The 56,423-nt window shown below is 72.2% G+C and carries 52 protein-coding genes, 1 other RNA gene and 2 pseudogenes (1 of these 55 running past the window's edge); 39 read left to right on the top strand and 16 right to left on the bottom strand.

What is annotated here, in order from left to right; translation table 11 throughout:
* The 3 genes in view from AB0J06_RS19710 to AB0J06_RS19700 are tightly spaced (at most 34 nt apart) and all read left to right on the top strand, a layout consistent with a single transcriptional unit that may run on beyond the window.
* Positions 1-1,155 carry the 3' portion of a ferredoxin reductase family protein gene (locus AB0J06_RS19710; protein WP_357430377.1) on the top strand. The gene continues 174 nt to the left of window position 1, outside the view, so 1,155 of the gene's 1,329 nt are visible here — the last part of the coding sequence; its start codon lies off the left edge, out of view; it ends in the stop codon at positions 1,153-1,155.
* 18 nt (positions 1,156-1,173) lie between these two features.
* Complete coding sequence (locus tag AB0J06_RS19705; protein ID WP_357430376.1) at positions 1,174-1,758, top strand: FMN-binding protein; 585 nt, start codon at positions 1,174-1,176, stop codon at positions 1,756-1,758.
* Between the two features lie 34 nt (positions 1,759-1,792).
* Entirely contained in the window at positions 1,793-2,515 is a 723-nt protein-coding gene (locus AB0J06_RS19700; protein WP_357430388.1) for an FAD:protein FMN transferase, read from the top strand.
* Between the two features lie 328 nt (positions 2,516-2,843).
* Here the strand turns inward: AB0J06_RS19700 and AB0J06_RS19695 are convergent, their stop codons facing one another.
* Positions 2,844-3,512 carry a bifunctional DNA primase/polymerase gene (locus tag AB0J06_RS19695; protein WP_357430375.1) on the bottom strand — a complete coding sequence of 223 codons (669 nt, stop codon included), beginning with the start codon at positions 3,510-3,512 and terminating at the stop codon, positions 2,844-2,846.
* Between the two features lie 251 nt (positions 3,513-3,763).
* Here AB0J06_RS19695 and AB0J06_RS19690 point away from each other — a divergent pair, with 251 nt between their 5' ends.
* The 7 genes from AB0J06_RS19690 to mctP all read left to right on the top strand — a co-directional run bounded on the left by AB0J06_RS19690 (position 3,764) and on the right by mctP (position 10,606).
* Entirely contained in the window at positions 3,764-4,993 is a 1,230-nt protein-coding gene (locus AB0J06_RS19690) for a helix-turn-helix domain-containing protein (RefSeq protein WP_357430387.1), read from the top strand.
* 16 nt (positions 4,994-5,009) lie between these two features.
* On the top strand, positions 5,010-5,582 hold the full coding sequence (locus AB0J06_RS19685) for a flavoprotein (protein WP_357430374.1): 573 nt from the start codon (positions 5,010-5,012) through the stop codon (positions 5,580-5,582).
* Between the two features lie 148 nt (positions 5,583-5,730).
* The gene (locus AB0J06_RS19680; protein ID WP_357430373.1) at positions 5,731-6,600 is read left to right on the top strand and encodes a Nif3-like dinuclear metal center hexameric protein; all 870 of its coding nucleotides are present in this window, start codon (positions 5,731-5,733) and stop codon (positions 6,598-6,600) included.
* On the top strand, positions 6,597-7,337 hold the full coding sequence (locus AB0J06_RS19675) for a C4-type zinc ribbon domain-containing protein (RefSeq protein WP_357430372.1): 741 nt from the start codon (positions 6,597-6,599) through the stop codon (positions 7,335-7,337). The genes AB0J06_RS19680 and AB0J06_RS19675 overlap by 4 nt, the downstream gene beginning before the upstream one ends.
* Positions 7,334-8,542, top strand: a complete 1,209-nt coding sequence (locus AB0J06_RS19670; RefSeq protein ID WP_357430371.1) for a bifunctional RNase H/acid phosphatase — start codon at positions 7,334-7,336, stop codon at positions 8,540-8,542. The genes AB0J06_RS19675 and AB0J06_RS19670 overlap by 4 nt, the downstream gene beginning before the upstream one ends.
* 155 nt (positions 8,543-8,697) lie before the next feature.
* Positions 8,698-8,937 (top strand): DUF3311 domain-containing protein, encoded by a 240-nt coding sequence (locus tag AB0J06_RS19665; protein WP_357430370.1) that lies wholly within the window; start codon positions 8,698-8,700, stop codon positions 8,935-8,937.
* A gap of 7 nt (positions 8,938-8,944) precedes the next feature.
* A complete protein-coding gene (gene mctP / locus AB0J06_RS19660; protein WP_357430369.1) occupies positions 8,945-10,606 on the top strand; it encodes a monocarboxylate uptake permease MctP in 1,662 nt (553 codons plus the stop codon).
* A gap of 38 nt (positions 10,607-10,644) precedes the next feature.
* Here mctP and AB0J06_RS19655 read toward each other — a convergent pair whose 3' ends face one another.
* The gene (locus AB0J06_RS19655) at positions 10,645-11,103 is read right to left on the bottom strand and encodes a MarR family transcriptional regulator (protein WP_357430386.1); all 459 of its coding nucleotides are present in this window, start codon (positions 11,101-11,103) and stop codon (positions 10,645-10,647) included.
* A 58-nt stretch (positions 11,104-11,161) separates the two neighbouring features.
* On the opposite strand from AB0J06_RS19655, the gene AB0J06_RS19650 reads away from it, so the two are divergent.
* A complete protein-coding gene (locus tag AB0J06_RS19650; protein WP_357430368.1) occupies positions 11,162-12,394 on the top strand; it encodes an MFS transporter in 1,233 nt (410 codons plus the stop codon).
* Between the two features lie 101 nt (positions 12,395-12,495).
* Here the strand turns inward: AB0J06_RS19650 and AB0J06_RS19645 are convergent, their stop codons facing one another.
* Positions 12,496-13,254 (bottom strand): sulfite exporter TauE/SafE family protein, encoded by a 759-nt coding sequence (locus AB0J06_RS19645; protein ID WP_357430367.1) that lies wholly within the window; start codon positions 13,252-13,254, stop codon positions 12,496-12,498.
* A 113-nt stretch (positions 13,255-13,367) separates the two neighbouring features.
* Between AB0J06_RS19645 and rnpB the strand changes: the two genes are divergently transcribed.
* The 10 genes from rnpB to AB0J06_RS19595 all read left to right on the top strand — a co-directional run bounded on the left by rnpB (position 13,368) and on the right by AB0J06_RS19595 (position 22,959).
* An RNA gene (rnpB, locus tag AB0J06_RS19640) (RNase P RNA component class A) lies at positions 13,368-13,776 on the top strand.
* Between the two features lie 239 nt (positions 13,777-14,015).
* On the top strand, positions 14,016-15,332 hold the full coding sequence (locus AB0J06_RS19635) for a ferredoxin reductase family protein (protein ID WP_357430366.1): 1,317 nt from the start codon (positions 14,016-14,018) through the stop codon (positions 15,330-15,332).
* Positions 15,333-15,381: 49 nt separating this feature from the next.
* Complete coding sequence (locus tag AB0J06_RS19630) at positions 15,382-15,834, top strand: FMN-binding protein (RefSeq protein ID WP_357430365.1); 453 nt, start codon at positions 15,382-15,384, stop codon at positions 15,832-15,834.
* Positions 15,831-16,565: an FAD:protein FMN transferase gene (locus AB0J06_RS19625; RefSeq protein ID WP_357430364.1), complete on the top strand. Its 735-nt coding sequence runs from the start codon at positions 15,831-15,833 to the stop codon at positions 16,563-16,565. Before AB0J06_RS19630 ends, AB0J06_RS19625 begins: the two co-directional genes overlap by 4 nt.
* Before the next feature lie 174 nt (positions 16,566-16,739).
* The gene (locus tag AB0J06_RS19620) at positions 16,740-17,819 is read left to right on the top strand and encodes a CapA family protein (RefSeq protein ID WP_357430363.1); all 1,080 of its coding nucleotides are present in this window, start codon (positions 16,740-16,742) and stop codon (positions 17,817-17,819) included.
* An 841-nt stretch (positions 17,820-18,660) separates the two neighbouring features.
* Positions 18,661-18,864, top strand: a complete 204-nt coding sequence (locus tag AB0J06_RS19615) for a hypothetical protein (protein ID WP_357430362.1) — start codon at positions 18,661-18,663, stop codon at positions 18,862-18,864.
* An 88-nt stretch (positions 18,865-18,952) separates the two neighbouring features.
* Positions 18,953-19,975 carry a histone gene (locus AB0J06_RS19610; RefSeq protein ID WP_357430361.1) on the top strand — a complete coding sequence of 341 codons (1,023 nt, stop codon included), beginning with the start codon at positions 18,953-18,955 and terminating at the stop codon, positions 19,973-19,975.
* A 49-nt stretch (positions 19,976-20,024) separates the two neighbouring features.
* Positions 20,025-21,455: an RNB domain-containing ribonuclease gene (locus AB0J06_RS19605; RefSeq protein WP_357430360.1), complete on the top strand. Its 1,431-nt coding sequence runs from the start codon at positions 20,025-20,027 to the stop codon at positions 21,453-21,455.
* Between the two features lie 56 nt (positions 21,456-21,511).
* The gene (gene npdG / locus AB0J06_RS19600; RefSeq protein WP_357430359.1) at positions 21,512-22,210 is read left to right on the top strand and encodes an NADPH-dependent F420 reductase; all 699 of its coding nucleotides are present in this window, start codon (positions 21,512-21,514) and stop codon (positions 22,208-22,210) included.
* Between the two features lie 2 nt (positions 22,211-22,212).
* On the top strand, positions 22,213-22,959 hold the full coding sequence (locus tag AB0J06_RS19595; RefSeq protein WP_357430358.1) for a helical backbone metal receptor: 747 nt from the start codon (positions 22,213-22,215) through the stop codon (positions 22,957-22,959).
* Between the two features lie 51 nt (positions 22,960-23,010).
* Here the strand turns inward: AB0J06_RS19595 and panB are convergent, their stop codons facing one another.
* From panB to AB0J06_RS19580, 3 genes are all read right to left on the bottom strand, one after another.
* Positions 23,011-23,853, bottom strand: coding sequence for a 3-methyl-2-oxobutanoate hydroxymethyltransferase (gene panB / locus AB0J06_RS19590; RefSeq protein WP_357430357.1), 843 nt, complete (start codon positions 23,851-23,853; stop codon positions 23,011-23,013).
* 101 nt (positions 23,854-23,954) lie between these two features.
* Positions 23,955-25,829, bottom strand: a complete 1,875-nt coding sequence (locus AB0J06_RS19585; protein ID WP_357430356.1) for an NAD+ synthase — start codon at positions 25,827-25,829, stop codon at positions 23,955-23,957.
* A gap of 58 nt (positions 25,830-25,887) precedes the next feature.
* Positions 25,888-26,739 carry a hypothetical protein gene (locus AB0J06_RS19580; RefSeq protein ID WP_357430355.1) on the bottom strand — a complete coding sequence of 284 codons (852 nt, stop codon included), beginning with the start codon at positions 26,737-26,739 and terminating at the stop codon, positions 25,888-25,890.
* A 214-nt stretch (positions 26,740-26,953) separates the two neighbouring features.
* Here AB0J06_RS19580 and AB0J06_RS19575 point away from each other — a divergent pair, with 214 nt between their 5' ends.
* Positions 26,954-28,306, top strand: a complete 1,353-nt coding sequence (locus tag AB0J06_RS19575) for a glutamine synthetase family protein (RefSeq protein ID WP_357430354.1) — start codon at positions 26,954-26,956, stop codon at positions 28,304-28,306.
* An 81-nt stretch (positions 28,307-28,387) separates the two neighbouring features.
* Positions 28,388-28,599 (top strand): annotated as a pseudogene (locus AB0J06_RS19570) (DUF350 domain-containing protein); the annotation flags it as partial.
* Between the two features lie 58 nt (positions 28,600-28,657).
* On the opposite strand, the gene AB0J06_RS19565 reads toward AB0J06_RS19570, so the two are convergent.
* Complete coding sequence (locus AB0J06_RS19565; protein ID WP_357430353.1) at positions 28,658-29,134, bottom strand: hypothetical protein; 477 nt, start codon at positions 29,132-29,134, stop codon at positions 28,658-28,660.
* Between the two features lie 285 nt (positions 29,135-29,419).
* Positions 29,420-30,349, bottom strand: a complete 930-nt coding sequence (locus tag AB0J06_RS19560; RefSeq protein WP_357430352.1) for an LD-carboxypeptidase — start codon at positions 30,347-30,349, stop codon at positions 29,420-29,422.
* Positions 30,350-30,442: 93 nt separating this feature from the next.
* Here AB0J06_RS19560 and AB0J06_RS19555 point away from each other — a divergent pair, with 93 nt between their 5' ends.
* The 5 genes from AB0J06_RS19555 (at position 30,443) to AB0J06_RS19535 (ending at position 38,775) form a co-directional block, all read left to right on the top strand.
* A complete protein-coding gene (locus AB0J06_RS19555; protein ID WP_357430351.1) occupies positions 30,443-31,207 on the top strand; it encodes a type 1 glutamine amidotransferase in 765 nt (254 codons plus the stop codon).
* Positions 31,208-31,214: 7 nt separating this feature from the next.
* A complete protein-coding gene (locus tag AB0J06_RS19550; protein WP_357430350.1) occupies positions 31,215-34,220 on the top strand; it encodes a bifunctional [glutamine synthetase] adenylyltransferase/[glutamine synthetase]-adenylyl-L-tyrosine phosphorylase in 3,006 nt (1,001 codons plus the stop codon).
* The gene (locus tag AB0J06_RS19545; RefSeq protein ID WP_357430349.1) at positions 34,213-35,790 is read left to right on the top strand and encodes a hypothetical protein; all 1,578 of its coding nucleotides are present in this window, start codon (positions 34,213-34,215) and stop codon (positions 35,788-35,790) included. The genes AB0J06_RS19550 and AB0J06_RS19545 overlap by 8 nt, the downstream gene beginning before the upstream one ends.
* A gap of 5 nt (positions 35,791-35,795) precedes the next feature.
* Positions 35,796-37,229, top strand: coding sequence for a polyprenol phosphomannose-dependent alpha 1,6 mannosyltransferase MptB (mptB, locus tag AB0J06_RS19540; RefSeq protein WP_357430348.1), 1,434 nt, complete (start codon positions 35,796-35,798; stop codon positions 37,227-37,229).
* 112 nt (positions 37,230-37,341) lie between these two features.
* A complete protein-coding gene (locus AB0J06_RS19535; protein WP_357430347.1) occupies positions 37,342-38,775 on the top strand; it encodes a pyridoxal-dependent decarboxylase in 1,434 nt (477 codons plus the stop codon).
* Between the two features lie 577 nt (positions 38,776-39,352).
* Here AB0J06_RS19535 and AB0J06_RS19530 read toward each other — a convergent pair.
* Positions 39,353-39,688 carry a hypothetical protein gene (locus AB0J06_RS19530; protein ID WP_357430346.1) on the bottom strand — a complete coding sequence of 112 codons (336 nt, stop codon included), beginning with the start codon at positions 39,686-39,688 and terminating at the stop codon, positions 39,353-39,355.
* A 406-nt stretch (positions 39,689-40,094) separates the two neighbouring features.
* On the opposite strand from AB0J06_RS19530, the gene AB0J06_RS19525 reads away from it, so the two are divergent.
* Together AB0J06_RS19525 and AB0J06_RS19520 are read left to right on the top strand one after the other, a co-directional pair.
* A complete protein-coding gene (locus AB0J06_RS19525) occupies positions 40,095-41,063 on the top strand; it encodes a hypothetical protein (RefSeq protein WP_357430345.1) in 969 nt (322 codons plus the stop codon).
* A 124-nt stretch (positions 41,064-41,187) separates the two neighbouring features.
* A pseudogene (locus tag AB0J06_RS19520) lies at positions 41,188-41,427 on the top strand (tyrosine-type recombinase/integrase); the annotation flags it as partial.
* A gap of 81 nt (positions 41,428-41,508) precedes the next feature.
* On the opposite strand, the gene glnA reads toward AB0J06_RS19520, so the two are convergent.
* Entirely contained in the window at positions 41,509-42,933 is a 1,425-nt protein-coding gene (gene glnA, locus AB0J06_RS19515) for a type I glutamate--ammonia ligase (protein ID WP_357430344.1), read from the bottom strand.
* 200 nt (positions 42,934-43,133) lie between these two features.
* Here glnA and AB0J06_RS19510 point away from each other — a divergent pair, with 200 nt between their 5' ends.
* Positions 43,134-43,538: an RDD family protein gene (locus tag AB0J06_RS19510; protein ID WP_357430385.1), complete on the top strand. Its 405-nt coding sequence runs from the start codon at positions 43,134-43,136 to the stop codon at positions 43,536-43,538.
* Positions 43,539-43,600: 62 nt separating this feature from the next.
* Here the strand turns inward: AB0J06_RS19510 and AB0J06_RS19505 are convergent, their stop codons facing one another.
* Both AB0J06_RS19505 and lipA read right to left on the bottom strand, forming a co-directional pair.
* Complete coding sequence (locus tag AB0J06_RS19505; RefSeq protein WP_357430343.1) at positions 43,601-44,290, bottom strand: DUF4191 domain-containing protein; 690 nt, start codon at positions 44,288-44,290, stop codon at positions 43,601-43,603.
* A gap of 363 nt (positions 44,291-44,653) precedes the next feature.
* The gene (gene lipA, locus AB0J06_RS19500) at positions 44,654-45,568 is read right to left on the bottom strand and encodes a lipoyl synthase (RefSeq protein WP_357430384.1); all 915 of its coding nucleotides are present in this window, start codon (positions 45,566-45,568) and stop codon (positions 44,654-44,656) included.
* A gap of 468 nt (positions 45,569-46,036) precedes the next feature.
* Here lipA and aspS point away from each other — a divergent pair, with 468 nt between their 5' ends.
* Complete coding sequence (aspS, locus tag AB0J06_RS19495) at positions 46,037-47,323, top strand: aspartate--tRNA(Asn) ligase (protein WP_357430342.1); 1,287 nt, start codon at positions 46,037-46,039, stop codon at positions 47,321-47,323.
* Positions 47,324-47,351: 28 nt separating this feature from the next.
* On the opposite strand, the gene lipB is transcribed toward aspS, so the two are convergent.
* Together lipB and AB0J06_RS19485 are read right to left on the bottom strand one after the other, a co-directional pair.
* Positions 47,352-47,984, bottom strand: a complete 633-nt coding sequence (lipB, locus tag AB0J06_RS19490; RefSeq protein ID WP_357430383.1) for a lipoyl(octanoyl) transferase LipB — start codon at positions 47,982-47,984, stop codon at positions 47,352-47,354.
* A 153-nt stretch (positions 47,985-48,137) separates the two neighbouring features.
* Positions 48,138-49,976 carry a DUF2079 domain-containing protein gene (locus AB0J06_RS19485; protein ID WP_357430382.1) on the bottom strand — a complete coding sequence of 613 codons (1,839 nt, stop codon included), beginning with the start codon at positions 49,974-49,976 and terminating at the stop codon, positions 48,138-48,140.
* A 152-nt stretch (positions 49,977-50,128) separates the two neighbouring features.
* Between AB0J06_RS19485 and AB0J06_RS19480 the strand changes: the two genes are divergently transcribed.
* From AB0J06_RS19480 to AB0J06_RS19455, 6 genes are all read left to right on the top strand, one after another.
* Positions 50,129-50,386 carry a hypothetical protein gene (locus AB0J06_RS19480; RefSeq protein ID WP_357430341.1) on the top strand — a complete coding sequence of 86 codons (258 nt, stop codon included), beginning with the start codon at positions 50,129-50,131 and terminating at the stop codon, positions 50,384-50,386.
* A 16-nt stretch (positions 50,387-50,402) separates the two neighbouring features.
* Positions 50,403-50,795 carry an SCO5389 family protein gene (locus AB0J06_RS19475; protein ID WP_357430340.1) on the top strand — a complete coding sequence of 131 codons (393 nt, stop codon included), beginning with the start codon at positions 50,403-50,405 and terminating at the stop codon, positions 50,793-50,795.
* A gap of 199 nt (positions 50,796-50,994) precedes the next feature.
* The gene (locus AB0J06_RS19470; RefSeq protein ID WP_357430339.1) at positions 50,995-51,405 is read left to right on the top strand and encodes a hypothetical protein; all 411 of its coding nucleotides are present in this window, start codon (positions 50,995-50,997) and stop codon (positions 51,403-51,405) included.
* A 72-nt stretch (positions 51,406-51,477) separates the two neighbouring features.
* The gene (locus AB0J06_RS19465) at positions 51,478-52,596 is read left to right on the top strand and encodes an ADAM 12 protein (RefSeq protein WP_357430338.1); all 1,119 of its coding nucleotides are present in this window, start codon (positions 51,478-51,480) and stop codon (positions 52,594-52,596) included.
* Between the two features lie 100 nt (positions 52,597-52,696).
* Positions 52,697-53,212 carry a roadblock/LC7 domain-containing protein gene (locus tag AB0J06_RS19460; protein ID WP_357430337.1) on the top strand — a complete coding sequence of 172 codons (516 nt, stop codon included), beginning with the start codon at positions 52,697-52,699 and terminating at the stop codon, positions 53,210-53,212.
* A gap of 156 nt (positions 53,213-53,368) precedes the next feature.
* Complete coding sequence (locus AB0J06_RS19455; protein WP_357430336.1) at positions 53,369-53,740, top strand: hypothetical protein; 372 nt, start codon at positions 53,369-53,371, stop codon at positions 53,738-53,740.
* Positions 53,741-53,797: 57 nt separating this feature from the next.
* On the opposite strand, the gene AB0J06_RS19450 is transcribed toward AB0J06_RS19455, so the two are convergent.
* Complete coding sequence (locus tag AB0J06_RS19450; protein WP_357430381.1) at positions 53,798-53,872, bottom strand: hypothetical protein; 75 nt, start codon at positions 53,870-53,872, stop codon at positions 53,798-53,800.
* A 281-nt stretch (positions 53,873-54,153) separates the two neighbouring features.
* Between AB0J06_RS19450 and AB0J06_RS19445 the strand changes: the two genes are divergently transcribed.
* Positions 54,154-55,335: a PHB depolymerase family esterase gene (locus AB0J06_RS19445; RefSeq protein ID WP_357430335.1), complete on the top strand. Its 1,182-nt coding sequence runs from the start codon at positions 54,154-54,156 to the stop codon at positions 55,333-55,335.
* Between the two features lie 74 nt (positions 55,336-55,409).
* Here the strand turns inward: AB0J06_RS19445 and AB0J06_RS19440 are convergent, their stop codons facing one another.
* Entirely contained in the window at positions 55,410-56,318 is a 909-nt protein-coding gene (locus tag AB0J06_RS19440; protein WP_357430334.1) for a TIGR01777 family oxidoreductase, read from the bottom strand.
* Between the last annotated feature and the right edge of the window lie 105 nt (positions 56,319-56,423).

Here is a 56,423-nt window from a genome sequence, read left to right as displayed (position 1 = left end):
CTGTTGCTGCAGGTGCTGCTGATGAGCCGGCTGCCGCTGCTCGAACGGTCGATCGGCACCGAGCGGCTCGCCCGCTGGCACCGCGACCTCGGGGCCACCGTCGTCGTCGCGGTGCTCGCGCACACCGCGCTGATTCTGGTCGGCTACGCCGCTCTTGAGCGGCGTTCGCTGATCGACGAGGCCGGTCTGCTGCTCACCGAGTACGAGGACATGGCCGGCGCGTTCGCGGCTGCCGGCATCATGGTCGCGCTCGGGCTGCTCGGCATCCGGGCCGTGCGCGCGGCGCTGCCCTACGAGCTCTGGTACTACCTGCACCTGTCGAGCTACGCCGTGCTGCTGCTCGGCTTCGGGCACCAGTTCACGCACGGGCAGCAGCTCTTCCGTCCCGGCCCGGTCCGAGCCGGGTGGCTCGCGTTCTACGTCGTCGTGCTGGCCTGCCTGGTCTGGGGGCGGGTCGTCGCGCCGCTCCGGTTCAACCTGCGGCACCGGCTCCGCGTCGCCGATGTCGTCGCGGAGAGCCCCGACGTCATCTCGATCTACCTGACGGGACGGCGACTGGACCGCCTCGACGCCCGTGGCGGCCAGTTCTTCCGCTGGCGCTTCCTCACCACCGGCTGCTGGTGGCAGTCCCACCCGTTCTCGCTCTCCGCCGCGCGGAACGGGCGCTGGCTGCGGCTCACCGTCAAGGTGGTCGGCGCGCACACCGCGGACCTGCGCGATCTCGATCCGGGGACCCGGGTCTGGGCGGCCGGACCGGCCGGCACCTTCACCGCCGCGCACCGCACCCGGCAGCGGGCGCTGCTCATCGCCGGTGGCAGCGGGATCGCCCCGATCCGCGCCCTGCTGGAGGAGCTGCCGCCGGGCGCCGCGCTCATCTACCGCGCCCGCACCCCGGCCGACGTGCTGCTGCACCGCGAGCTCGACTGGCTGGCCGAGGCCCGCGGCACCGACATCTGGTACGTGATCGGCGGCCGCGACGATCCGGGCCCGCGGCAGGTCATGAGCGGCAGGGGGCTGACCCAGCTCGTTCCCGACGTCGCCCGCCGCGACGTCTACCTGTGCGGGCCGCCCGGACTGATCGAGGCGTCCACGTCCGCGCTGCGCGGGGCGGGCGTGCCGCGGCGGCAGATCCATCTGGCCACGTTCGAGCTGTAGCGGAGGAGGTTCCCTCAGATGCGTCGCGCCGTCTTCGCCATCACCGCTCTCGCCGCCAGCACGACCCTGCTGGTGGTGTTCAAGGGTGGGCCCGCGGCCACCGAGGTCGCGCAGAACCGGCCGGCCGGCAGGACCGGCGGATCGGGCACGCCGGCGATCGCCGGCGCCCCACCCACCGGTCCGCGGTCCGGCGTCGTTCCGACCGCCGGGACCGGGGCGAGCCGACCGGCCGCGCCCCGGCAGACCGGCAAGGCGCCCGCCGCGCCGCCTCCGGCGCGGAAGGCGCCCGCGCCGCCAGCGAACACCCCCTTCACGGTGACCGGTCCGATCGTCACCAACAATTTCGGCCAGATCCGGGTGCGGGTCACGATGACGGGGAGCCGGATCACCAACGTGACCGCCGTGGCGCTGCCGCGGGGGACCGCGGAGTCCAGCCGGCGCAGCGACAGCGTCGACGACCGGTACAGCGGGAACGCCGGGCAGGCCGTGAGCCGGCAGGGCGCCAACCTCGACACGGTCTCCGGGGCGACCGCCACCAGCGACAGCTACCGCAGCTCCCTGGCGGCGGCGATCGACGCCGCCGCCGCGGGTCGGCGTGGCTGAGCAGCGGCCCGGGTTGCGCCGGGTCGAGCAGCTCATGGGGACGACGATCAGTCTCGACCTCGCCGACGACCTGCCGCCGTCGAGGCTCGCCGAGCTCGCGGACGAGGTCTTCACCTGGCTGCGCGAGGTCGACCGGCGGTTCAGCACGTACCGACCGGAGAGTGAGGTCTGCCGGCTCGACCGGCGCGAACTGCTGCACCGCGAGCTCTCCGCCGATCTGCGTACGGTGCTGACCCGCTGCGCCGACCTGTGGCGCGAGACCGACGGCTACTTCGACAGCTACGCCACCGGCCGGCTCGACCCGTCCGGCTACGTCAAGGGCTGGGCGGCGCAGGTCGCCTCCGACCGGCTGCTCGCCGCCGGCGCGCTCAACCACTGCGTCAATGCCGGCGGCGACGTGCGGGTACGGGGCCGCAACGCCGACGGCGGGCCGTGGCGGATCGGCATCCGGCATCCGTGGGACCCGGAGCGGACCGCGTGGGTGCTGACCGGCACCGATCTCGCCGTGGCGACGTCAGGGGTGTACGAGCGCGGTCCGCACGTGTTCGACCCCCGCCGCGGCGTGCCGGCCTGGGGGCTGCGCTCGGTGACGGTGGTCGGACCGGATCTCGGCACCGCGGACGCGTACGCGACGGCGGCGGTCGCGATGGGCGCGGCGGGCGCGGACTGGGTGGTCGGCCTGTCCGGGTACGACTGCGCCGTGGTCACGGAGGACGAGCGCCGCGTCCGCTCCGCCGGGCTGCCGGTGGCCCGATAGCGGCGTTCAGCCCCGCAGCGGCGTGACCCGCACCGGGCGGTGGGTGCCGGCCGGCCGGGAACCGGTCGGGCGTGAGCTGCCCGGACCGGAGCCGCCGGGGCGGGTCCCGGCCCATCGGGCCAGGTGAGAAACACCATCGAGGGACTCGACCCAGTCGATCAACCGCATTACGTTGAGACCTAACATGTCCGCCCCCGCCCGCGCCCCGACCAGGGCCGCTAACTGCGTTAACGACCGCCGAGCCGGGCGGTCGCTGCGTCGCGACCGCGGGACGGGCGTGCCGATACCGCTACCATCGGCGGTCGTGCACCCCTTCGCCGCGCCCCGCCTACGTCGCGCGGTTCAGCCGAGGCAGCGGTCGGGGCAGCCGGCTGGTGGTGAGATGACGCGGCGACGTGTTCCGCGCGTTGATCAACATCCCCTGCACGACGTACGAGTCGGGAAGCTGCCAGCGGGTCTCCTCCGGCGCCACCACCCACCGCACCGGGCCCTCGGGGAGCACCGTCGGTGGCGCGGGGATCCACGAGCCGCGACCGTGCCGCACCACGTCGAGCGAGCCGTCGAATTCGGGGCGGAGCGGGCCACCGGGGCGTACCAGGAACATCCAGCGCCCGTTCGGTGTCACCGCCACCGGCCCGCGGACCTGGCTGTTGCCGGGACCGGCCAGTCGGGCGTGCAACCGGGCCGCGCCGAGCACCCAGAGCCCGAGGTGCGCGGGCACCTCCAGGACGTCGAAGCCATGGCCGGTCGCGAGCAGCACGGCGTGCGGATGTCGCCGCCACCACGCGGCGATCTGCGTCGCATCGTTGGAGGCGGCCTGCTCCCAGTGCTCGAGAGCCGGGTGGCAGCCGGTGGTCGGGCAGCCAGGTCGGCCGCATTCGAAGCGCCCGCGGTCCAGGCGGGCGCCGGGTGTCACTTCCCACCCGTGATTCGCGTAACGCAGGGCACGGTTCCGCAACCGCGTCCTGGTCAACGAGAGCCGATCGCGCCACCCCATGGTTGGACCCCCCCAACCTTGCTGGCCGGCGTCACGCCAGCCATTGATCACCGTCACCGGAACGTCTCATGGTCGTTGCCATTTACAGGCACGTATTTGCAACTTGCATCAAAAATTACGATCGTCGGTCGACGCGGCAACGCACATGCTGTGCGACCAGCACCAAGGAGTGACACTCGCCCGCGCCGCCACGCGACTGAGTCAACAACCGACACGGGGACGTCCGAGACGCAAGGGGGGAGGGGATGAACGTGGATGAGCTGCCAATAGGGCGCCGCGTGGCCTACTGGCGGGGTCGCCGCAAGATGTCGCAGCAGGTCTTCGCCGACCGGCTGGGAAAGTCCAAGAGCTGGGTTGACAAGGTCGAGCGGGGGGTCCGCCGGCTGGACAAGTTCTCGGTGGTCTACGAGATCGCCGACGTGCTGCAGCTCGACGTGCAACTCCTGCTCGGCAAGGAGCCCGAGCGGCGGCCGGACAGCATCAGCTGCATCGACCAGGTCGAGGTGGAGGAGATCCGCGCCGCCCTCGAGCGCTACGACTGCATCAGCGCGTTCTTCGACGCCGTGCCGCAGCCGCCGCCGCTGGGCGAGATCCGCAAGGCCGTCAGCCACGCCTGGCTGACCTATCAGCACGCCAAGTACGGCGTGCTCGCCCGCGCGCTGCCCAAGCTGCTGCGCGACGCGCAGGCCGCCGACACCGCGTACGGCACCGGGGACGAGGGGCGTGAGGGCGCCCATCTGCTCGGGCAGGTCTACCAGATCGCCTCCTCCGCGCTGCGCAAGCTCGGTGAGCACGAGCTCTCCTGGCTCGCCGCCGACCGTTCCATCGCCGTCTCCCAGCGGGCCGGCGACCCGCTGCTCGCCGGGGTCGCCACCTACCGGGTGGGCAACGCGCTGCTCGCTCTCGGGCGGGCCCGCCCCGCGCTCGAGGTCAACGTCAACATCGCCAACCGGCTGGCCCCCGGCAGCGGCAACGACGCTAGTCCGCAGCGGCTCTCGGTCTACGGGATGCTCCTGCTGCAGGGGGCGATGGCGGCGGCCCGCATCGGTGACAGCGCGACCGTCCGTGACCTGGTGCACGGCGCCGACGAGGCGGCCCGCGCGCTCGGCGGCGACCACAACCACTACTGGACCAGCTTCGGTCCGACCAACGTCCAGCTGCACCGGGCCGCCGCCGCCGTCGAACTGGGCGAGGGGCGGTACGCCGTCGACACCCACGAGATGATCGACGGTGAGGGCTTCGCGGCCCTGCTGCCGGAGCGGCGCGCCCACCACCTGCTCGACATCGCCCGCGGCTACACGCAACTCGGCGACGTCGACAAGGCGAGCGAGATGCTGTTGGAAGGGGACCGGCTGGCGCCGGCGGAGATCCGTTGCCGACCGATCGCGCACGAGGTGATGTCCGACGTGCTGCGCCGGACCCGGGGCACGCCGCCGGTGCCGATCGCGGAGTTGGCCGAGCACATGGGAGTGAGCGTATGACGCGGGTCCGGGCGGCATGATCGGGCGATCCTCCACCCGCGGCGTCCTCTACGTGATCTGCTGCGGGTCGCCCGCCGCCCGCAACGTCGACGTGCTGATCAGGATGGCGCAGCACGAGAACTGGGAGGTCTGCGTGGTGGTCACGCCCGACGGGCGCAAGTTCGTCGACGTGCCGGCCATCGTCGTGCAGACCGGATATCCGGTGCGCACCTCGTACAAGAACCCCGGCGACCCGGACGTGCTGCCCGCGCCCGATGCGATCATCGTGGCGCCGGCCACCGTCAACACGGTCAACAAGTGGGCGGCCGGGATCGCCGACACGTTGGCGCTGGGGCTCGTGGTCGAGGGCCAGGGCAAGGGGCTGCCGATCGTCGCGGTTCCGTTCACCAACGCGGCGATGGCCGCGCACCCCGCCTTCCAGGAGAGCATCGCCCGGCTGCGGAGCTGGGGGGTCAGCGTTCTCTTCGGCGACGACGTCATCCCGTTGCACGCGCCGGGCACCGGCGACCAGCACCTCGACAGGTTTCCCTGGCGGAAGGCGCTCGACGCGGTCGGTCTGCGCCTGGCCACCCGCAACCATCACCACTGACGTCGGGAGCGGGTCAGCCAGCGCTGCCCCGTGGATCAAGGTCTTTCCGGTGGATCACGGACGAGTTCACATGATCGGAGATCAATCCATGTGAACAAGTCCTTGATCGACCGGGAAGCGGGGGCGGGGGTGGGTAAGCTGGGCCGCCGTGAGCACAACTGGATCCCCCGCGGTGCGCGTGGCCGACGTAGTGGCAGCGCTGGACCGGCGTTACCCACCGGCCTGGGCGGAGCAGTGGGACCGGGTGGGGCTGGTGCTCGGTGAGCCGAGCGGCCCGGTGCGGCGGGTCCTCTGCGTGGTCGACTGCGTGCCGGAGACCGTCGCGGAGGCGCTCGACGCCGGCGCCGACATGATCGTCGCCCACCACCCGCTGCTGCTGCGCGGGGTCTCGTCAGTCGCGGCCACCACCTACAAGGGCCGGATCATCCATCAGCTCATCAAGAGCGATGTCGCCCTCTACGTCGCCCACACCAACGCCGACGTCGCCAATCCCGGCGTCTCCGACGCGCTCGCCGCCCGGCTCGGGCTGCGTGACCTGCGCCCGCTGCACCCGGCCGCGCCGGGCAGCCCGGCAGGGGGCGGGGGGCGGGGCGCCGGACGGATCGGCCGGCTGCCCGAACCGCTCACCCTGGCCGCGCTGACCGCGCTCGCCGCCCGCGCGCTGCCCCCCACCGCCTGGGGCGTACGCGCCGCGGGTGACCCGGACCGCGTGATCGAGACGGTCGCGGTCAGCGGCGGGGCGGGCGACTCGTTCCTCGCCGCCGCGGCCGACGCCGGCGTCGACGCCTTCCTCACCGCCGATCTGCGCCACCATCCCGCCAGCGAGCACCTCGCCGGCGGCGGTCCGGCGCTGCTCGACGCCGCCCACTGGGCGACCGAACGTCCCTGGCTTGACGAGCTCGCGGCCCACCTGCGCGACACCCTCGGGCTGCAGACGGTCGTGTCCGACCTCGACACCGATCCGTGGACGCTGCACGCCCCATCCGACGTACCGACCGTGAAGGAGCCCCGACCGTGAAGGCCGACCCGCAAGCCCAGCGCCGCCTGCTCGACCTGCAGGCCATCGACACCGCGCTCGCCCAGCTCGCCCACCGGCGCCGCACCCTGCCCGAGTACGCCGAGGTGGAGGCGTTGGCCCGGCAGGTGTCGGCGCTGGAGGACGAGCGGGTGCGGGCGCAGGTGGCGGTCGACGACATCGACCGGGACATCGCCCGGCTGGAGAAGGACATCGACCAGGTCCGGGTCCGCAAGGACAAGGACCAGGCCCGGCTCACCCTGGGTACGGGGCCGGCCCGTGAGCTCACCGCGCTGGAGCACGAGATGGTCTCGCTCAACCGGCGGCAGACCGAGCTCGAGGACGCCGAGTTGGAGCTGATGGAGCAGCGGGAGACCGCGCAGAGCGTGCTCACCGCGGTCGAGGAGCGGCTGGCGGCGGCGCTGGAGCGGCGCGCGGAGACCGAGGCGCGGCGCGACCAGGCGCTCGCGGAGATCGCGAAGGACGCGGAGTTCAAGAGCGGCGCGCGAGAGCCGCTCGCCGCGGATCTTCCGGCCGACCTGGTCACGCTCTACGACAAGATCCGCGAGGCCTCCGGCGGGCTCGGCGCGGCGCTGCTCACCGGTGGCCGGTGCGGCGGCTGCCGGCTCGAGCTGTTCGGCAGTGAGCGGGGCCGGATCAAGGCGGCCGCCCCCGACGAGGTGGTGCGCTGCGAGGAGTGCCGTCGGATCATGGTGCGGACCGCCGAGTCGGGTCTGTGACCGCCCACCTGAAGGTCATCGTCGAGGCCGACGGCGGGTCGCGCGGCAATCCGGGACCGGCCGGCTACGGCGCGGTGGTGTTCGCGGCCGGTAACCGCGAGGTGCTCGCCGAGCGGTCCGAGTCGATCGGCGTGGCGACCAACAACGTCGCGGAGTACGGCGGGCTGATCGCGGGCCTGGAGGCCGCGGCCGAACTCGGGGCGACCGAGGTCGAGGTCCGGATGGACTCGAAGCTCGTCGTGGAGCAGATGAGCGGCCGCTGGCAGATCAAGAACCCGGGCCTGCGCCCGCTGGCGGCCACGGCGGCGGCGTTGAGCCGCCGCTTCGACTCGATCACCTACGGCTGGATTCCGCGGGAGCGCAACAAGCACGCCGATGCGCTGGCCAACGCGGCGATGGACGTGGCGGCGGGGAAGACCCCGAAGACCGTCCGTACGGTCGAGGTCGCCGAGCCGGAACCCGAGGTGCGCGAGGTGGCCGCGGCGGACTCCCCGGCCCGCGCACTGGCCCGGGAGGTGGCGGCGCAGGCCGCCAACCGGCGCCCCACGGCCGGCACCTCGTGGGAGCCGCGTGCGGCGTCGGCGGCGACCCGGCTGGTGCTGGTCCGGCACGGCGAGACCGAGCGCACGGCGCAGCGCCGCTACTCCGGCCGCGGCGACGTGCCGCTCTCCGAGCGCGGCACCGCGCAGGCGGCGGCGACGGGCGCGCGGATCGCCGCGCTGACCCCGTCGGTCGCGGCCGTGGTCACGTCACCGTTGTCCCGGTGTACGGCGACCGCCGAGGCGATCGCCGCGTCGCTCGGCGGGGTGCCCGTGGTGCCCGAGCGGGATCTGGTCGAGTGCGACTTCGGTGAGTGGGAGGGGTGCACGTTCGCGGAGGTGCGGGAGCGGTGGCCGGCCGAGATGGACGCGTGGCTCGCCTCGACCGCGGTGGCCCCGCCCGGTGGCGAGGCGTTCACCGAGGTCGGCACGCGGGTGCGCCGGGCGGTCGCCGGCCTGCTGCAGACGTACCGGGGGGAGACCGTGGTGGTCGTCTCACACGTCTCCCCGTTGAAGATCATGCTGCGCGACGCCCTGGGCGCCGGCGACGCCCTCCTGCACCGGCTCTATCTCGACCCGGCCGGGCTCTCCATCGTGGACACCTGGCCGGACGGCGGGGTGGCCGTGCGGACGGTCAACGACACCGCCCACCTTGTGTCTGAATAGTCCGTTCGTCATCGCGGAGCGCCGGGTGGATCGCCACTCGGCGCAGCGCGCGGCCCGTTCAGCGCGTCACCGCGACCGCGCTCGGTGACCGCCGTCACACCATGGTTACCCTGCGGCCGATTCGTGAGATCGCGACGGTCCCGGGAGGTACCGGCATGAGTGAACCCGCCGAAGGCGCGGCGCCGCAGACCGCGGTGTCCAGAGCCAAAGACCGCAGTCCGTGGAACTGGCTGCTTTTCGTGCCGATCGTGGTGCCGCTGCTCACCCCTCTGTTCAACCGCGACGCACCACGGCTGTTCGGCTTCCCCGCCTTCTACTGGCTGCAGTTCGCCTTCATCCTGATCGGCGTCACCACCACGACGCTGGTCTACCAGATGACCAGGAAGCGGGGGTGACGCGACGATGTGGCGCGACCATCTGACCCAGATCATCGTCTTCACCGGGCTCTTCCTGTTCGTCAGCGCGATGGGGTTCTTCGCGGCGCGTTGGCGCGCCCCGAACGACATGGCGCACCTCGACGAATGGGGGCTGGGCGGCCGCAACTTCGGCGGCTGGATCACCTGGTTCCTCCTCGGCGGTGACCTCTACACGGCGTACACCTTCGTCGCGGTGCCGGCGCTGCTCTTCGGCGCCGGGGCGGCGGGCTTCTTCGCGGTGCCCTACACCGTGATCATCTATCCGATGGTGTTCCTGGTGCTGGTGCGGCTCTGGTCGGTGTCCCACCGGCACGGCTTCGTCACCCCCGCCGACTTCGTCCGCGCCCGGTTCGGCTCGCCGACCCTCGCCCTGATCATCGCCGTCACCGGCCTCACCGCCACCATGCCCTACATCGCGTTGCAGCTCGTCGGCATCGAGTCGGTGCTCAAGACGATGGGCGTGACCGGGGAGGGCGTGATCGCGCGGCACCTGCCGATCATCATCGCCTTCGCCATCCTGGCCGCCTACACCTACCAGTCGGGCCTGCGGGCCCCGGCGCTGATCGCGTTCGTCAAGGACACGCTGATCTACATCGTGATCCTGGTGACCGTCATCTACATCCCGTACAAGCTGGGCGGTTGGGGGAAGATCTTCGACGCCGCGGACGCGAAGTTCGCCGCGTCCCCGTCACCGAACGACGGGGTGCTGCTCAACCCGAACAACCAACTGCAGTACATCACCCTGGCGCTCGGTTCGGCGCTGGCGCTCTTCCTCTACCCGCACAGCCTCACCAGCGTGCTGGCGAGCAAGAACCGCGACGTCATCAAGCGCAACATGTCGGCGCTGCCGGCGTACAGCTTCCTGCTCGGGCTGATCGCGCTGCTCGGTTTCATGGCGATCGCCGCAGGGGTCAAGCCGCTGCCCGGTTCGACGCCGGGGACGGTCGACAACAACACCGTGGTGCCGCTCCTGTTCGACCAGCAGTTCCCGGCCTGGTTCGCCGGGGTGGCGTTCGCCGCGATCGGCATCGGCGCGCTCGTCCCGGCGGCCATCATGTCCATCGCCGCGGCCAACCTCTTCACCCGCAACATCTACAAGGAATACCTGCGGCGCGACGCCACGCCGGCGCAGGAGGCGAACGTCTCGAAGATCACCTCGCTGGTGGTGAAGATCGGCGCGGTCGCCTGCATCGTCTTCCTCGACCCGCAGTTCTCCATCGATCTGCAGCTGATCGGCGGCGTCATCATCCTGCAGACGTTGCCCGCGGTCGCCCTGGGGCTTTACACCCGCTGGTTCCACCGGGGCGCGCTCATCTCCGGCTGGGCGGCGGGGATGGGGCTCGGGATGTGGATGCTCTACCAGATCCCCAACCCGGCATCCAAGCGCGCCCACTTCGGCGGGTCCGCGTTCCCGCTGAAGGAGTTCGGCTTCGACACCCCGAGGACGGTCTACGTCGGTCTGATCGCCGTGCTGGTCAACCTGCTGGTGGCCGTGGTCGTGACGCTGATCCTGCGGGCGGCCAAGGTGCCCGAGGGGGTCGACGGTACGGCCCGGGAGGACTACTTCGCCGACGAGACCGACCCGCGGATCGTCAAGGAGCCGCGCGACGGGGCGCCCGCGCCGGTGCAGCCCGCACCGCAGGTCTGAGCTGACAGCAAGGGCCCCTGCGTCGGCAGGGGCCCTTGCTAACGCTTGTCCCGACGCGGATAGGCGTCGAGCGACTCGTTGAGACGCCGCATCAGCGTGGCCAGGGCGAGACGGTCCTCGGCCGACCAGTCGGCGAGGATCTCGCCGTACACCGCGGTGCGCGCGGCGCGTACCGCGTCGACGCGGTGCAGGCCCGCGCGGGTCGGCGCGATCAGCGCCCCACGTCCGTCATGCGGATCCGGCTCGCGGGTGACCAGGCCGTCGCGCTGGATCGCCGACACCTGGCGGGTCACCGTCGAGCCGTCGAGGTTGAGCCGCGCGGCGAGCGCCGAGACGTTCTGCGGCCCCGCCTCCTGCAGATGGCGCAGGATCACGTAGGCGGCCCGGTCGAGCGAGCGGTGCGCCGCGACGGGGGTGGCGCGGCGGGTCGCCTCGCCCAGTCGCATCAGCAGTGCCACCTCGGTCTCGATCTGGCCGAGGGCCTCGCGGTCGTCCATGGTCACAGCTGTATGATACAGGAAAACTGCCTGTATCATACAGCTAATTGGAGGCGGAGTGGACCGGCGTACCGAACCCAACCGCGGCGCCATCTACGCGACGACGCTCGTGGCATTCCTCGCCATCGCCGGCATCGCCGTCGTCGACCCGATCCTGCCCGTCATCGGCGAGGCGATCGGTGTCTCCGCGTGGCAGGTCGAGCTGCTCTTCACCGCGTACATCGCGGTCATGGCGCTCGGCATGATCCCGGCGACCCTGGCCAGCGGCCGGTTCGGCTTCAAGCCGGTGCTCATCGCCGGCGTCACCATCGTGGGCCTGGCCGCGATCCTCGCCTCGTTCAGCGACACCATCGTCCAGCTCTCGGTGTTGCGCGGTCTCTGGGGACTCGGCAACGCGATGTTCTTCGCCACCGCCATGGTGGTGCTCGTCGCGCTCGCCACCGACCGGGAATGGGTGGTTGGACTCTTCGAGACCGCGCTCGGCCTCGGCTTCGCCGTCGGACCGCTGATCGGTGGACTGCTGGGCCGGGTGTCGTGGCGGCTGCCCTTCTTCGTCTGCGGCGTCTTCATGGTGCTCGCCCTGGCCGTGGCCGCCCGACGCCTGCGAGAGCCCGCCACCAGACAGCCCCCGGTGAAGGTGGGCGCCATCTTCGCCACCTACCGCCGGCCGGCGTTCGTCGCGCTCTGCGTGGTGACCGCCACGTACAACTTCGTCTTCTTCGTGGTCCTCGGCTACACGCCGCTCTTCCTCCGCCTCGACGTCGTACCGCTCGGGCTGGCGTTCACCGGCTGGGGCCTCGGCCTCGCCACCGGCATCCTGCTGATCGGGCACCGGCTCGCCCACCGCGTCGGCGCCGTGCAGACCGTCGGACTCGCGGTGGCCGGACTGCTGGTCTGCCTCGTCCTCTTCGCCACCTCCGCCGGACTCGTGGAGTCGCTGATCGTCCTCGTGCTCTCCGGGCTCTGCATGGGACTGGCCAACGCCAACCTCACCGATCTGGCGCTCGGTCTCGGGTCGCCGGACCGCCGGGTGGCGACCGGCGCGTTCAACCTGGTCCGGTGGGGCGCCGCAGCGCCGGCGCCGATCATCTCCGGCAAGCTCGCCGAACACTCCCTCGCGCTGCCGTTCTGGGTCGGCGCCGCCGTGCTCGCCGCCGGCGCGCTGGTCTACCTGGCCTCCGCCCACCTGATGGCCGCCGGGTACGGCGAGCGGGTGCTCTGGTCGCGCTGGAACCGGGCCGCCCGCCACGTCGAGCGGACGCCGGAGGAGGCCGTCGGCGAGACCTACTGACGTCCGTCCGGCGGTGCCGCGCCGATCGCCGCCGCCGGCCGGTCAGGAAAGGTCCGGGTGATCAGGGGGTACGCACCACGCGTGCTCCCTGATCACCGGGATCAGGTCAGGGCACGGTAGAGCAGCACCAGGCCGATCACCGTCCCGAACACCACGATCAGCGCCTTCAGCAGACGCGGTGGCAATCGCCGGACCAGCCGGGCCCCGCCGTAGCCGCCCACGATCGTGGCCGGCGCGAGCACCGCCACGGCGGCCCAGTTGACGGGTCCGAAGGTGGCGAAGACCGCCACGGTGGTCAGCCCCACGATCGCGGAGAGCAGATTCTTCAACGCGCTGATCCGGGCCAGCGTCTCGTCGAGCACCAGGGCCAGCCCGGCGACGAACATCACCCCGAGCGCGGCGCCGAAGTAGCCGCCGTACACCGAGCCCACACCGACCATCACCTGCAGCGCCAGCCCTCGGCGGCGCGCCGAGAGGTCGGCCGGATGCCCCACCAACCGCCGCAGTTGATCCTGGAAGGCGAGCACCGCCGTGGCGCCCAGCACCAGGAAGGGCACCAGCAGCTCGAACGCGCGCGCCGGCGTCGCCAGCAGCAGCCCGCAGCCCGCCACCGCGCCGAGCACCGCGGTGGGGACCAGGCGGCGCAGCCCGGCCCGGGGTAGATCGCGACGGCTGCCGGCCACGCTCGCCAGATAGCCCGGGCAGACCGCGACCGAGTTGGTGACATTGGCCGGCACCGGGGGCAGGCCGATCGCGATCAGCGCCGGAAACGTGATGAGCGACCCCCCACCGGCGACGGCGTTGACGGTGCCCGCCCCGAGCCCGGCGGCGAGCAGCAGGGTCGCTTCGGTGAGATTCATCGTGGCTGAGGTTAGTACGGCGCGCACGCGGGAGCATTCCGGGCGATACCTCGCAAGGGTGGTAGGCCGTCGGGAATGAAACCGGGGCCTCGTACGATTGACCCTGCGACGGACGAGTCGACCGGGCGGTCGCGTCGGCGGGGCCAACACCCCGTCGCCGAGGAACGTCCGGACTCCACAGGGCAGGGTGGTTGCTAACGGCAACCCGGGGTGACCCGCGGGACAGTGCCACAGAAAATAAACCGCCGAGCTCGCTCGGTAAGGGTGAAACGGTGGGGTAAGAGCCCACCAGCATCCCGGGTGACCGGGATGGCTAGGTAAACCCCACCCGGAGCAAGGCCAAGAAGGGCCCTCACCGCGAGGTGATGGCCTGCGCAGGCGATTGAGGGCGGCCCGCCCGATGCCTGCGGGTAGGCCGCTGGAGCCTGTCGGCAACGGCAGGCCGAGATGGATGGCCGCCGCCGGCGACACCGGCAACGGTGCCGCCGGACACAAAATCCGGCGTACAGGTCGACTCGTCCGTCGCCCACCAGGTCGCAGCCTCGATCAAGGCTGCGACCTGGTCGTATCTCAGGCTGTCTATGGGCGCCGCGTCCGCCCTTTTCATGGCAGCCGATTCTCAGTAGCCGTTTCGATGGGCCTCCGACGGTTAATGGGCGAACAGGGTGGTGCGGGACGGGGGTCTTGTGGCTGGGAAGGCGCAGGCGGCCGGCGCGGCGGCCGGGCCCGTACGAACCGCCGTGTGGTCGTGGTGGGCGGATGTGATCGCTTCCGCCGGCGCGATCAGCGTGCTGATCGTCGTGGCGCTCTGGATACGGGGCGGCGGTCTGCAGGATCTTCGTGGCTGGGCGACGGGCCTGACGTCGCTCGGTCGGTTGACCGGGCTTGTCGCGGCAGACCTGCTGCTCATCCAGGTTCTGCTGATGGCGCGCGTGCCGTGGATCGAGCGCACCTACGGACAGGACGTGCTCGCCCGTTGGCACCGCATCGTCGGGTTCGTGTCCTTCAATCTGATGCTCGTGCACATCGTCCTGATCACGGTCGGATACGCCGCGACGGACGGGGTCTCCGTGACCGGCGAGGCGTGGACCCTCGTCACCACGTACCCGGGAATGCTGCTGGCGGTCGCCGGAGCGTCCGCCCTGACGATGGTTGTGCTCACGTCCCTGGGTGCCGCGCGGCGACGGCTGCGCTACGCGGCGTGGCACCTGCTGCACCTGTACGCCTATCTCGGCATCGGCCTGGCGCTGCCGCATCAGCTCTGGACCGGGGCCGACTTCACCAACTCCCGGGCCGCAACGCTGTACTGGTGGACCGCGTACATCGCGTGCGCCGGCGCCGTGGTCACCTTCCGGCTCGGGCTGCCGGCCTGGCGGACCCTGCGGTACCGACTCACGGTCGCCGCAGTCGTCCCAGAGGCCCCCGGCGTTCACTCGATCTACATGCGCGGACGCCACCTGGACCAGTTGCCGGCACGAGCCGGGCAGTTCTTCCAGTGGCGCTTCCTCCGCGGCCCGGGTTGGAGTCGCGGCCACCCGTACTCGCTGTCCGCGGTACCGCGCGAAAACATGTTGCGGATCACGGTGCGATCGCGCGGCGAGGGCAGCGAGAAGGTCTCAGAGTTACAGCCGGGAACCCGTGTGCTGATTGAGGGGCCGTACGGCCGGCTGACCGCCGCCCGGCGCACGGCTCCGCGGGTCGCCATGATCGCGTCCGGGATCGGAATTACCCCGCTGCGGACGTTGTTGGAAGAGTTACCGTACGCGCCGGGCGAAGCCACGCTGCTGTACCGGGCGCGCTCGGCAGAAGACCTGGTGTTTCGCCAGGAACTGGAGCGCCTCGCGGCCGTCCGTGGCCTGCGCGTGGAGTACCTGATCGGGCCGCGCGGGCGGGCGGGCTCGTGGTTGCCGGCCGGCTTCGTCGACGACACGACAGCCTTGCGTGAATTCGTCCCGGACATCCAGCAGCGCGACGTGTTCATCTGCGGACCCGATGAGTGGATGCAATCGGTGGTACGGGCGGCGCGGCAGGCAGGCGTGCCGGCGGAGCACATTCATCTCGAACGTTTCACCTGGTGACACCGCCACCCATCCTCATGGCTTTCACAGACCACCCGAGGAGGACGACATGCGCAAGGTCACTATGTGGTTCCTCGCCACGATCGCCGTGGTGGTACTTCTCTTCAGCTATCGGACGTCGACCGGACCCGACAGTGCGCCTTCGGCCGGGACCGTCGGCGGCTCAAGCACGCCGGCGGACCGCGGGCCGGCAGGCCCCGCACGGTCCGGCTCCACCACCGTCGCCGACGGTCCAGTCGTGCAGACGAAGCGGGGGCGCGTCCAGGTGCAGGCCCACATCAGCGGCGGCCGGATCACCGACATCACGCCGCTGACGGTGCCGAACTCGAACGGCCGCGACCGCGAGATCAACAAGAACGCGGTGCCGAAGCTGCGCGCGGCGGCGCTCGCCGCGCAGAGCGCGGAGATCGACGCGGTGTCCGGGGCGACGGTGACCAGCGAGGGCTACACCGAGTCGCTCCAGGCCGCGCTGGACGCCGCCGAGTTCAAGGCGAAGCCGTGACCAGGCGGGCGTTCGTCGAGCAGATCATGGGTCTGCCCGTCAGCGTGCATGTGCGCGGTCCCGGTGCCGATTCCCCGGCGGCGGCGGACGCCGTCGCCGGGGCCTTCGCCGAACTGCGCGCGATGGACGCCGTCTTCAGCCTGTACCGCCCAGACAGTCAGCTGAGCGCGCTGAACCGGGGAGAGCCGGTACATGAGCCGTTGGTCGACGAGGTACTCGACCTGTGCGAGCGGGCGCGGCAGCGCACGGGCGGCTACTTCAACGCGTACCTTCCCGAACCCGGCGGCGGCACCCGCTTGGACCCGTCCGGCCTCGTCAAGGGGTGGGCCGTGGAGCGCGCCGCGGGGCACCTGGACGGGTACGAGTTCTACCTGAATGCCGGCGGCGACATGACGGTAAGCGGATCGTGGCGCGTGGGCGTGGAGGATCCCGCGCAGCCCGACCAGCTCCTCACCGCCGTCGAGGTCGTCGACGAGGCCATCGCGACCTCGGGCGGTGCACACCGCGGAGCGCACATCGTCAATCCGCACACCGGCGCCCCCGCCCGGGGCCTGCGCTCGGTCACCGTCATCGGGCCGGCCCTGACCTGGGCGGACGTGTACGCCACCGCAGCGGCTGCGCAGGGGCCTCAGGCAGTGACATGGCTCGCCACGCTACCCGGGTACGAGGCCCTACTCGTCGACGACGACGGTGCCCTACTGGCGACGCCCGGCTGGTCACTACCCGCCTAAGGCGGTGGCTGGTTCGCCGGGCGAGGAACCAGGTCACGCATGCGGTCGCAGTGGTGACCTGGTTTTTCATGGGGGTCAGACGGGCTGTTGTCGGTCCACCCCCCCGCGCCTCATTGCCGGGCAGGCTCCGCCAACTGGACGCAGGATCAGCCGGATAGGTCATACGCTGCCGGAGTGAAGTTGGCACGACCCCTCGTCGCGCTGGCGGCGACCCTGACGCTGACCGCATGCGCCGCCGGGCACGTCTCGCCCGCCCGCTCCACCACCGTTGCGGCGTCCCCATCCCCGTCGTCGGCCGCTCCCGCGAAGGTCACGTTGGCCTTCGCGGGCGACGTGCACTTCGTCGACCGTACGGCTGGCCTGCTCGACAACCCCGCCACCGCGTTCGGGCCGATTTCGTCGACGCTGTCCGCCGCGGACCGCACGATGGTCAACCTGGAAACCGCGGTCACCACGCGCGGCACTCCGGAGCCCAAACGGTTCCATTTTCGGGCACCGGCACGCGCATACGACGCGGTGAAGGCGGCCGGGATCGACGTCGTGTCGATCGCGAACAATCACACCCTGGACTACGGGCGGGTGGGGCTGGCCGACACCGTCGACGCCGCCAAGGCCGCCGGAGTGCCGGCCGTGGGAGCGGGTGCCAACGCGGCGGCGGCGTTCGCGCCCTGGATCACCGAGATCCGGGGTACGAAAATCGCGTTCCTCGGCTTCAACCAGGTGTTCGAACTGTGGTCGGCGTGGAAGGCCACCGACACCCGGGCCGGCATCGCCATGGCGCGGGACGTGCCCCGCGCGGTCGCGGCGGTGCGGGCCGCCCGGAAGCAGGCCGACGTGGTCGTCGTCTACGTCCACTGGGGCAGCAACGGCGGCGTCTCGTGCCCGCCCGACGAGGCGCGCGCATTCGCCCGGGAGATCGCCGGGGCGGGCGCCCGCATCATCGTCGGCGCCCATGCCCACCTGCTGCTCGGCGACGGCTGGATCGGCGACACCTTCGTCCAATACGGACTGGGCAACTTCGTGTGGCGGCGCGACGACGCGTACAGCAACGACACCGGTGTGCTGCGGGTGACCCTGCAGGGCTCCGCGGTGGAAAAGGCGGAACTGGTACCGGCGCTGATCTCCCGGCGGACCGGCCAACCCGAGCTCGCCACTGGGCAGGACGCGGCCCGAATCGCCCGAAAGTACGCGGACCTGCGCAGCTGTACCGGGCTCTCCGCCACGCGACCCGGACCGGCTCGCCCGGGCGGATGACCCGCGAGGGACCGAGGCGACGCCGGGCACCGGCCGGGCCGGTGCCCGGCGTCCGCGGTTAGGGGGGAGCCCCTCGCTGGGGCGGTCCCGCGGGACGTCCCGGAGCGGGTCGAGATCGAGGGCAGGCTCGCACGGGTCGCCGACGGAGCGACGCCGTATGGAACGCGTACGCCGCACCTCCCGCCGGTGCGCGATTCGTTCCCGTGGACGAGGTCCGCGGTCAGCTCCTGCCCGTACGCCGACGTGTCGGTGTGGTGTCTGTCCCGGGCCTCGCGCGCTGTTGTCGCCTTCTTAGACCAGAGGCAATTCAGTGCGCCGCGGTGGCTGAGGCCGCAACAGATGCTCGCCGTTCCGGCGCACCCGCTGCGACCCCAACAGCCACCGGTTCGCCCGCACGTTCACGGCCACGGTGGCGTGATTGACCGGTCACCGGGCGACCGCGGATCACCCTGTGGTCGCGCGCGATGGCGCGGCCTCCGGGGCCGGACGAATCATGCGCACCGGACGCCCCGTCCGTCGTCTTCCATTGCGGCGGTAACGTCACCGCGTGGGCTGCGGCGCCGGGGTGACAAGTCGTTCGTGGACCGGTCACACGCCCCCGACCAGGCAAAACCGCGACGTGTGACGTGGATTTCTTTTTTCCCGACCGGCCCGTCGTGCGCCCGGAGTGCGCGCCATGCTGACGGCGGTGAATCGCTTATAAGATAAGGCATTCCGTGAATATGGGTGGTGACCTGCACTTCCTGGCGCCCGGTTGCGTCGTTGGGTCTATTGTGGAAACCATCCCGCCTTTTTGCGTGAAACGGTAGCGCTTGGTCGTTTTGGCGTGCACAGTGATCTCATGAGCGACAGCGATAGTGGTGAGCGGTACTACTGGTGCCTGCAACACCATCGAGTGGAGACCGAGTCCGGCGGATGCCCCGCCAAGGACCGACTCGGCCCCTACACGTCGGCGGCAGATGCCGAACATGCGCTCCAGCGGGTAGAGGAACGTAACGAGGCGTGGGACGCCGAGAACGCCCGCTGGTCTGGGGAGGGTCGCTAGGTGACGCGGCGAATCACGCCCGCGTCGAGGACTTGATGGTCTCCACGAGGAGACAGGTCCACCACAACCCCGCAAGAAGGAGACAGCAATGGCCGTAGCGAAAAAGGCCACGACCCTGACGGCCGCGAAACGCGCGGCTGCCAAGAAGACCGTCGCCGCGACCCCGAGCAGCGCCAGCACTGCGCGCAAGACGGTGACGAGCCCGGCACCCGCGAAGAAGACGACCGCGAGCAAGGCCGGCGCCAGCAAGACGACCGCCCGGCCGACGGCGGCGAAGACCACCGCCGCCACCAGGAGCACCGCCGCCACCAGGACCACCGCGGCGAAGAGCGCCACCGCCACCAAGGCGACGGCCAAGCGGGCCACCGCGAAGAAGACCACGCCGGCCAAGTCGGCCGCGAGCAAGGCCCCCGCCACGAAGGCCACCGCCAAGAACGCGCCGGCGAAGAAGGCCACCGCGTCGCGGACGACCGCGCGCTCCACCAGCACCGCGGGCCGTGCCGCGCGCGGCACCCGCGCGACCGCCGGCACCACGACGCCGGCCGCCACGAAGGCCACGCCGGGCAGGAAGGCGACGGCGGCGAAGAAGGCCACCGAGGCGAAGACGGCGAGCCCGTCCCGCAAGGCGGCGACCACCGTCGCGCGTACCACCGCCGCGGCCAAGAAGGCGACCGTCGCGAAGAAGGCGACCGCGAACAAGGCCGCCGCCAAGGCGGCCACCGAGAAGCGCGTGAGCAGTGCGCGCAAGACCGCGCCGGCCAAGAAGTCGACCGTCAAGACGGCGCCGGCGAAGAAGTCCACCGCGGTGAAGTCCACCACCGCGCGCGGCGGCACCACGGCCCGCAAGGCCGTCGAGAAGAAGACGACCACCGGCCGGAAGACGACCGTCGCGAAGAAGACCGCGCCGGCCACCAAGGCGACCGCGGCCAAGACCACCGCGAAGCTGGCCGAGAAGAAGACGGCGACCGCCGCGAAGAAGACCGCGGCGGCGACGAAGAAGGCCAGCGCGACGCCGCCGACGCCGAAGAAGGTCACGCCGAAGAAGGCGATCGCCCGCGATGTGGCCGCCAAGAAGTCGACGCGGATGACCGCCCGGAAGTCGACCAGCTAGCACCGCCTCGGGCGGGCGCCAGGATCGGCCGCGCTGATAAGAATGACGCGTGATGATCCGACGTGTTCTGGCGCCCCGCATCGACTTCACCGCGCTGCGCCGCGAGCTGGAACTGCCCACGCAGTACCCGCTCGCGGCGCGGCGCGTGGCGGAGGAAGCGGCGGCCGCGGCGAAGCCGCCCGCGACCGACCGCACCGACATCCCGTTCGTCACCATCGACCCGCGTACCTCACGCGACCTCGACCAGGCGATGTTCCTGGCCCGCCGTCCGTCCGGCGGATACCGCGTGCACTACGCCATCGCCGACGTGTCGCCGTACGTGCCGGTCGGCAGCGAGCTGGAGACCGAGACGTGGCGCCGGGGTCAGACCATCTACCTGCCCGACGGCAACATCCCGCTGCACCCCGAGACGCTCAGCGAGGGGGCCGTCAGCCTGCTTCCCGACGTCGAGCGGGCCGCCCTGGTCTGGACCATCGACCTGGACGCCGAGGGCGGCACCGTCGCCGTACGGCTGGAGCGGGCCCGGGTCCGCAGCCGGGCGAAGCTCGACTACGCGGGCGTACAGGCCGACCTCGACGCCGATCGCGCGCCCGAACCGATCGCCCTGCTCCCCGAGATCGGCGCGCTGCTGCTCGCCCGCGGACGGGCCCGTGGCGCGATCACACTGCCCCTGCCGGAGCAGGAGGTCGAGCCGGATGGCGACGGGTGGCGGCTGGTGCTCCGCGCGCCCGTGCCGATCGAGGACTACAACGCGCAGATCTCGCTGCTCACCGGGATGGCCGCCGCCGACATCATGCTCACCGGCGGCATCGGGCTGCTGCGCACCATGCCCACACCGTCGGCCGAGGCGGTCGACCGGCTGCGGGCGGCCGCGCCGGCGCTCGGCGTGAGCTGGCCGGCCGGCGCCGGCGTGGGGGAAGTGCTCGAAAACGTGGACCCCGCCGACCCGCGCGGCGCCGCCTTCCTCGACCAGGCGGCCGAGCTGCTGCGGGGCGCGACCTACACGGCGTTCGACGGCGCGGTCCCCGACGAGCCGGGGCACGGGGGAGTGGCCGCGACGTACGCGCACGTCACCGCGCCGCTGCGCCGGCTCGCCGACCGGTACGCCACCGAGGTCTGCCTGGCGTTGCACGAGGGAACCGCGGTCCCCGAGTGGACGCGGGCCGCGCTGCCCCGGCTCCCCGCCGTGATGACCGCGACCGACCGGGTCGCCTCCGCCGCCGAGCGGGCCGCCGTCGAGTTGACCGAGGCGGTGCTGCTGCGCGACCGGGTCGGCGAGGAGTTCGACGCGGCCGTGGTGGACGTGGAGAAGCCGCGCGACGACGGCAGGCCGGGACGCGCCCCGCGCGGCACGGTCGCCCTGGACCACCCGCCGGTCGTCGCCCGCTGTGCGGGCGACCTGCCGCTCGGCGAGCGGGTGCGGGTGCGGCTGGTGACGGCGGACCCGACCGAACGACGGGTCCTGTTCGAACTGGCGTAAATCTCACACCCGGCCACCGGTCCCGGCCGGGTCACCGGTTTGCGAGGATGAACCCCATGGCATTCGACGCGAGCACGCTGCCCGACGTGTCCGGGCTGACGGTCGGCATCATCGGCGGCACCGGCGACCAGGGTCGTGGACTGGCGTACCGGCTCGCCCGCGCCGGCCAGCCGGTCCTGATCGGCTCCCGTCGCGCGGAGCGGGCGATCGCCTCCGCCGAGGAGATCGCGGCGCTTCCCGGAATGCCGGCCGACGTCTCCATCTCCGGCGGCGACAACGTCGACGTGGCGACCCGCTCGGACGTGGTGATCGTGGCGGTCCCGTGGGACGGCCACGCGGACACGATCGCGGGGCTCCGCGAGCCGCTCGCCGGCAAGGTCGTCATCGACTGCGTCAACCCGCTCGGCTTCGACAAGCAGGGCCCGTACGCGCTGGCGGTCGAGGAGGGCAGCGCGGTGCAGCAGGCCGCCGCGCTGCTCCCCGAGTCGCGGGTGGCCGCCGCGTTCAACCACGTCAGCGCGCCGCTCCTCGCCGACCCGGAGGTGGAGCGGATCGACCTCGATGTGCTGATCTGCACCGAGGAGCGCGAGGTGATCGGGATCGTCGCGGCGCTGGCCGCGCGGATCCCCGGCATGCGCGGCATCTACGCCGGCCGGCTGCGCAACGCCCACCAGGTCGAGGCGTTCACCGCCAACCTGATCGCCATCAACAAGCGCTACAAGGCACACGCCGGCATCCGCGTCACCGACCTGTAGCCGTGCACGACGACCTCGGCGTCGAGGTACGCCTCGCGGCGCCGCCGCGGCGGGTGGTCTCGCTGGTGCCGTCGCTGACCGAGGCGGTCGCGGTGAGCGCGCCCGAACTGCTCGTCGCCGCCACCGACTACTGCACACACCCGGCGGGACTCGACGTGCCGAGGGTCGGCGGCACGAAATACCCGTCGGTGGACCGCGTACTCGCCGCCGTACCGGATCTCGTCCTGGCCAACGCGGAGGAGAACCGGCGCGAGGACGTCGAGGCGCTGCGGGCCGCCGGGGTGGCGGTCTGGGTGACCTACCCGCGGACGCTGGACGCGGCGTTCGCGTCGCTGCAGCGGATGTTGGCGCGGCTCGCGGTCGCGCCGCCGGCGTGGCTGGCCGACGCGACCACCGCGTGGGCGGGGCCGCCGCCGCAGGCGCCGCGCCGCGCGGTCGTGCCGGTCTGGCGCCGACCGTGGGTGCTGCTCGGGCCCGGCACGTTCGCCGGGGACGTGCTGCGCCGGCTCGGCGTCGAGAACGTGTACGACGACGCGGCCGAGCGCTATCCGCGGCCCGGTCTCGACGAGATCCTCGCCCGCAGGCCCGAGTTGGTGGTCCTCCCCGACGAGCCCTACGCCTTCACCGTCGACGACGGGCCGGAAGCGTTCCCGGGGCTGCCCTGCGCGCTCGTCTCCGGCCGCCACCTGACCTGGTACGGGCCATCGCTGGTCGAGGCGCGGACGCTGCTGGAGCGGCAGCTGCGATGATCCGCGTGATCAGGGGCGCCACGCTGTCCCTGATCACGCGATCCTCGATGCCTAGAACGTGTGCTCGGTCGCCGGGAACTCGCCGCCGCGCACCTCGTCGGCGAAACGGCGCGTCGCATCCTCCAACACCCCGGCCAGATCGGCGTAGCGCTTCACGAAGCGCGGCGCCTTCCCCGTCCGCAGGCCGGCCATGTCCTGCCAGACCAGCACCTGCGCGTCGGTCTCCGGGCCCGCGCCGATGCCGACCGTCGGGATCGGCAGCTCGTGCGTGATCTGCTTGGCGACCCCGCCCGGCACCATCTCCAGCACCACCGCGAACGCGCCCGCCTCGGCCACCGCCCGGGCGTCGGCGATGACCTCCTCCGCCGCCTCACCCCGCCCCTGCACCCGGTAGCCGCCGATCGTGTGCTCGCGCTGCGGCGTGAAGCCGATGTGCGCCATCACCGGGATGCCCGCGCCGGTGATCGCCCGGATCTGGTCGGCCATGGTGCGGCCGCCCTCCAACTTGACGGCCTGGCAGCCGCCCTCCTTCATGAACCGCACGGCCGTGCGCAGCGCCTGCGCCGGACCCTCCTCGTAGGACCCGAACGGCAGATCGCCGACGATCAGCGGGCGGGTGGTCGCCCGGACCACCGCGCGCACCAGCGACAGCATCTCGTCGACCGTCACCGGCAGGGTGGTCTCGTGACCGAAGACGTTGTTGGCGGCCGAGTCGCCGACCAGCAGCACCGGAATGCCGGCCTGCTCGAAGATCGAGGCGGTGTACTGGTCGTACGCGGTGAGCATCGGCCACCGTTCGCCGCGGGTCTTCGCGGCGACCAGTTCGCGGGCACGTACCCGCCGGTTGCCGGGACCGCCGTAGAGCGTCGACACCTCAGGTGTGGACTGGGACATCTCGTCTCCTCTCACCCTCGAGGCCGCCCTCGCGGTCCCCGGGGTACGAGACTGATCGTGCCACCGGCCCCGGCGGGCGCGTCAGAGTTCAGTGCAGGAATTCACAGCCCCGCGTGCGCGCCCCGGGCGTCGTTGGTCTGGTCCGCGCCCGTGCCGGTGTCCGCCGGCACCGGGTCGGTGCCCCGCTCCCGCCACCGGTTGGTGATCGGCAGCCGCCGGTCGCGACCGAACGCCTTGATGGAGATCTTCGTGCCGGGGGCGGACTGGCGCCGCTTGTACTCCGCCAGGTCGACCATGCGCAGCACCCGGTCCACCAGCTGCGCGTCGTGTCCCGCCGCGACCAGGTCGTCGCGCCCCATGTCGCCGTCGACGTAGCCGGCGAGGATCGCGTCGAGGACCGGGTAGTCCGGCAGCGAGTCGGTGTCGAGCTGGCCGGGGCGCAGCTCGGCGCTCGGCGGCTTGGCGATCGAGTTCTCCGGGATCGGTGGCTCCGTGCCGTGCCGCACGGCGTCGTCGTTGCGCCACCGCGCCAGCTTCCACACCAGCGTCTTCCACACGTCCTTGACGGGGTTGAAGCCGCCCACCGAGTCGCCGTAGAGGGTGGAGTAGCCGACCGCCAGCTCACTCTTGTTGCCGGTGGTGAGCACGAGGTGGCCCTCCTGGTTGGAGAGCCCCATCAGGATCACGCCGCGGACCCGTGCCTGCAGGTTCTCCACCGCCAGTCCGGAGAGGGAGAGGTTGGCCAGGAAGGTGTCGACCATCGGCTGGATCGGCTGTACCCGGTAGTCCAGGCCGGTCCGCTTCGCCAGGTCGGCGGCGTCGTCGCGGGAGTGCTCCGAGGAGTGCCCGCTCGGCAGCGAGACGGCGACCACCCGCTCCGGGCCGAGCGCGTCGACCGCGATCGTCGCCACGACCGCCGAGTCGATGCCGCCGGAGAGCCCCAGCACCACCGATCCGAAGCCGTTCTTGCGGACGTAGTCGCGCAGGCCGAGCACCAGCGCCTGCCAGATCTCCGCCTCGCCGCTGACCGCCTCCGCGATGCCCCCCACGGCGCGGGGCGCCGGCGGCGCGGCGAGCTCGTCACTGAGCTGCACCCGGGACACGGTCATGTCGTCGGCGGCGCCGGACCCCTCGGCCCGCGCCGCCTCGTCCCGCAGTGGCGCGTCCGGCCGGATCGCGGCCGCGTCCGCGCCGGGCAGCTCCAGGTCGTGCACCAACAGGTGCGGGACGAACTGCGGCGCCCGGGTCAGCAGCGTGCCGTCCGCGGTGACGATCATCGAGTCGCCGTCGAAGACCAACTCGTCCTGACCGCCGACCATGTTGACGTACGCGACGGTGGCGCCCGCCTCGGCCGCCCGACGCCGCACCAGCGGCAGACGTACGTCGTCCTTGTCCAGCTCGTACGGGGAGCCGTTGATGGTGACGACGAGCCCGACCCCGGCCCGGCGCGCCGCCGCGAACGGCCCACCCGCCTGCCACAGGTCCTCGCAGATGGTCAGCGCGACATCCACGCCACCGATCCGCACCACGGTCAGCGTGTCGCCCGGAACGAAGTAGCGCCCCTCGTCGAAGACGCCGTAGTTGGGCAGGTGGTGCTTGACGTAGGTGGCGGCGATCCGACCCGCGTGCAGCACCGCGAGCGCGTTGCGCGGACCGCGGCCCGGGTTGGCGTCCGCGCTCATCGTCGGCGGGCCGTCCGCGTCGAGGTAGCCGACCAGCACCGGCAGCTCACCGAGGCCGTCGGCGACGAGGTCGGCGGCGAGCCCCCGCAGCGCGGCGCGGGAGGCGACCACGAACGAGTCGCGGAAGACCAGGTCCTCGACGGGATAGCCGGTCAGCATCATCTCCGGAAACGCGACGAGCTGTGCCCCTGCGTCCGCCGCCGCGCGACTCCACTCCCGGACGATGCGGGCATTGCCGTCGAGGTCACCAACGGTGGGGTTGACCTGGGCGAGGGCGAGGCGCAGGGTCGGCATGTCTCCATCTTCCCTCAGCCGCGGCGCGTCATTCTCCGGACCCGTCCGCACCCGGGCGTCAGTCCCGGTCCCTCGCGAATGGACCGGCCTTCTCGATCGACCGCCGCAGCATCGCGGCCGCGTCCGACGACGTGACCGACCCCGCCGGCCCCACATGACGCAGCACCGTCACCAGCGGTCCGACCCGGCCGACCGCGATAAAACCGGTGTACGTGCGCTGCCCGCTCCGCGCGGTCAACAGCAGCGCGTACGCGTCGTCGCCCACCTTGCGGATCGACAGCTCCCGGGTCTGCACGGCGACCCGCGTGCCGTCACCGAGTCTCGCGTCGAACTGCCGGCACCGACCGGAGAACTCCCGCAGCCGAGTGACCGCCGCTTTCGCGCCGCCACCCGAGAAGACCGACACCGCCTGGCGCAGCAGCGCGCCACGCCGCTCTTCGGAAAGGTCGATGGCGGCCCGGTCGATCGGACGGGCGCCGGGCGTCGCGACGTCCCACGGCCGCTCGAACAACTCGCGGCAGTCCGGCCCGCGCCCGCCGGGTTCGAGCTCGCCGCGTTCCGGTCGGGGAGTGGCGGACCGGCCGGTGGGCGACGGCGTCGCCCGCGGTGTGGGGGAGGGGTCGGCCGGTCGCCTGGTCACGTAGCCGTTCGGCAGGTCGACGCTGGTCAGCAGCGCCCCGGTCAGTTCGGGCTGGCGCGCGGTCAGCGGGGCGGGCGGGGGCGTGGACCACCGCCCGAGGGGCCGCTCGGCGGCGACCACGGGAACGCCGACCACCCCGGCGAGCAGCAGCGCCACCACCATCGCCCCGCCGAGCAGCACCCCGCCGAGCAGGGTGCGGCCCCGCGGCGTGCGGATCCGGCCGAGCCGGCGGATCGCGGACATGGCGTACCCGCTGCGTTGCTGCCCCATCGGTGTCCCCTCCCGTACTGTCAGTGATCAACGCATCGGAAGCGGGCAAGTTGCGCTCGCTGCCCGATCGGTGGGGGCACGGTTGCGTAACGTCCCCGAAACGCGCGTCGGAGACACTGGGCCGCTGGGCGGCAGAGGACGCCCGGTGCTGCGCCGCGGGGCAACGGCGCGGAGAATGAGACTGGTCCGAGCAGCGCAGTGACGAGGGGTAGACGTGGACCGTCAGCAGGAGTTCGTGCTCCGCACGCTGGAAGAGCGTGACATTCGGTTCGTCCGGTTGTGGTTCACCGACGTGCTCGGCACGCTCAAGAGCGTCTCGGTCGCGCCCGCCGAGCTCGAAGCCGCCTTCGAAGAGGGGATCGGCTTCGACGGTTCGGCGATCGAGGGCTTCGCCCGCGTCTTCGAATCCGACATGGTCGCCATGCCCGACCCGACCACCTTCCAGGTCTTCCCGTTCGAGGGCGGGGTCAGCGGCGAGAGCGCCCGGATGTTCTGCGACATCCTGCTCCCCGACGGCAGCCCGTCCTGGGCCGACCCGCGCCACGTGCTGCGCCGCGCCCTGTCCCGGGCCGCCGAGAAGGGCTTCACCTTCTACACCCACCCGGAGATCGAGTTCTTCCTCCTGGAAAACGGCCCCGCCGACGGCTCGGTGCCGATCCCGGTCGACTCCGGCGGCTACTTCGACCACACCACCCACGCCGTCGCCCGCGACTTCCGCCGACAGGCCGTCCTCGCCCTGGAGCGGATCGGCATCTCCGTCGAGTTCAGCCACCACGAAGTCGCCCCCGGCCAGCAGGAGATCGACCTGCGCTACGCGGACGCGCTCACCACCGCCGACAACATCATGACCTTCCGGCACGTGGTCAAGGAGGTCGCGCTCTCCCACGGCGTACGGGCCACCTTCATGCCCAAGCCCTTCACCGACCAGCCGGGCAGCGGCATGCACACCCACCTGTCGCTCTTCGAGGGCGAGCGCAACGCCTTCCACGACGCCGGCGACCCGTCGAAGCTCTCCAAGGTGGCCAAGGCGTTCATCGCCGGGCTCCTGGTACACGCCCGGGAATACACCGCCGTCACCAACCAGTGGGTCAACTCGTACAAGCGCCTCTTCCCGCAGGCGCTGCCCGACCGGATCACCGAGTCCCCGGCGTACGTCTGCTGGGGTCACCTCAACCGCTCCGCCCTCGTGCGGGTGCCCGCCTACGGCAAGCCCAACTCCGCGCGGGTCGAGGTCCGTTCGCTCGATGCCGCCGCCAACCCCTACCTGGCGTTCGCGGTGATGCTCGGCGCCGGTCTGAAGGGCATCGAGGAGGGGTACGAGCTGCCGCCGGGCGCCGAGGACGACGTCTGGTCGCTGACCAACGCCGAGCGCAGGGCGATGGGCTACGAGTCGCTGCCCGAAAACCTCTCCGAGGCGATCGACGTGATGGCCAACTCGGAGCTGATCGCCGAGGTGCTCGGCGAGCACGTCTTCGACTTCTTCCTGCGCAACAAGCGGGCCGAGTGGGAGGAATACCGCCGCGAGGTCACCCCGTACGAGCGGCAGCGCTACCTCGGGGCGCTCTAGTCGATCGCTCCCGGCGCCGCTATCGTCTCCACGAAATCCGCCCGCTCGTGCCCGGGGTGGCTCGTCGGAACGGGCGGGGCGGTGCTGGCGGAACTCGTCACCGGGGCCTGGTAGAGCGTGGGGTTGCCGGGCTCGCCCTGATGGCCGGCGGCCTGGTACTGGTCGACGCGCTCACCCCGGGCCTGCTGCGCGAGTTGATCCGGGCGCACCGCAACGGCAACGCCGCGCTGCTGCTCGCGGCCAACCAGCTCGGCGTCGCCGGCATCGTCTTCACCGCGATCCTGACCAGCTACGGTACGGTCGGTGCCGCCCGTCGCGCCGCGTCAACCGGCGCGACGGGCGGGTTCGCGGCTACTTGGCCTGTGGCATGCCCGGCTTCGCGCCGAAGCCGGGCAGGACCCCGGCCTCGGCCGCCTTGGTGATCGCGTCGGCCTGCTCCTTGGTGAGCTTGCCCTGCGCGACGGCCTCCGCCAGGCGCTCCTTGAGCTTCGCCTGGTGCTCCGCCTTCCGCTCGGCCTTGAACTTCTCCGCGCTCGCGCCATCCGGCTTCGTCGCCCGATGCTGTTCCTTGATCTTCGTCAGGGCGGCGGTGACCTTCTCCTTCGGCACGCCGAGTTCGTTGGCCAGCTTCTCCGCGAGTTGGTCCTGGTGTTCCGCGCGAAGCTTCTTGTGCTCCGCGCCGCCCTTGTCACCGGTGGTCGAACTGCTCGGCGCGGACGGGGAACTCGGGTCCGCGAACGCGACGGCGGGCGCGGCGATCCCCACCGCGAGTACGCCAGCTGCGGCGACCCCGCCGAGCATGTGTTTCTTGGAAATCCGCCTGTGCATCAAGCCTCCCGTTGTCGTAATGGTGCAGATGACGTGGCCGAGTGTGGTCCGTCGAGCTGAGCCCGAGCCGTGGCCAGCCTGAGACGACGCTGAGAATCGCGGCCAATGCCGGGCATATGAGACACGTCCTGCTGCGTCGATCAAGGACGTTCACGTCGATCAAGGACATATTCACACGATTGAAGATCCAACAGCGTGAATTCGTCCTTGATCGACGGGGCGGGGGGTGGCGCGGGGGCGGGTGGGGTGGGGTGGGGCGCGGGTGGGGGTGGGGGTGGGGGTGGGTTAGCGGACGGCGGGGGTGATGGTGAGGGTGCCGGCGGTGGCGTCGAGGGTCGCGGGGACGCCGAGCGGCACGGTCAACTGGCCGACGCCGTGTCCGATCGGCAGACCGCCGAGCACCGGTACCCCGAGATCCGCGAGCCCCTCGGTGAGCACATCGGTCACGTCGACGGGCCATTCGTCGGCGCACCGGGTGAACTGGCCGATCGCCACCCCGGCGACGCCGCGCAGCGCGCCGGACCGGCGCAGGTGGGTCAGCATCCGGTCCACTTTGTACGGAGGTTCCTCGACCTCCTCGATCAGCAGGATCGCGCCGGTGAGGTCCGGCATGTCGGGCGTGCCGATCGAGGAGACGATCAAGCAGAGGTTGCCGCCGATCAGCGGACCGGTCGCCGTGCCGGGCAGCACGACCGACGCCGTCTCCTCGGTCTCCACGCGCCGCACCGTCACCGGGGCGTCGCTCATCAACGCGGCGCGCAGCGACTCGGCCGACGCCGGGGGTGTCCGCTCGTCGAGCCACGCCACGCCCGGGCCGTGCACGGTGGCGAGCCGGGCGCCGCGCCAGAGCGCGAACTGCAGCGCGGTGATGTCGGAGAAGCCGGCGACGACCTTCGGGTCCCGCCGCACCGCCGCCATGTCGATCGCGTCCACCACGCGCTGCGCGCCGTACCCGCCACGGGTGCAGAGCACGCCGCGGATCTCCGGGTCGGCGAAGGCGGCGTTGAGGTCGGCCGCGCGTAGCTCGTCGGCGCCGGCGAGGTAGCCCTGCCGGGCGTACGCATTGCCGGCGAGCACCGGTCGCAGCCCCCAGCCGGTGAGGAGTTCGATGCCGCGGGCGACCCGTTCCGGCCGGGTCGGGCCGGAGGGGGAGACCAGCGCGACGGCGTCGCCGGGGCGCAGGGCGGGTGGTCGGACGGCCTGATCGTCGGTCACAGGTGAGAAGACTAGGGCCTCGCGCTGTGACGCATGGGGCACGCGGGCGTACCGGTGCGCGGTGCGGCGCCGGGGGACCGATAGCCTCGACGCGTGGGTACCGCGCTGGTGATCGAGAACGACCCGACCGACGACCCCCGCCTGTTGGGGGAGTGGTTGACCGAGGCGGGGCTGCGGCTGGAGGTGCTGCGGCCGCACGCCGGCGACGCCCTGCCGGAAAATCTCGACGGCTACGTGGCGCTGGTGGTGCTCGGCGGCGAGCAGCAGGCCTATCCGGCGGCCGACGGGACGCCGGGGGCGTCCTGGTTCCCGGCGCTGGAAGGGCTGCTCCGCAAGGCCGTCCGGCACCGCGTGCCGACGCTCGCCGTCTGCCTCGGCGCGCAGTTGCTCGCCACCGCGCACGCCGGCACGGTGGAGCGGAGTCCGTCCGGCCCGGAGATCGGACCGGGGCTCGTCGCCAAGCGCGACGCGGCCGACACCGACCCGCTGTTCAAGTGGGTGCCGCTCCTGCCGGACGTCCTGCAGTGGCACGTCGACGAGATCACCGAGCTGCCGCACAACGCGGTGCTGCTCGCCGCCTCGACCCGCTACCCGCACCAGGCGTTCCGCCTCGGCGACCGGGCCTGGGGCCTGCAGTTCCACATCGAGTGCGACTCGGACATGATCGCGGGCTGGGCGGCGGACTCGACGGTGCTGGCCGAACTCGGCTACGACCCCGAGGACGTGGTGGCCGCCTGCGGCGCGGTGCTCGCCGACGTGGAAGAGGTGTGGCAGCCCTTCACCGCCCGGTTCGCCGCGCTGGCGCTGGGCGAGCTCGAGGGTGAGCCGCGTCGCACGCTGCCGCTGCTGGGGCAGTAGCGCGGCGATGACCAGACCGACGGGATCGTCCGCCCGGCTCGCCCGGTACGGCTTCGACATCGCCAACGGGGCGCGCACCGCGGAGATGCTCGGTCCCGACGGGCTCGGCCTGTGGAACATCGAGACGCGGGAGCCGGTGGACGGGTGCGCGGTCGAGGTGCTGACCACGCTGTCCCGGGCGGCCGACCCCGACCTGGCGCTGCGCCAGCTGCACCGGCTCGTCGAGGCGGAACGCCGCGCGGGCGTGGACGGATCCGTGCTGATGATCGCCCTGTGCGCCGACGCCGGCCTGCGGCGGCGGCTGATCGCCGTACTCGGCGCCTCGTCGGCGCTCGGTGATCATCTGGTCGCCAACCCGGACCAGTGGGCGGCGCTCGCCACCCGGGCGGACGGGACGGCGCCCGAGGCCGACGGGACGCTTGTCCGGGAGCCGCGGGCGGCAGAGGCAAACGCGGAGATCGCCGCGCTGCGCCGGGCGTACCGGCTGGCGCTGTTGCGGATCGCCGCGGCCGACCTGACCGGCGGTCGCAACCTGGAACAGACGATGGGCGCGCTCTCCGCGCTCGCGGACGCCACCCTGGCCGCGGCGTACGCGATCGCCGTCGGTGAACTTCCCGCCGGCACGGCCGAGCCGCGCCTCGCCGTGGTGGCGATGGGCAAGTGCGGGGGCGGCGAGCTCAACTACGTCTCCGACGTCGACGTGATCTTCGTGGCCGCCGAGGACGACGACCTCGCGCCGGCGACCAGCGTCGCTACCCGGCTGATCCACATCTGCGGGCTGGTGGCCTGGCCGGTCGACGCGGCCCTGCGGCCGGAGGGGAGCAGCGGGGCGCTGGTACGCACCCTCGCCAGCCACCTCGCCTACTACCAGCGCTGGGCCCGTACCTGGGAGTTCCAGGCACTGCTCAAGGCCCGTCCCGCCGCCGGCGACGCCGCGCTGGCGCAGGAGTGGATCGACCGGCTCGCGCCGCTGGTCTGGTCGGCGGCGGAGCGGCCGGAGGCGGTCGAGGACGTCCGCGCCATGCGCCGCAAGATCATCGACAACATTCCGCCGCGCGAGCTGGAACGGGAGATCAAGCGCGGGCCCGGCGGGCTGCGTGACATCGAGTTCGCCGTGCAGTTGCTGCAACTCGTGCACGGCCGGATCGACGAGTCGCTGCGGGTGCCGGGCACCCTGCCGGCGCTGCGCGCCCTGGTCGCCGGAGGTTACGTCGGCCGGGCCGACGGAGAGGCCCTGCTCGGCGGCTACTGTTTCCTGCGCCTCGTCGAGCACCGGCTGCAACTGCAGGGGCTGCGCCGCACCCACACCGTGCCGGCCGATCCGGGCGGACTGCGGTGGCTCGCCCACGCGTTGGGCTACACGGCGACCCCTGGGCGGGACGCCGTCGAAGCGTTCCGCGCCGAGTGGGTCAGCCACGCGACCGAGGTACGCCGGCTGCACGCCAAGCTGCTCTACCGGCCGCTGCTGGAGGCGGTGGCCCGGGTGCCCGCCGAGTCGCTGCGGATGACGCCGCAGGCGGCCCGGCACCGGCTGGAGATCCTCGGCTTCGCCGACCCGGCCGGGGCGCTGCGCCACCTGGAGGCGCTGACCGGCGGGCTGTCGCGCACGGCGGCCATCCAGCGCACACTCCTCCCCGTCCTGCTGCAGGAGTTCGCGGACGCGCCGGAGCCGGACCGCGGCCTGCTCAGCTACCGGCAGGTCTCCGACAAGCTCGGCGGCACCCCCTGGTACCTGCGACTGCTGCGCGACGAGGGGCCGGTGGCCGCGCGCCTCGCCCGGGTGCTGGTCGGATCCCGCTACGTCACCGACCTGCTGGCCCGTGAACCGGAGGCGCTGCGCCTCCTCGCCGACGACGCCGAGCTCACCCCGCGCGGCACCGATGTGCTGCTCGCCGGGTTCGCGGCGGCCGCGACCCGCCACCTCGACACCACCGGCGGCGCCCGGCCCGGTCCGGCGCAGGCGATCGGCGCCGTGCGCGCCCTGCGCCGCCGGGAACTGCTCCGGCTCGCCTGCGCCGACGTGCTCAGCCGGGCCAGCTCGCTCGCGCCCGCGCAGCCGGTCGACATCACCGCCGTCGGCACCGCCCTCTCCGACCTCGCCGACGCGACGCTCGCCGCCGCGCTGCGGGTCGCCTGCGCGGCACAGCCGCCGATGCCGGGGCTGCGTTTCGCGGTGATCGGGATGGGCCGCCTCGGCGGGTACGAGATGAGTTACCCCTCCGACGCCGACGTGCTCTTCGTCTACGACCCGCCGCCGGGAGTCGCCGAGGACGCCGCGAGCACGGCAGCCCATGCCGTCGCCGAGGAGCTGCGCCGCCTGCTCGGCATGCCCGCTCCCGACCCGCCGCTCGGCGTCGACGCCGACCTGCGTCCGGAAGGACGGCAGGGGCCGCTGGTGCGCAGCCTCGCGGCGTACGCCCAGTACTACGCGCGCTGGTCGAAGGTCTGGGAGGCGCAGGCACTGCTCCGGGCCCGCTTCGTGTGCGGCGACGCCGCCCTCGGCGAGGAGTTCCTCGCGGCCGCCGACCGGGTCCGCTATCCCGATCGGGGACTGACCCGCGAGCAGGTCACCGAGATCCGGCGGATCAAGGCACGGGTGGAGAACGAGCGGCTGCCCCGCGGCGCCGACCCGACCACCCACACGAAGCTCGGCCGGGGCGGGCTCGCTGACGTCGAGTGGGCCGTGCAGCTCCTGCAGCTCCGGCACGCCGGGACGATCGAGGCGCTGCGTGGCACCCGTACCCTCGACGCGCTGGTCGCGGCGCGCGACGCCGGGCTGGTCGATCCCGCCGACGCCGCCGCGATGGCCGCCGGGTGGACCCTCGCCGCCCAGGTCCGCAACGCGCTGATGCTGGTCCGCGGCCGGGCCACCGACCAGCTGCCGCGGCACGGGGTGGACCTGGCCGGTGTGGTGCGGCTACTCGGCGGCGCCGACCCCGGGGAGTTCCTCGACGAATACCTGCGCACCACGCGGCGTTCGCGCGCCGCCGTCGAGCGCGTCCTCGATGCCTGACCGTCGGTCGCCGCGGCTGGTCGTCGCCGGCACGGTGGCGGTGGCCGTCGCCCTGGCCGTGGCGTTCCTGCTCGCGCCCCCGATGGGCACCGATCTTTCCGCGCAGGTCGCCCGCGCCGGCTTCTTCGACCGGTACGGCTTCGCGCCGCTCGACTTCGGCTGGTACGGGGGCGTCTCGCCGTACGGCTACAGCCTGATCAGTCCGCCGATGATGAGCCTGCTGGGACCCCGCGTCACCGGGGCGCTCGCCGCCGTCGTGTCGGCCGTCGCGCTCGTTCTGCTCTTCCTGCGCACGGGGGCCCGGCGTCCGCTGCTCGGCGGGGTGCTCGGCGCGGTCTGCGTCGTCGGCAACCTGGTGTCGGGCCGGGTCACGTACGCCGTCGGGGTGGCCTTCGGGCTGCTCGCCCTGCTCGCCTTGACCAGCGCCCGGCCGTGGCTGCGTGGACCCGGAGCCGTCGCGGCCGCGGCGCTGGCCGCCGCGGCGAGCCCGGTCGCGGGCCTCTTCACCGGGCTGGCCGGCGTGGCGCTGGCGCTCTCCGACCGGTCCCGGTGGCGGGGCGGCGCCGCCGTCGCGGCCGGCGCGGCCGTGCCGCTGGCCGTGATGGCGCTGCTCTTCGGCGACGGCGGCTGGATGAACATCAGCGCCCTCGACGCGCTGCGCGCCGGCACGGTCAGCCTCGCCGTGGCGCTGCTGGTGCCGCGCCGGCCGGTGCGGGTCGGCGCGCTGCTCTCCGCCCTCGGTGTGGCGGCGGCGTTCGCGCTGCACACCCCGGTCGGGCTCAACGCCACCCGGCTCGCCGCGATGTTCGCGCTTCCGCTGCTCGCCGCGTACGGCCGGCTGCCGACGCGGCTGGCGGGCGCCCGCCGTCGCGCGGCGCTGCTGGCCGCGGTCCTGCTGCTGGTGGCGGTCTGGCAGCCGCCGGTCTCCCGTACCGACCTGGCTGCGGCGGGCGATCCGACCGCCGCGCGTGGCTATTTCCAGCCGCTCCTGGACGAGTTGGCGCGCCGGCCGGCCGGCCGGGTCGAGGTGGTGCCGACCGCCAACTACTGGGAGGCGGCGTACGTGCCGCAGGTCGCGCCGCTGGCGCGCGGCTGGCTGCGCCAGCTCGACCTCGCCCGCAACGGACTCTTCTTCGACGGCACGCTGGACGCCCGCTCGTACGCCACCTGGTTGCACGGGAACGGGGTGGCCTATGTCGCGGTCGCCGCGGCGCGGCCGTCGTGGGTCGGGCGGCGTGAGGCGGAGCTGATCGGGGGCGGCCTGCCCTACCTGCGGGAGGTGTGGCATGACCCCCGGTGGCGGCTCTACGCGGTGGTCGATCCGACGCCGGTCGTGGGGTCGCCGGGGCGGCTCGTCGAGGTCGACGCGGGCGGGGTGACGTTCACGGCGGACCGACCGGGGGATGTCCTGGTGCGGGTGCGCTGGTCGCGCTGGTTGGCCGTCGACGGGGCAGGCGCGTGTCTCGCCCCCGCCGCGCAGGGCTGGACCACCGTCCGGGTGACCCGTCCCGGCCGGCATGTGCTCTCCGGTCGACTGTGGCCGGGGCCCCGTTGCGGAAAGGTACGGTGACACATATGCCTGGTACGCCCCGGTATGCCGTCATCCGTTACCTCGGATTCGCCGGCGCGGTGTTGCTGGCCGTCGCCGCCTACCTCGGCGGCGCGCTGCCGCCGCTGCCCCGCAACGCCAACCCGGTCGCGCTGGCGCAGCACGGCAACGGCGGATGGGTGATGCTGACCTGGCTGCTCGGCACGAGCCTGCTCGTCTGGGCCTGGTGGTCGGCCCGCTACGCCGACCCGCCCATCCGCTGGATCTACGTCACGGTCGGACTCTGGCTGCTGCCGCTGCTCGTCGCGCCGCCGCTGGGCAGCCGCGACGTCTACTCGTACGCCTGCCAGGGCGCCGTCTACGACGCCGGCGGCGACCCGTACACGCACGGGGTGGCCGAACTCGGCTGCCCATGGCTGTCGACGGTCACCCCGATGTGGCGGGACACGCCCGCGCCGTACGGGCCGGTCTTCGTGCTGCTCGCCGGGGCCGCGGTCGCGCTCGGCGGCACACTGTGGGGCAGCATCGCGCTGCTGCGGGCGCTCACGCTCATCGGGGTCGTCCTCATGGCGCTCTGCGTGCCGGCGCTGGCCCGCCGTTGCGGCGTGCAGCCCGGCCGGGCGCTCTGGCTGGCGCTGGCCTGCCCGCTCGTGGCGGTGCACCTGGTCTCCGGCGCGCACAACGACGCCCTCATGGTCGGGCTGCTCGTCGCCGGGCTGCTGGTCGTCGCGGCCCGACCCGGGCACGCCGGGGTGCTGCTCGCCGGCGGTGTCCTGCTCGGGCTCGCCATCGCCGTCAAGATCACGGCGGTGGTCGTCGTGCCGTTCGCCGCGCTGGCCGCGATCCCCGGCCCGTACCGGCTGCCCGCGCTGCTGCGGCACGGCGCGTGGGTCGCCGCCGGGGTGGTCGCCGCATTGCTGGGCTCCACGCTCGCCTCCGGGCTCGGGCTGGGCTGGGTCGCCGGGCTCAGCCACAGCGGCGACTCGGTGCAGTGGACGTCGCCCCCCACGGCGCTCGGCATCTTCATCGAATACCTCGGGCGCCCCTTCGGCCTGCGCTACCACGCCGTGCCGGTGACCCGGGCGCTCGGCCTCGTCGTCCTGGCCGTCGTCCTGGTCGTGCTCTGGTGGCGGGCCCGGCACCGCAACCCGCTCTTCGGCGCCGGGCTGGCGCTGGCCGCAACGGTCGCCCTGGCGCCGGTCTTCCACCCCTGGTACGCCACGTGGCCGCTCGCCGTGCTGGCCGCCACCACCGAGCGCATCCGATGGTTCGTCGTCCCGGTCGCCGTCGCCTGCTTCCTCACCCTGCCCGACGGCAACAACCTCGCCCGGTTCACCAAGTTCCAGGGCACCCTCTTCATGGCCATCCTGACCGTGGTGATCGCCTACCGGGGCCTGCGGTGGGCGCGGGCGCACCGGCGCGCCCGCGAGGCCGAGCGCGCCGGGTCCGCCGCCCGCTGACCGCGGCGGACCACCGCTGCCCGATTGGCTGTCCGCCCCGCGCCCCGGTCGATGCGAGGGTGAAGACGCTCCGTCTTCACGTCACCGCCGGCCGCATCAGAGGGGACAGCCGATGACCGATCCGTTGCTCGACCGGCACGCCACCGAGCCCGCGCTGCGTCGCGTCTACGAGGCGGCCGGCCCCTACCTCGACTCCCTCGCCGATCGGCCGGTTCACGATCCGGCCACCGAGCCCCTGCTGGCCGACCTCGGCGGGGCGGCGCCGCTGCCCGAAAAGGGCGACGGCGCGGACGCCGTCGTGGACCGGCTGCTCCGCGTCGGTACGGCCGCGGCCACCCACTCCGCCGGCCCGCGCTTTTTCCATTTCGTCATCGGTGGCGTCACCCCGGCCGCGCTCGCCGCCGACTGGACCGCCTCCACGCTCGATCAGAACGCCGGCTTCCGCGCCTCCTCCGCCCTCGCGACCGAGACCGAGAGCGTGGCCCTGCGATGGCTGCGCGAACTCGTCGGTCTGCCCGAGTCCTACGGCGGGGCGCTGGTCGCCAGCGCGACCTTCGCCAACTTCACCTCGCTCGCCTGCGCCACGCACTGGTGGGGGGAGCGGCACGGCGTCGACACCACCGCCGACGGGCTCGCCGGCCTGCCCCGCATGCCCGTGCTCTCCGGCGGCTACGTGCACGCCAGCGCCCGCAAGGCCCTGCAGATGCTCGGGCACGGCCGCAACAGCGTCGAGGTCTTCGCCCGCGACGCCGTCGGTCGGGTCGACCTCAACGCGCTCGACCGCCGGCTCGGAGAGTTGGGCGCGCCAGCGGTCGTGATCGCCAACGCCGGCGAGGTCAATGCCGGCGATTTCGACCCGGTGGACGCGCTCGCCGACATCGCCGAGCGGCACGGCGCCTGGCTGCACGTCGACGGGGCGTTCGGACTCTTCGCGGCGGTGTCCCCACGGACCGCGCATCTCGTCCGCGGAATCGAGCGGGCGGACTCGATCGGATGCGACGCGCACAAGTGGCTCAACGTGCCGTACGAGAGCGGGTTCGCGTTCCTGAAGGAGCCCGGACGGCTCGGGGCGACCTTCGGCATGCCCGGTGCCCCCTACCTGCCGAGCGCGGACAGCCCGCGCGGCGGGTACGCGCTGCTCGGCCCGGAGTCGTCGCGGCGCGCCCGGTCACTGCCGATCTGGGCGACGCTCGCCGCGTACGGGCGCGACGGGCACCGGGCGATGATGGAACGCCACCTCGATCTCGCGCAGCGGCTCGCGGGTCTCGTGGATGCCGCCGCGGAGTTGGAGCGGCTGGCCGAGGTCCCGCTCTGCATCGTGTGCTTCCGGGCGCGGCCGGCCGGGATGCCGGAGGCGGCGCTCGACGAGTTCAACCGGCGGCTGGGGGAGGCGCTCCTCAACGACGGGCGGGTCTTCGCCGGCACCACCGTGTACGGGGGCCGCGTCGCGCTACGCCCGGCGATCGTCAACTGGCGTACCACCGAGGCGGACATCGATCTCTTCGTCGACGTGGTCCGCGAACTCGCCGCCCGTCTCGTTACCTGACGGATGGAAACGGACAGGGCCGGCCCGCGCGTGCGGACCGGCCCTGTCGTTGTCGCGTCAGCAGTCGTAGTACATCGCGAACTAACTGCCCATCGCCGCTGACCTGGGAGAGCGGTTTCGATCAAGCCGCTGAGCAGGTCGTACGTCGTATATCAACTTTCATCGTTGTCCAGTGTTTCCGGACGGCATCTGTACCCCTCGTGTACCTAATGATCATGGGGTGGTGGTGCCGTGTGCGAATGGTTCGGAAGAGGGCCGGTGGTGCATCCCGTCGCGCAGGCTCCGCCCTGCCGGGCCGCGCCGACCTGGTCCAGGTGGAGCGCCCCACTGGACGAACGACCTGGACCAGGTCGGCGCGGTCTGGTGGCCTCCGGTGTGCGACGGGTCCCCAGTCCCGGCCGGGGCATCCCAGAGTCGCCGAGGGTCCGGGGCGAGTAGCCCCGGCCGCCGGAGGCGATCCCCGGGTCGTAGGGCCGGAGGCCCTACCCGCCGGAGGCAGGTTCCCGAAGCGTGCCGCTTGGCGTCAACGCGGAAGAGCCGGCAGTCCGTCAGCGTGCGTCACGGCCTGGCTTGTGGCCTATCGGTGCTGGCGACGCTGGGCGCTCCACTGGCTCACAAGGTGGGCAGAGAGCAGGACAATGAAGGCCAGCATCAGCACACCAAGGAGGTTATGGGTCGATTCCTGCCAGCTCCGGGGCATGATCTCCCGTGCCTCGAAGAGAAGTCCGGCAGCACCACAGCAGGCGGCAGCCGACGCCCAGAGCCGAGGACGGTGCACCACTCGACCGAACAACCTGGCAGTTTCGGTGCGTCGACTGCGGACAAAAACAACACCGGCGAGCACGATCACAGCGCCACTGCCGCCAACGACCAGCGCAATCATCACTGCCCAAGACACGTCCATGGCCGTCACGGCGCCAGGGTAGCCGTAGCAGGCGATGCCCCCGGGTATGGGTGTCCCCGCCTTAGATCGTTGATTCGCGTCAGCCCCGGTCATCTCAGATGAGGATGGTCGGGGCTTCGGCGTGTCCGCCGGTCTCGCGGTGGCCACCGCCGGGCCGCGCCGGGAGCGAAGCGGCAAGGCGCGGACGGCCGGCGAAAGTGGCCCCGCGTGCGGCCCGCAGGGCCGCCTTGAAGACGTATGGAAAGTTCTCACCGGACGAGATTGCGGGCCGTGTCGTACTCCAGTTGATGCGTGACACGGTGACTTCAGTTGATGGGTTACACCGGGCGTGGCAGCGCCGGGGATGCAGGGACCGACGGTGACGCCATGTCACGACGCTGGCGTGTTAACGGCTCTGGCGGGAAGATCGCGGGTGATGAGCCGAATCGTGGAAGTATCCAGCCCGGTCGACGTGCGCCAGCTTCACGTCGGGCTCGGTGACGCTGCGGTTGTTCAGTTCGAGCAGCCGCTCACCGAGGCTGACTACAGGTCGCTCGCTGCGCTCTTGGCGGACCATCCGACGGTCACTCTGCGCGCGTACGGCTTCGATGAGGACCTCGCCACGCTGCGGTTCCTGCGCTGGTTCCCGCACCTCCGTCGCTTCAGCGTCGCCCACCTACGCAACCTCACGGACTTGGCGCCGTTGCACCAACTGAGCGCCGACGTCGAGTTTCTTGATATCGGCGAGACCCGCAAGCCTCTCAACCTCAGCCCGGTCGCCGCGTTCCATGACCTTCGTCAGCTGCGGATCGTCGCGCACCGACGCGGCCTGCCAGAGCTGCTTCACGCCAACCCCGGCCTGCAGGGATTAGCGTTGTGGCGGCTCCCGGTCGACCAACTTCTCCCGGTGATCGCCCTGCCCTACCTGCGGTCACTGGCGCTGACCCTCGGCTCCTTGGCGCAGGGGGAATGGCTGCTCCAGGTCCCCACCCTCCGCTACCTCGCGCTTCGCGCGGTTCGCAAACTCACTGACCTCGACGCCGTGATACGCCTGCCCGCACTGCAATGGCTGTGGTTGGACGCGCTCACTCTGGATCGGCTTCCGGACTTCGGCTCCTGCACCGCGCTGCTACGCGCCGACTGCACGGCCATGCGCCACCTTCGGCACCCGGCATCCCTCCAGGGCCTCGCGGCTGCGCCCCAGCTGCGGGAGCTGCTGGTCAGTGAGTCGCTGCTGCCTGTTGATGCGTTCGTACCGTTCGTTCATCATCCGACACTTGAACGCGTTGGCGTCGGCCTCGGCACCGAGCGCCGCAACCGCGAGGCTCACCAGCTGCTGCAACGGATGCCACCACGTGCCGACACGGACTTCGCCGCGACGTACGGACTTCTCCGCATGCTGTAGCCCAACCGCAAGCCGCGCGAGGTAGCGGAGGGTGGGGACCTGGAGCAGCCATTCCCCCTGTGCCAAGGAGCCGAGGGTCAGCGCCAGTGACCGCAGGTAGGGCAGGGCGACCGCTCGGGAAGGGGTCGGCCTGCCGGCGCGGTGGGGGATACACGGACTCCGGCACTACTACGCGACGGTGCTGATCCACGCGGGCGCGTCGGTGAAGACGGTTCAACTCTCGCTTGGGCACAGCACGCCGACCGTCACGCTCAACACCTATGTGCACGAGTGGCCGGACGTGCTCGACCGGACCCGGTTGCTCATTGACGGCGCGCTCGGTCAACACGAAACGGCGGCCACGCCGGCTGTGAGCCGGGCATGACCGCCGTCCGTGAGGTTGTACCCAACCTGTACCCAAGATCAGTGGCGATCCTGTTGGTCCAGGTCAGCCCCTTGATCTGCCTCAGCAGTCGTAGTACATCGCGAACTCGTGCGGGGTCGGCCGCAGGCGGACCGGGTCGACCTCGTTGGTGCGCTTCCACTCGATCCACGTCGAGATCAGGTCCGGCGTGAAGACGCCACCCTCGAGCAGGTAGTCGTGGTTGGCCTCGAGCGCGTCGAGCACCTCCGGCAGCGATCCGGGCACCTGCTTGACGCTGCCCCACTCCTCGGGCGGCAGGTCGTAGAGGTCCTTGTCGATCGGCTCCGGCGGCTCGATCTTGCTCTTGATGCCGTCGAGGCCCGCCATCATCATCGCCGAGAAGGCCAGGTAGGGGTTGCTCGACGGGTCGGGCACCCGGAACTCGACGCGCTTGGCCTTGGCGTTGCTGCCGGTCACCGGGATGCGGGTGCAGGCGGAGCGGTTGCGCTGCGAGTAGACCAGGTTGACCGGCGCCTCGAAGCCCGGCACCAGCCGCCGGTACGAGTTGATCGTCGGGTTGGTGAAGGCGAGCAGCGACGGGGCGTGGTGCAGCAGGCCGCCGATGTACCAGCGGGCCATGTCGGAGAGGCCGGCGTAACCGGTCTCGTCGTAGAAGAGCGGCTCGCCGTTCAGCCAGAGGCTCTGGTGGGTGTGCATGCCGGAGCCGTTGTCGCCGAAGAGCGGCTTGGGCATGAAGGTCGCGGTCTTGCCGCCCGCCCACACCTCGTTCTTCACGAGGTACTTGAAGAGCTGCAGCTGGTCGCCGGCGTGCAGCAGCGTCGAGAACTTGTAGTTGATCTCGGACTGGCCGGCCGTGCCCACCTCGTGGTGCGAGCGCTCCACCGTGAAGCCGGCGTCGAGGAGCCGTCGCACGATGCTGTCCCGCAGGTCGGCGAGGTGGTCCACCGGCGGCACCGGGAAATACCCGCCCTTGTACGCCGTCTTGTAGCCGCGGTTGCCACCGTCTTCCTGACGGCCGCTGTTCCAGGCGCCCTCGATCGAGTCGATGTAGTAGAAGGCCTGGTGCGCGGAGGTCTCGTGGCGGATCGAGTCGAAGATGTAGAACTCCGCCTCGGCGCCGAAGTACGCGGTGTCGGCGATGCCGCTCGCCGCCAGGTAGGCCTCGGCCTTCTTCGCCACGTTGCGCGGGTCCCGGGAGTAGGCCTCGCGGGTGAACGGATCGTGGATGAAGAAGTTGAGCGCCAGCGTCTTCTGCGCCCGGAACGGGTCGATGAAGGCGGTGGCGACGTCCGGCAGCAGCAGCATGTCCGACTCGTGGATCGCCTGGAAGCCGCGGATCGACGATCCGTCGAAGGCGAGGCCGTCGGTGAAGACACTCTCGTCGAACGACTCGACCGGCAGGTTGAAGTGCTGCATCACGCCGGGCAGGTCACAGAAGCGTACGTCGACGAACTTCACGTCCTCGTTCTTGAGGTAGCGAAGTAGTTCCTCGGGATTGGCGAACACAGGTCCTCCTGGCACGTCCACGGTTAGCTAGGCTGGTGGCGACGCTATGGCCGTGCCATTGCCCCGGCATGTCTCTTCTGTTTCTGCCGTGTTACGTCACTCGCGGAGCGTGATAGTGGCCGGTCGCCCGGTGGGGGCCCGCCCAGGATAGGCGGATAGCCTGACTCCTCGTGGCAAGACAGGAAGCTGACATCGAGTCGATTTCGTCCCCGGCGGGCGCTCCCCCCGAGCCGGCGAACGGGGCCGCACCCCCTCCGAGCCTTGCCCGGCGGTTCGCCGCGCTCCTCGTCGACTGGGCGCTCTGCGTGCTCTTCTCCGGCCTGATCGGCAACCCGTCCGCGGACGGTTGGCCACCCGTGGTGGTGCTGATCGCCGAGTACGCCTTCTTCATCGGACTCTTCGCGCAGACCCCCGGCATGTGGGTGGCGAAGATCCGGTGCGTCTCGTACGGCGACGGGAGCCGCATCGGCGTGATCCGCGCGATGCTCCGCGGCGTCCTGCTCTGCCTGGTGATCCCGGCGCTGCTGATGGACGGGCGGCGCCGCGGCCTGCACGACCGCGTCGTCGGTTCGGTGATCGTCCCCGCCTCGTCGGCGCGGTCCTGACGCGCTACCGGCCGCGCGTTGGCGCGGCCTGACGCGGTGCCCGGCCGAGCGCCGGCGCGCCGTTACCGGCCGCGGGTCTGCCGGAAGGCGCCCTTCGACGGCCGCATGTTCTTCGGGATCGCGCCCTTGGGCATCTGCGGCCGCGCGGTCAACGCCTTCAGCCGCTTGTCGAGCGCGTTGACGTCCTTACCGCTGAGGGTGCGGGGCAGCCGCATCAGGGTCATCCGCAGCTTGCGGATCGGAAGCTCGTTCTCGCCCTGGCCGATGAAATAGTCGTGGAGCGGGGCGCTGCCGATCACCTTCGCCAGCCGGCGCTTCTCCTGCCCGAGCAGGCCACGCACCCGCTGCGGGTTCCCCTCGGCGAGCAGGATCACGCCGGGGCGTCCGATCACCAGGTGCACCATGTCCATCTGGGTGGTCGAGCTGACCGCGGGTGTGATCCGCCAGTCGCCGCGCATGCTCTCCAGGATGGAGGCGGCCGCGCCCGGCTGCCCCTCGGCGGCGTTCAGCATCGCCTTGTTGGAGCGCAGGTTGAGCACGATCAGCAGGGCCAGGAGCGCGAGCAGGATGCCGATCGGCAACCACATCCACCCCCAGAAGACGACCGCGACGACGCTGAGCGCGATCGGGATCAGCACCGCGGCCGCGGCGAGCGGCGCGAACCACTTGTCGCGCTTGGCGGTGAACGAGAACACCATCCCGATCTGCTTCAGCCGCTGGCCGAACGAGACCTTCTCCTGGGGCTTTGCCATGCGGGCAGTGTAGTGGCCCGCCGCCGCCCCACTGCGGCGTGGCCGGCCCTGCCGGTGACGCGCCGGGCGACAGCCCTCAGGTAAGGACCTTACGGCGGTACCGGGGGCTACTCAGCGGCGCGTAAGGAGGTGGTCACGGCAGAAGATGAGGCAGCACACCCATGCGGCCGTGAGGCCTTCGCGCGAAGAGTCAGGGGCTGCACCGGGCCGGAGCCGTACCCGGCGCACTGGTGGTCCCGGCTGTTGCGCCGGCCCGGTCACCGCACCACCCGTACGCCCGCTCTGCCGTGACGGCGGCGGGTAGCGGTGGCGACGGCGATCGAAGGGGACGCACGCGATGCGTCGGGCCCCTTTTCGTACGTGCTACGCGGTTACGGTCGCGGCGTCGCGGGCGTCGATCGCCTGCTGGTAGAGGCGACCGGCGCGGTACGACGAGCGCACCAGCGGACCGCTCATCACGCCGGCGAAACCGATCTCCTCGGCCTCCTCGCGCAGCTCGACGAACTCCTCCGGCTTGACCCACCGTTCCACCGGGTGGTGGCGGGGGGTCGGGCGCAGGTACTGCGTGATGGTGATCAGCTCGCAGCCGGCGGCGTGCAGATCGCGCAGCGCCTGCGACACCTCGGTGCGCTCCTCGCCCATGCCGAGGATGAGGTTGGACTTGGTGACCAGCCCGGCCGCCCGGGCCTGGGTGATCACGTCGAGGGAGCGTTCGTAGCGGAACCCCGGCCGGATCCGCTTGAAGATGCGCGGCACCGTCTCGACGTTGTGGGCGAGCACCTCGGGACGCGAGCCGAAGACCTCGGCGAGCTGGGCGGGCTCGGCGTTGAAGTCGGGGATCAGCAGTTCGACGCCGCAGCCGGCCTGCAGGGCGTGGATCTGCCGGACCGTCTCGGCGTAGAGCCAGGCGCCGCCGTCCGGCAGGTCGTCGCGGGCGACGCCGGTCACCGTCGCGTAGCGCAGCCCCATCGCCGCCACCGACTCGGCGACCCGGCGCGGCTCGTCGGCGTCGAACTCGGCGGGCTTGCCGGTGTCGATCTGGCAGAAGTCGCAGCGGCGGGTGCACTGGTCACCGCCGATGAGGAAGGTCGCCTCCCGGTCCTCCCAACATTCATAGATGTTGGGGCAGCCGGCCTCCTGGCAGACCGTGTGCAGGCCCTCCCGCTGCACGAGGCCCCGCAGCTGGGTGTATTCCGGGCCCATCTTCGCCTTGACCTTGATCCATGGCGGCTTGCGCTCGATCGGAGTCTCGGCGTTGCGGGCCTCGATGCGCAGCATGCGCCGGCCCTCGGGAGCGATGGTCACGGGGCCGAGCCTACGCCCGGTCGCTATTGGCCCGCGCGCCGTCGCGACGGGGCTCACGTCGTCGACGCGGTGACCTCGATCACGGGCCGAAACCGTCGCCATGTCACATTCCCGGGATAAATCGCTGCCGCCCGGGCGTCGCGCGCTGCTACCGTCCGGGCCAACAGCGATGACGGAGCCGAGTACCGCCACGACCACCGGAGTCGAGAGAGTCACCGGCAGCTGCGAAGGTGACCTCCGGCCGGGGCGAGAAGACCCTCCCGAGCTGCGGGAAGAACGGCACGACGTGCCCGGTAGACCCCGCCGGCTGGCCCTCGTCACGGGCGACGAACAAGGCCGCCGGCCCGCGGGTCGGCGGTGAAGGTGTGGTGGCACCGCGAGGTTCCCGCTCGCCCACACCTCCCTGGGGATCGCGTTGCGAGACACGAGGAGGCACACCGCATGCAACGCATCCTGTCCACCGAACTCCCCGCCCACGTCGGGGAACGCGTCCGCGTCGCCGGCTGGATCCACCGCCGCCGGCTGCTCAAGTCCGTGGCCTTCCTGATCCTGCGCGACGGCGCCGGCCTGGCCCAGGTCGTGCTCACCGCCGACGACGTCCGCGCCCGGCTCGACGAGCTGACCGAGGAGACCGTCGTCGAAGTGGTGGCCACGGTGATCGGCAACCCCGCGGCGCCCGCCAGCGTCGAGCTGATCGACCCCGAGGTACGCCTGCTCGGCGCGGTCGCCGTACCCCCGGCTTTCGACCTGTATCGGCCGGTGCTCACCGCGACCCTGCCGACGCAGCTCGACCACGCGGCCGTGGCGCTGCGGCACCCCACCCGCGCCGCCGCGCTGCGGATCTCGGCGGCCGCGGTCGCCGGGTTCCGGGCCACACTGGACGCCGCGCGCTTCGTCGAGGTGCACACCCCGAAGATCGTCGGCTCGGCCACGGAGAGCGGGGCGAACGTCTTCGCCCTCGACTACTTCGGGCGGCCCGCCTACCTGGCCCAGTCGCCGCAGTTCTACAAACAGCTCATGGTCGGCGTCTTTGAGCGGGTCTACGAGGTGGGGCCGGTGTTCCGGGCCGAGCCGCACGACACGGTGCGGCACCTGGCGCAGTACACCTCACTCGACGTCGAGTTCGGCTTCGTCGCCGACCACCGCGACGTGATGGCGCTGCTGCGCGACGTCCTCGCCGGCATGGTGAGCGCGGTCGCGTCGCGGGCCGGTGACGCGATGGCGACGCCCGGCGCCGGACTGCCCGACGTGCCCGCCGAGATCCCGGCGCTGCAGTTCACCGAGGCGCTGGCGGTCGCCGGCGCACCGGCCGACGAGCCGGACCTCGCGCCGGCACACGAACGGGCGGTGGGGGAGTGGGCGCGTCGCGAGCACGGGTCGGACTTCGTCTTCGTCACCGGCTACCCGATGGCCAAGCGCCCGTTCTACACCCATCCCGACCCGGCGCGGCCGGCGTACTCCAACGGGTTCGACCTGCTCTTCCGCGGCGTGGAGCTGGTCACCGGGGGACAGCGGCTGCACCGGCACGCCGACTACCTCGCGGCGCTCGCGGCCCGCGGCGAACCGGTCGAGCCGTACGCCGCCTATCTGGACGCCTTCCGGCACGGAATGCCGCCGCACGGTGGGTTCGCCATCGGGCTGGAGCGGTTCGTGGCGCGGCTGACCGGCGCGGCGAACGTGCGGGAGGTGACCGCCTTCCCGCGCGACCTGCACCGCCTCACGCCGTAGCGCTGTGCGGCGCCCCGGCCCTGCTGTCTCAGGCCAGCAGGGTCGGGAGGTGGCGCTCGACCACGGGGAGGGCGTCGGCGACCGTGATCGCGCGGCGGAGCTCAGCGGTGAGCGAGGTGACCCCCGCGTCGCGGATGCCGCAGGGCACGATCTGGTCGAAGGCCGCGAGGTCGCAGTCGCAGTTGAGCGAGAAGCCGTGCTGGGTCACCCCGCGCGCGACCCGGATGCCGATCGCGGCGACCTTGCGGGCCGGACCCCGCTCGTCCTGCGCCACCCACACCCCGCTGCGCCCCTCGATCCGGGTGGTGGCGAGGCCGAACTCGGCGCAGACGTCGATGAGCAACTGCTCGGTGCGGCGTACGTAGGCGACCACGTCGACCGGATCGGGCAGCTTGACGATGGGGTAGCCGACCAGTTGCCCCGGCCCGTGCCACGTGATCTTGCCGCCGCGGTCGACGTCGACCACCGGGGTGCCGTCCATCGGCCGGTCCCACGGCTCGGTGCGCTTGCCGGCGGTGTAGACGCTGGGGTGCTCCAGCAGCAGCACGGTGTCCGGCTGCTCGCCGGTGACGACGGCCTCGTGCAGGCGGCGCTGCTCGTCCCACGCGTCGCGATAGTCGATCAGGCCCACCCGCCTGCTGAGCAGGCCGTTGTTCTGCAGGCGGGGAACGATGCTGGTCACGGTGCCAGCCTAATCCGCTACTCACGAGTCAGCCCCGACCGTGGCCCGACTCACGCGGTCCCCGGGTGGCGCGGATCTCCGCGCCCGTGCGGTCCGCGCTGCGTGATCATGGGGCCGTCGGAGTCTTCGTGGTCACGCGAGGCGCCAGAGCCAGACGTCGTGCACCCGCCGCGGTGGGCCGAGCAGTTCGGTGGTCGCCCGGAGCAGCGCGTCGTGGTGCACCGGGAACTTCGCCCCGTGCACCCGGTCGGCGAGCACCACCACCTCCGCGCCCCAGTGCCGCAGATCCGCCCGCGCCGCGGCCCGATCGGTGTCGGTGATCGGCGGCACCACGCCGTTCTTCGCCACGTCGAAAAGGAGCGCGTCGGTGGCGCGGGGAATGGGCCCGATCCGGCCACGCCCGTCGGGACCGCCGGGGCCGAGGAAGAAGCCGGACGGGATGGCGAACTCTCCCTGCCGGTGCGCCAACGCGTACGCCTGCCAGCGCTGCCCGTCCGGGAGCACGTCCAGGGTGAAGGGCACGGGGGCGAGCACGCCGCCGGGGGAGACGTGTTCGCGCCAGGCGCCGGAGGTGATGAACGCCGGCACCGGCTCGCGTTCGATGGTCAGCAGTGTGGTCGGCAGCAGCGGCACGAGCGCCGCCGCGAAGCCGGCGGTCCAGGCGAGGCGTAGTCGGGGCGGCAGCGGTGCCGCCCCGCGCAGGCAGTCGACCGCCAGGGCGAGCAGGATCCCGATCACCGGGGTCACGACCAGGGCGAGCCGCGCGGGGAGGGCCGCGTTGAAGACCGGGACGTGGTCGAGGAGCGCGTACGGCAGCGGAATCTCGGTGATGACGCCGAACCACTTCACGACCGGCCCGAACGACAGCACGGTGAACACGCCGGCGGTGATCGCGAGGGCCCGCAGGGTGGCGCGGCGGCCGGCGTCGGCGGAGCGCCACAGCATCACCAGGCAGGCGACGGTCAGGATCAGCAGCGGCAGGCCGAAGAAGGAGTTCTCCTCGGTGGGGTTGGGCGCGAGCGTGCTGTCCAGTCCGGCGAGGCCGGCGAACGACCGCTCGGGGAACGCCCCGAACGCGGCGATGTCCTCGGCGTGTATGCGGGAGTCGAAGCCGGTGCCGTGGAAGCGCTGCGGGCCGAGGAAATGCAACCACAGCGGGTACGACAGCAGCGCTCCCGCCACGACGGCGGTGACGCCCAGACCGCGCAGGTAGGCCGGTAGCGCGGCCCGTGCCTCGGCGCGCCGCCCCGGCGCGAGGGCCCAGACGGCGAGAAAGACGCCGCAGGCCAGGGCGGTGAAGAAGAGCCCTTCGGCGGCGATCGAGAAGGCGACGGCGACCAGCACGCCGAGCAGGAGGCCGTTGCGCAGCCACCGGCCGGGTTCCCGCATCCGGAGCACCCGCCACACGATGATCGGCACGAGCCAGCCGGCGGTCCAGTTCAGGTGCGCGTTGGCGTGCGAGATCATGCCGGGGGCGAAGCCGCAGAACAGCCCGCCGAGCGCGGCGGCGAACCGGAAGCGCACCAGCGGTTCCGCGCCGGTGCCGGGGCGGAACCGGGAGAGGAACCAGTACCAGGCGTATGCGGTCGCGGCCAGGTTGAGGGTGAGGATCATCAGGAACGTGGCGGGGGGCCCGATCAGGTACGTGAGCGGCGCGAACGCGACGGCGTACACGGTGATCGAGGTGTTGACCGCGAGGTTGACCCCGTCGGGGGCGTTGAGCAGGTGGGTGAAGAGCGGGTTTTCGGCGTGGGTCAGCGCGTGTGCGCCGTACGCCAGCAGCCATTCGAACAATGCCTGGTCGCTGGAGTTGACGGTGATGGCGCGGGTGTCGGGGCCGAGCCAGAGTCCACTGGTCACCCAGAACGCGAGGGCGAGCGCGACGGCGGCCACCAGTAGATCGGCGCGACGGCGCGGGGTGGTGGCGGAGGACGGCGCGGCCGGCGCTGCGGCGGACTGGGTCGGGGCGATCGGCACGGGCGGCAGATTACCAATCTGGCACGGGTGGCCCGTGTCGCGCCCGCGTCGACATCGTTAATGAAAATGACTATCAATTCTCCTCATGCCTGCCGGATGGGAGCTACCTGCGCGGCGAGAACACCCGCATCTCGTCGCCGGCAGCGATGGTCGAGACGACCCCGCCCGGTCGGGGTTCCCGGCTGCTCGGCGTCGACGGCGCCAACCCGCTCTACGTCCACGTGATCGGCAACAAGGTCGACGACGAGTCCGACGTCGAATCCTGCGCGGGCACGTACACCCGGCAGTCAGTGGAGTTCCACCTGCGCAACGCGAACGCCTGGGCGAGTGACCGGGTGGGGGAGGACCTCGCCGCCCAGGTCGACCCCGATTCCGTCCTCGGACCGGAGCCGCTGGTCCGCTGACCCGGAGGAGAAACCCATGTCTCTCGACGTACCCGCCGCGCTGCTGGAGTGGGCGGAGTCCGGCTGGATCGACGACGCGGAGTTCGTCGACTGCGTCCGGCGCTCCCTGCCGTACGCCTGGTCGGTGGTGTCCGAGGTGGCCGCCCGCACCGCCGTCACCGCCGCCGAGTTCGCCGACCACGCGGTCCCGCCGCCGAGCGAGGCCGAGCGCGGCCAACTGCTGCGGGCGTTGGCCAGCGATGCGATCCGGGGCGCGCTGGAGCGGCACTTCGGCATGAAGCTGGCCTTCCAGAACTGCCACCGGGTGGCGGCGTTCACGCTCGGCGCGGTCGGCGGCGAGACGTACCAGCGGTTCATCTCGCCGGTCGCGCAGATCCGCAACCAGTCGCCGGAGCTGCGCGACTGCTGAGTCGCGAGTAAGGGTCCCTGCTGTGTGAAAAGCCACAACCAGGGCCCTTACGTATGGGTAGGGATGCGTGACGGACAGGGAGTGCGATGGTCGTTGCGGAGTGATCCCTTACGGTCACCGCTCGTGAAGCGTTGTGATGGGGGATCCGGGTTGCCGGCAGCAGATCAGCCGCCGTTCCCGCCGGCGTCGAGGGGCGTGCGTGTCCGTCATTGACGAGCATCTGGCGCGGGCCATGGAGCTGCCCGGGGCGGTCGGCGCGAGCCTCGTCGATTGCACCGCCGGCCTCGCGCTCGCCACCGCCGGGTCGGTCCCCGCCGGCGACGCGGAAGCCGCGGCCACCGGCGCCGCGGAGGTGCTGTACGCGGCGTCCGCCCGCGCGCCGTTCGCCTCCGCGCGACCGCACGACACGATCGAGGACCTCATCATCACCACCGTCAGCGGCTATCACCTGCTGCAGGGCGTGCCGGTTCCCTTCGGTAACCAACTAGTCCTCTACCTCTGGCTCGACCGCGCCGACGGCAACCTCGCGATGGCCCGGCGGCGGCTCGCCGACATCGCGGACGACCTGGTGAGAACGCCCCCCGATCCGCCCGCCGGGTCCGCCACGTAGCGCCGATCCCCGCCCCGCCACGGCGTCGCCCCACGCCGTTCACCCCCACCACCACCCCTTGCGCGAGGAGTCATGGCGAAGACCCGCCGTCAGTCCGAGACCGCCCCACCCGGCCAGCGGCTGTCTCAGCTGGCCGGCGCCGGCGAGACGGGGACGCTGTACGTCGACGGCGATCCCGGTGGCACCGTGCACCTGATGGGCGGAGTGGTGACCTACGTCGGGTCCCCGGCCGCGCCCGGGGTCGGGGCGCTCCTCACCGCGTCCGGCCGGCTGCCCGAGCACACCTGGCGCGCGTCGCTCGAGGCCGGTCGCGACGTTCACCGGGTGGGCCGGATCCTGGTCGAACAGGGCCACCTCATGCAGGGCGAGCTGGAACTCTGCGTGCTGGGCGCGGTCTACGACGCGGCCTTCTTCGTGCTGACCCCGGCCGCGGTGCCGGTGCGCTTCGTCCCGGGCGAACTGCACTGGCTGGGCCGGATCGTCGACGTGGAGGCCGCGGCGCTGCAGCGGGAGACGGATCGGCGCCGCCGAGTGCTGGAAGAGATCCGTCCGGGATCGGCCGTCGACCACGCCCCGATCACCCCGGTGGCGCGACCGCCGGTGCAGCGGGTGGTGCTGACCGCCGCGCAGTGGGAGCTGGTGGTGCACGCCGACGGCCGGCGGACCGCCGCCGACCTGTCCGAGCTGCTCGGTCGCCCCGGCTACGCGACGCTCCAGGAGCTGCGCCGGCTCTCCGCGGCCGGGCTGCTGCGTGACACCGCGCCGCCCGCGGACGGGAAACCCGACCCGCAGCCGTCCGACCGCGACGGACGCTCCGCCGAGGCCACCCCCGCGGACCCGGCCACGCTGGCGCGCCGGACCCCACCGTCGACGAGTTCGATGCCGGCCGACACGGAGCGCACCGGTCCGGCCGCCGCAGCCGCCGGCGGCGCCGAAGCCGCCGCCGCACCCGCGTCGGCGTCGTCCGGCCCGGCGAGCGACGGCGCGCGGCGCAGCACCGATCCGGCGTCGACCGGTGGCAAACCACGGGCCCGTACCGGCGCCGCGACGCAGGACCAGGTGCCTCCGCCGCGCCGCCGACAGCACGCGGCCCCGCCAGCCGGCGCCGCCAACGACGCCGGACCGAACCCCGGCCCGCCGGACGACGCGCTCCTCGACCGGATCCGCGCCGCGCTGAAGGCGCTGCGGTGACCGGGGCGCCGGGCGCCTCCCGCCGCGGGCGCCACCGTCCCCGTGGTCCGCGACCACCCGAGAATCTGTGCCGACCACGCACAACGAAGGAGAACCGACCGTGACGGCGCACCCCGAGGTACTGGCAGAGCTCGCCGACCTGCGCCGGCGCGTGCCCGAGCTTGCCGGCACGGTGCTCGCCAGCACCGACGGCCTGTTGTTGGCGCACGACGTGCCCCACCTCGAACCCGACGGCATCTCCGCGCTCGCCGCGGCGCACTTCGCGCTGGCGCAACGGTTCGCCGACGCGGTGAGCCACGGTGACCTGCGAGAGACGGTCATCGAGTGCGGACAGGGTTACCTGACCACGTACGCGGTCGGGCCGCACGCGGTGCTGGCGGTGGTGAGCCGGCAGGAGGCCAACCTGGCCCGGGTGCATCTGGAGGCGCGGCGTACCACCGCCAAGATCAGTGACGCGATCGCTGTGAATCCACCGGAATCGCCGGCGTCCCCGCCGCCGGTGCCGGCCTCTTCCGCGGAGGCGCCGCCGCCGCTGGCCCGCCGCACGCCGATGGCGACCCTGCCGCAGCACGTCGTCACGCACCGCGGCACCTGGCCGGCGCCGAAGCAGCGTTGACCACCGCCCGACGCCCCGGCCGGCGCCATCGCCGGGCGTCGAGCGAGACGCGGCCGGTGAGAGCCGGTCGCACCCCACACCGGTGCGGCGGACGCCGCCCGGCGACCGGGCCCGCCGCCACGGTGGGCCGCCCCCCGAAATGAAACTGGAGAACTCATGGCCGCTATGGAAACCGCCCTGAAGGAAGCGTTGGACATCGACGGCGCGATCGGCGTCGCGCTCGTCGACTACACGAGCGGCATGGCGCTCGGCGTGGCCGGCGGCGGCAAGGACTTCGACCTGAACGTCGCCGCCGCCGGGAACACCGACGTGGTGCGGGCGAAGATGCGCACGATGGAGATGCTCCACCTCGACGAGGTGATCGAGGACATTCTCATCACGCTGGACACCCAGTACCACCTGATCCGTCCGCTGACCGCGCGGTCGGGCAAGGGACTGTTCCTGTACCTCGCGGTGCGCAAGGACCGCGCCAACCTGGCGCTGGCGCGGCACCAGATGCGTCGCATCGAGGCCGAGCTCGAAATCTGAGCCGCCCGCGGGGGTACCCGGTCCGACGGCAGGGTGCCCCCGCGGAAGGCACGGCGGTCAGTCGTGCAGCGCCGCGTGCAGGGCGGCCGGCAGATCGGCGTGCTGGTAACGGAAGCCCGTCCGGCTGAGCACCCCGGGGAGCACCCGCGTGCCGGCAGGCGGTGGAGTTCCACCTCCGCAACGCCAACGCGTGGGCCAACGACCGGGTGGGGGAGGACCTGGCTCGTCAGGTCGACCCGGACTTCGTCCTCGGGCCGCGGTCGCGCGTGCGGTGAGGGTCGCCGCTGGCTGCCGGTCGCCATGTCGGCACTGATAAATATGTGACGGCCGGCCATTTCACAGGTCTGACACAGATCGTAACCTCACGGCACATTCAGGGTGACCTGTATCACCACTCGCCACCGGAGGTCGCTGTGCGCCGCCCCTCATCCGTCCTCGCGCGGCTCGCCCGCGCGGCCGCCGTCCCCATCCTCGCCGCCGCGACGCTGCTCGCGGTCGCCGCGCCCGCCCGCGCCGCCAGCCTCACCCAGGTCACCGGCTTCGGCTCCAACCCCGGCAACCTCGCCATGTACGCGTACCGGCCCGATGGCCTGCCCGGCAACGCCCCACTCGTCGTCGCGTTGCACGGCTGCACCCAGAACGCCACCGGCTACTACACGAACTCGGGCTGGAAGAGCTACGCCGACCAGCGCAAGTTCGCGCTCGTCTTCCCGCAGACCAGCTCCGCCAACGCGGCGAACGCCTGCTTCAACTGGTTCCTGACCGGTGACACCGCGCGCGGGCAGGGCGAGGCGCTCTCCATCAAGCAGATGGTCGACCACGCGATCGCCAACTACGGCACCGACGCGCGCCGCGTCTACGTCACCGGGCTCTCCGCGGGCGGCGCGATGAGCGCCGCGATGCTCGCCACCTATCCCGACGTCTTCGCCGCCGGCTCGGTCGCCGCCGGGCTGCCCTACCGCTGCGCCACCTCGCAGGCCGCCGCCTCCACCTGCATGTACTCGGCGGTCAGTAAGACCCCCCAGCAGTGGGGCGACCTGGTCCGCGGCGCCTACCCCGGCTACACCGGACCCCGCCCCCGGGTGGCGATCTGGCACGGCCAGTCCGACGCGGTCGTCGTGCCGGCCAACGGCACCGAACTGCGCGACCAGTTCACCAACGTGCTCGGCGTCGCGACGACCCCGACCAGCACGACCAGCCTGCCGGCCGGGACCACCCTGGAGGTGTACGGCGCCGACGTGGTGCGGCTTTACAAGATCGCTGGAATGGGGCACGGGCTGCCCGTCGATCCGGGCTCCGGCGCCGACCAGTGCGGCACCGCGGCCGCGTACTTCCTCGACACCATCTGCTCCGCCTACCGCGACGCGCTCTTCTTCGGGCTCGCGACCGGCGGACCGACGCCGACGCCCACACCCACCACCGCGCCCGTCTGCGTGACCGCGACCAACTACGCGCACGTGCAGGCGGGGCGCGCCTACCAGTCCGGCGGGTACGCCTACGCGCTCGGCTCGGACCAGCGGATGGGGCTCTACAACACGTTCAACAGCGCGACCCTGAAGCAAACCGCCCCCGGCCACTGGGTGATCGGCTGCTAGCGTCACCCCCATCCGTGTTGATCATGGGCATACGCGCCATCGGCTGGTCCGGATTGTCGCGCGTATCCCCATGATCAACGAACTGAGCCGTGCAGCGCCGCGTGCATGGCGGCCGGCAGATCGGCGTGCTGGTAACGGAAGCCCGTCCGGCTGAGCACCCCGGGGAGCACCCGCGTGCTGGAGAGCGCCTCGGTGGCGAACTCGCCGAGCACGATCCGGAGCGCGAACCCCGGGATCGGCACGATGGCCGGTCGGTGCAGCGCCGCTGCCAGCGCCGTCGTGAACTGGGCGTTGGTCACCGGCGCCGGCCCGACCACGTTCACCGGACCGGAGATGTCGTCGCGGCCCAGCAGAAACGTGGTCGCGGAGATCCAGTCGGCCAGCGAGATCCACGGCACCCACTGCCGCCCGCTGCCCAACTTGCCGGCGATGCCGAGCCGGAACGGCAGGAGCTGTGGCTTGAGCAGCCCACCGGCGCGGTGCAGCGGAAGGCCGGTACGGAGCCGGACCACCCGGACTCCCGCGTCTTCCGCCGGCCCCGTCGCGGCCTCCCAGACCCGGCAGACGTCGGCGAGGAACCCCTCACCGGCCGGCGCGTCCTCCTCGACCACGCGGTCACCGGTGTCGCCGTACCAGCCGATCGCGGAGGAGTTGAGCAGCACCCTCGGACGCTGGTCGGCGGGGACGGCCGCGATCACCTTCGCGAGCGTGGCGGTGGTGTCGACCCGGCTCGACCGGAGCTCGGCCTTGTAGCTGTCGCTCCACCGCTTGTCGCCGACGCCCGCGCCGGCCAGGTTGACCACGGCATCCATGCCGGCGACCGCCGCCGGGTCGAGCTGCCCGGACGACGGCTTCCAGGACACCTGCCCCGCGCCGCGCGGCTCGTGCCGGACCAGCCGGACCACCTCGTGACCGTCAGCGGTGAGCCGGTCGGTGAGGCGGGTGCCGAGGAAGCCGGATGCGCCGGCGATGAGGATCCGCATATACGTATCTTCGCCGACCGGCCCGAACCGGGTGGGTCGGCGGCGCCACGACTCGCCGGGCGCCAACGGCGGAGGGGGGGGGGGGCCGGGGGGGGGGGCGGCCCG

This window comes from Micromonospora sp. NPDC049679, from assembly GCF_040659735.1.
GTDB lineage: Bacteria > Actinomycetota > Actinomycetes > Mycobacteriales > Micromonosporaceae > Micromonospora_I.
The sequence above is the reverse complement of the archived record's forward strand: the minus strand, read 5'-3'. Positions and strand labels throughout refer to the sequence as shown.

Coding starts and splice junctions, on each gene's coding strand:
- AB0J06_RS19705 (WP_357430376.1), top strand. CDS start 1,174: ATGCGTCGCGCCGTCTTCGCCATCACCGCTCTCGCCGCCAGCACGACC.
- AB0J06_RS19700 (WP_357430388.1), top strand. CDS start 1,793: ATGGGGACGACGATCAGTCTCGACCTCGCCGACGACCTGCCGCCGTCG.
- AB0J06_RS19695 (WP_357430375.1), bottom strand. CDS start 3,512: ATGGGGTGGCGCGATCGGCTCTCGTTGACCAGGACGCGGTTGCGGAAC.
- AB0J06_RS19685 (WP_357430374.1), top strand. CDS start 5,010: ATGATCGGGCGATCCTCCACCCGCGGCGTCCTCTACGTGATCTGCTGC.
- AB0J06_RS19665 (WP_357430370.1), top strand. CDS start 8,698: ATGAGTGAACCCGCCGAAGGCGCGGCGCCGCAGACCGCGGTGTCCAGA.
- mctP (WP_357430369.1), top strand. CDS start 8,945: ATGTGGCGCGACCATCTGACCCAGATCATCGTCTTCACCGGGCTCTTC.
- AB0J06_RS19655 (WP_357430386.1), bottom strand. CDS start 11,103: ATGGACGACCGCGAGGCCCTCGGCCAGATCGAGACCGAGGTGGCACTG.
- AB0J06_RS19645 (WP_357430367.1), bottom strand. CDS start 13,254: ATGAATCTCACCGAAGCGACCCTGCTGCTCGCCGCCGGGCTCGGGGCG.
- AB0J06_RS19630 (WP_357430365.1), top strand. CDS start 15,382: ATGCGCAAGGTCACTATGTGGTTCCTCGCCACGATCGCCGTGGTGGTA.
- AB0J06_RS19615 (WP_357430362.1), top strand. CDS start 18,661: ATGAGCGACAGCGATAGTGGTGAGCGGTACTACTGGTGCCTGCAACAC.
- AB0J06_RS19610 (WP_357430361.1), top strand. CDS start 18,953: ATGGCCGTAGCGAAAAAGGCCACGACCCTGACGGCCGCGAAACGCGCG.
- npdG (WP_357430359.1), top strand. CDS start 21,512: ATGGCATTCGACGCGAGCACGCTGCCCGACGTGTCCGGGCTGACGGTC.
- panB (WP_357430357.1), bottom strand. CDS start 23,853: ATGTCCCAGTCCACACCTGAGGTGTCGACGCTCTACGGCGGTCCCGGC.
- AB0J06_RS19585 (WP_357430356.1), bottom strand. CDS start 25,829: ATGCCGACCCTGCGCCTCGCCCTCGCCCAGGTCAACCCCACCGTTGGT.
- AB0J06_RS19580 (WP_357430355.1), bottom strand. CDS start 26,739: ATGGGGCAGCAACGCAGCGGGTACGCCATGTCCGCGATCCGCCGGCTC.
- AB0J06_RS19565 (WP_357430353.1), bottom strand. CDS start 29,134: ATGCACAGGCGGATTTCCAAGAAACACATGCTCGGCGGGGTCGCCGCA.
- AB0J06_RS19550 (WP_357430350.1), top strand. CDS start 31,215: ATGACCAGACCGACGGGATCGTCCGCCCGGCTCGCCCGGTACGGCTTC.
- AB0J06_RS19545 (WP_357430349.1), top strand. CDS start 34,213: ATGCCTGACCGTCGGTCGCCGCGGCTGGTCGTCGCCGGCACGGTGGCG.
- mptB (WP_357430348.1), top strand. CDS start 35,796: ATGCCTGGTACGCCCCGGTATGCCGTCATCCGTTACCTCGGATTCGCC.
- AB0J06_RS19535 (WP_357430347.1), top strand. CDS start 37,342: ATGACCGATCCGTTGCTCGACCGGCACGCCACCGAGCCCGCGCTGCGT.
- AB0J06_RS19525 (WP_357430345.1), top strand. CDS start 40,095: ATGAGCCGAATCGTGGAAGTATCCAGCCCGGTCGACGTGCGCCAGCTT.
- AB0J06_RS19505 (WP_357430343.1), bottom strand. CDS start 44,290: ATGGCAAAGCCCCAGGAGAAGGTCTCGTTCGGCCAGCGGCTGAAGCAG.
- lipA (WP_357430384.1), bottom strand. CDS start 45,568: ATGCTGCGCATCGAGGCCCGCAACGCCGAGACTCCGATCGAGCGCAAG.
- aspS (WP_357430342.1), top strand. CDS start 46,037: ATGCAACGCATCCTGTCCACCGAACTCCCCGCCCACGTCGGGGAACGC.
- AB0J06_RS19480 (WP_357430341.1), top strand. CDS start 50,129: ATGGTCGAGACGACCCCGCCCGGTCGGGGTTCCCGGCTGCTCGGCGTC.
- AB0J06_RS19475 (WP_357430340.1), top strand. CDS start 50,403: ATGTCTCTCGACGTACCCGCCGCGCTGCTGGAGTGGGCGGAGTCCGGC.
- AB0J06_RS19465 (WP_357430338.1), top strand. CDS start 51,478: ATGGCGAAGACCCGCCGTCAGTCCGAGACCGCCCCACCCGGCCAGCGG.
- AB0J06_RS19455 (WP_357430336.1), top strand. CDS start 53,369: ATGGCCGCTATGGAAACCGCCCTGAAGGAAGCGTTGGACATCGACGGC.
- AB0J06_RS19440 (WP_357430334.1), bottom strand. CDS start 56,318: ATGCGGATCCTCATCGCCGGCGCATCCGGCTTCCTCGGCACCCGCCTC.